The sequence below is a fragment of the Sphingopyxis sp. genome, from assembly GCF_036675685.1.
In the GTDB taxonomy this organism is placed as follows: Bacteria; Pseudomonadota; Alphaproteobacteria; order Sphingomonadales; family Sphingomonadaceae; genus Sphingopyxis.
On record NZ_JAKFEM010000036.1, the window covers coordinates 1 to 57,671 of the forward strand.

46 protein-coding genes (1 of these 46 running past the window's edge) are annotated in these 57,671 nt (G+C 66.1%); 28 read left to right on the forward strand and 18 right to left on the reverse strand.

Annotated features, from left to right (window positions below):
* Positions 1–441: 441 nt before the first annotated feature.
* Positions 442–1,476, reverse strand: coding sequence for a LacI family DNA-binding transcriptional regulator (locus V6M50_RS15100; RefSeq protein WP_332819398.1), 1,035 nt, complete (start codon positions 1,474–1,476; stop codon positions 442–444).
* A 320-nt stretch (positions 1,477–1,796) separates the two neighbouring features.
* On the opposite strand from V6M50_RS15100, the gene V6M50_RS15105 reads away from it, so the two are divergent.
* The 5 genes from V6M50_RS15105 (at position 1,797) to V6M50_RS15125 (ending at position 11,660) form a co-directional block, all read left to right on the forward strand.
* Positions 1,797–4,550, forward strand: coding sequence for a TonB-dependent receptor (locus V6M50_RS15105; protein WP_332819399.1), 2,754 nt, complete (start codon positions 1,797–1,799; stop codon positions 4,548–4,550).
* Positions 4,551–4,645: 95 nt separating this feature from the next.
* Positions 4,646–6,154, forward strand: a complete 1,509-nt coding sequence (locus tag V6M50_RS15110) for a tryptophan halogenase family protein (protein ID WP_332819400.1) — start codon at positions 4,646–4,648, stop codon at positions 6,152–6,154.
* Positions 6,151–7,956: an alpha-amylase family glycosyl hydrolase gene (locus V6M50_RS15115; RefSeq protein WP_443030525.1), complete on the forward strand. Its 1,806-nt coding sequence runs from the start codon at positions 6,151–6,153 to the stop codon at positions 7,954–7,956. The genes V6M50_RS15110 and V6M50_RS15115 overlap by 4 nt, the downstream gene beginning before the upstream one ends.
* A gap of 12 nt (positions 7,957–7,968) precedes the next feature.
* Positions 7,969–9,615 carry an alpha-amylase family glycosyl hydrolase gene (locus V6M50_RS15120; RefSeq protein WP_332819401.1) on the forward strand — a complete coding sequence of 549 codons (1,647 nt, stop codon included), beginning with the start codon at positions 7,969–7,971 and terminating at the stop codon, positions 9,613–9,615.
* Entirely contained in the window at positions 9,615–11,660 is a 2,046-nt protein-coding gene (locus V6M50_RS15125) for a glycoside hydrolase family 97 protein (protein ID WP_332819402.1), read from the forward strand. The genes V6M50_RS15120 and V6M50_RS15125 overlap by 1 nt, the downstream gene beginning before the upstream one ends.
* A gap of 51 nt (positions 11,661–11,711) precedes the next feature.
* Here V6M50_RS15125 and V6M50_RS15130 read toward each other — a convergent pair whose 3' ends face one another.
* On the reverse strand, positions 11,712–13,082 hold the full coding sequence (locus V6M50_RS15130) for an aminotransferase-like domain-containing protein (protein ID WP_332819403.1): 1,371 nt from the start codon (positions 13,080–13,082) through the stop codon (positions 11,712–11,714).
* Entirely contained in the window at positions 13,072–13,509 is a 438-nt protein-coding gene (locus V6M50_RS15135) for a DUF983 domain-containing protein (RefSeq protein WP_332819404.1), read from the reverse strand. The genes V6M50_RS15130 and V6M50_RS15135 overlap by 11 nt, the downstream gene beginning before the upstream one ends.
* Before the next feature lie 311 nt (positions 13,510–13,820).
* On the opposite strand from V6M50_RS15135, the gene V6M50_RS15140 reads away from it, so the two are divergent.
* The 4 genes from V6M50_RS15140 to V6M50_RS15155 all read left to right on the forward strand — a co-directional run bounded on the left by V6M50_RS15140 (position 13,821) and on the right by V6M50_RS15155 (position 21,458).
* The gene (locus V6M50_RS15140) at positions 13,821–15,167 is read left to right on the forward strand and encodes a PAS domain-containing protein (RefSeq protein WP_443030529.1); all 1,347 of its coding nucleotides are present in this window, start codon (positions 13,821–13,823) and stop codon (positions 15,165–15,167) included.
* 184 nt (positions 15,168–15,351) lie between these two features.
* A complete protein-coding gene (locus tag V6M50_RS15145; RefSeq protein WP_443030526.1) occupies positions 15,352–20,037 on the forward strand; it encodes an NAD-glutamate dehydrogenase in 4,686 nt (1,561 codons plus the stop codon).
* Positions 20,038–20,189: 152 nt separating this feature from the next.
* Complete coding sequence (locus tag V6M50_RS15150; RefSeq protein WP_332819407.1) at positions 20,190–21,053, forward strand: ATP-grasp domain-containing protein; 864 nt, start codon at positions 20,190–20,192, stop codon at positions 21,051–21,053.
* A gap of 6 nt (positions 21,054–21,059) precedes the next feature.
* Complete coding sequence (locus V6M50_RS15155; RefSeq protein WP_332819408.1) at positions 21,060–21,458, forward strand: hypothetical protein; 399 nt, start codon at positions 21,060–21,062, stop codon at positions 21,456–21,458.
* Here V6M50_RS15155 and V6M50_RS15160 read toward each other — a convergent pair.
* The 10 genes from V6M50_RS15160 to V6M50_RS15205 form a co-directional block, all read right to left on the reverse strand.
* Positions 21,455–21,706 carry a ribbon-helix-helix domain-containing protein gene (locus tag V6M50_RS15160; protein WP_332819409.1) on the reverse strand — a complete coding sequence of 84 codons (252 nt, stop codon included), beginning with the start codon at positions 21,704–21,706 and terminating at the stop codon, positions 21,455–21,457. The genes V6M50_RS15155 and V6M50_RS15160 overlap by 4 nt on opposite strands.
* The gene (locus V6M50_RS15165) at positions 21,688–22,236 is read right to left on the reverse strand and encodes a DUF7010 family protein (protein WP_332819410.1); all 549 of its coding nucleotides are present in this window, start codon (positions 22,234–22,236) and stop codon (positions 21,688–21,690) included. The genes V6M50_RS15160 and V6M50_RS15165 overlap by 19 nt, the downstream gene beginning before the upstream one ends.
* A gap of 174 nt (positions 22,237–22,410) precedes the next feature.
* The gene (gene phbB / locus V6M50_RS15170) at positions 22,411–23,133 is read right to left on the reverse strand and encodes an acetoacetyl-CoA reductase (protein WP_332819411.1); all 723 of its coding nucleotides are present in this window, start codon (positions 23,131–23,133) and stop codon (positions 22,411–22,413) included.
* 109 nt (positions 23,134–23,242) lie between these two features.
* On the reverse strand, positions 23,243–24,826 hold the full coding sequence (locus V6M50_RS15175; RefSeq protein ID WP_332819412.1) for a DUF1963 domain-containing protein: 1,584 nt from the start codon (positions 24,824–24,826) through the stop codon (positions 23,243–23,245).
* A 92-nt stretch (positions 24,827–24,918) separates the two neighbouring features.
* Positions 24,919–25,914 carry a ferrochelatase gene (gene hemH / locus V6M50_RS15180; protein WP_332819413.1) on the reverse strand — a complete coding sequence of 332 codons (996 nt, stop codon included), beginning with the start codon at positions 25,912–25,914 and terminating at the stop codon, positions 24,919–24,921.
* The gene (locus V6M50_RS15185; RefSeq protein ID WP_332819414.1) at positions 25,911–28,199 is read right to left on the reverse strand and encodes a xanthine dehydrogenase family protein molybdopterin-binding subunit; all 2,289 of its coding nucleotides are present in this window, start codon (positions 28,197–28,199) and stop codon (positions 25,911–25,913) included. The genes hemH and V6M50_RS15185 overlap by 4 nt, the downstream gene beginning before the upstream one ends.
* 73 nt (positions 28,200–28,272) lie before the next feature.
* A complete protein-coding gene (locus tag V6M50_RS15190) occupies positions 28,273–28,983 on the reverse strand; it encodes an SIMPL domain-containing protein (protein ID WP_332819415.1) in 711 nt (236 codons plus the stop codon).
* Positions 28,984–29,032: 49 nt separating this feature from the next.
* Positions 29,033–29,629, reverse strand: coding sequence for a hypothetical protein (locus V6M50_RS15195; RefSeq protein WP_332819416.1), 597 nt, complete (start codon positions 29,627–29,629; stop codon positions 29,033–29,035).
* Complete coding sequence (locus tag V6M50_RS15200; RefSeq protein WP_332819445.1) at positions 29,626–30,048, reverse strand: CoA-binding protein; 423 nt, start codon at positions 30,046–30,048, stop codon at positions 29,626–29,628. The genes V6M50_RS15195 and V6M50_RS15200 overlap by 4 nt, the downstream gene beginning before the upstream one ends.
* Positions 30,048–31,037, reverse strand: coding sequence for an Mrp/NBP35 family ATP-binding protein (locus V6M50_RS15205; protein ID WP_332819417.1), 990 nt, complete (start codon positions 31,035–31,037; stop codon positions 30,048–30,050). The genes V6M50_RS15200 and V6M50_RS15205 overlap by 1 nt, the downstream gene beginning before the upstream one ends.
* Positions 31,038–31,128: 91 nt before the next feature.
* Here V6M50_RS15205 and hflK point away from each other — a divergent pair, with 91 nt between their 5' ends.
* The 6 genes from hflK (at position 31,129) to V6M50_RS15235 (ending at position 37,367) form a co-directional block, all read left to right on the forward strand.
* The gene (gene hflK / locus V6M50_RS15210; RefSeq protein ID WP_332819418.1) at positions 31,129–32,286 is read left to right on the forward strand and encodes an FtsH protease activity modulator HflK; all 1,158 of its coding nucleotides are present in this window, start codon (positions 31,129–31,131) and stop codon (positions 32,284–32,286) included.
* Positions 32,283–33,143, forward strand: coding sequence for a protease modulator HflC (hflC, locus tag V6M50_RS15215; protein WP_332819419.1), 861 nt, complete (start codon positions 32,283–32,285; stop codon positions 33,141–33,143). The genes hflK and hflC overlap by 4 nt, the downstream gene beginning before the upstream one ends.
* Positions 33,144–33,269: 126 nt before the next feature.
* Complete coding sequence (locus V6M50_RS15220; RefSeq protein ID WP_332819420.1) at positions 33,270–34,766, forward strand: Do family serine endopeptidase; 1,497 nt, start codon at positions 33,270–33,272, stop codon at positions 34,764–34,766.
* Between the two features lie 122 nt (positions 34,767–34,888).
* A complete protein-coding gene (locus V6M50_RS15225; protein ID WP_332819421.1) occupies positions 34,889–35,257 on the forward strand; it encodes a VOC family protein in 369 nt (122 codons plus the stop codon).
* A gap of 65 nt (positions 35,258–35,322) precedes the next feature.
* Positions 35,323–36,918, forward strand: a complete 1,596-nt coding sequence (locus V6M50_RS15230) for a helicase HerA-like domain-containing protein (RefSeq protein WP_443030527.1) — start codon at positions 35,323–35,325, stop codon at positions 36,916–36,918.
* Positions 36,915–37,367: a hypothetical protein gene (locus V6M50_RS15235; RefSeq protein ID WP_332819422.1), complete on the forward strand. Its 453-nt coding sequence runs from the start codon at positions 36,915–36,917 to the stop codon at positions 37,365–37,367. The genes V6M50_RS15230 and V6M50_RS15235 overlap by 4 nt, the downstream gene beginning before the upstream one ends.
* A 54-nt stretch (positions 37,368–37,421) precedes the next feature.
* On the opposite strand, the gene V6M50_RS15240 is transcribed toward V6M50_RS15235, so the two are convergent.
* Positions 37,422–40,118 (reverse strand): M1 family metallopeptidase, encoded by a 2,697-nt coding sequence (locus tag V6M50_RS15240; RefSeq protein ID WP_332819423.1) that lies wholly within the window; start codon positions 40,116–40,118, stop codon positions 37,422–37,424.
* A 125-nt stretch (positions 40,119–40,243) separates the two neighbouring features.
* Here V6M50_RS15240 and V6M50_RS15245 point away from each other — a divergent pair, with 125 nt between their 5' ends.
* A complete protein-coding gene (locus V6M50_RS15245; RefSeq protein ID WP_332819424.1) occupies positions 40,244–41,530 on the forward strand; it encodes a cytochrome P450 in 1,287 nt (428 codons plus the stop codon).
* 91 nt (positions 41,531–41,621) lie between these two features.
* The gene (locus V6M50_RS15250; protein WP_332819425.1) at positions 41,622–41,858 is read left to right on the forward strand and encodes a hypothetical protein; all 237 of its coding nucleotides are present in this window, start codon (positions 41,622–41,624) and stop codon (positions 41,856–41,858) included.
* 13 nt (positions 41,859–41,871) lie between these two features.
* Here the strand turns inward: V6M50_RS15250 and V6M50_RS15255 are convergent, their stop codons facing one another.
* Both V6M50_RS15255 and queF read right to left on the reverse strand, forming a co-directional pair.
* Positions 41,872–42,282 (reverse strand): acyl-CoA thioesterase, encoded by a 411-nt coding sequence (locus tag V6M50_RS15255; protein WP_332819426.1) that lies wholly within the window; start codon positions 42,280–42,282, stop codon positions 41,872–41,874.
* A gap of 78 nt (positions 42,283–42,360) precedes the next feature.
* The gene (queF, locus tag V6M50_RS15260) at positions 42,361–42,831 is read right to left on the reverse strand and encodes a preQ(1) synthase (protein WP_332819427.1); all 471 of its coding nucleotides are present in this window, start codon (positions 42,829–42,831) and stop codon (positions 42,361–42,363) included.
* Between the two features lie 120 nt (positions 42,832–42,951).
* Between queF and V6M50_RS15265 the strand changes: the two genes are divergently transcribed.
* The 4 genes from V6M50_RS15265 to V6M50_RS15280 all read left to right on the forward strand — a co-directional run bounded on the left by V6M50_RS15265 (position 42,952) and on the right by V6M50_RS15280 (position 47,421).
* Positions 42,952–44,265, forward strand: coding sequence for a hypothetical protein (locus V6M50_RS15265; RefSeq protein WP_332819428.1), 1,314 nt, complete (start codon positions 42,952–42,954; stop codon positions 44,263–44,265).
* A 174-nt stretch (positions 44,266–44,439) separates the two neighbouring features.
* The gene (sseA, locus tag V6M50_RS15270) at positions 44,440–45,282 is read left to right on the forward strand and encodes a 3-mercaptopyruvate sulfurtransferase (RefSeq protein ID WP_332819429.1); all 843 of its coding nucleotides are present in this window, start codon (positions 44,440–44,442) and stop codon (positions 45,280–45,282) included.
* 7 nt (positions 45,283–45,289) lie between these two features.
* Positions 45,290–46,498 (forward strand): cystathionine beta-lyase, encoded by a 1,209-nt coding sequence (metC, locus tag V6M50_RS15275; RefSeq protein WP_443030528.1) that lies wholly within the window; start codon positions 45,290–45,292, stop codon positions 46,496–46,498.
* A complete protein-coding gene (locus V6M50_RS15280) occupies positions 46,495–47,421 on the forward strand; it encodes a mechanosensitive ion channel family protein (RefSeq protein WP_332819431.1) in 927 nt (308 codons plus the stop codon). The genes metC and V6M50_RS15280 overlap by 4 nt, the downstream gene beginning before the upstream one ends.
* Before the next feature lie 58 nt (positions 47,422–47,479).
* On the opposite strand, the gene ppa is transcribed toward V6M50_RS15280, so the two are convergent.
* Both ppa and V6M50_RS15290 read right to left on the reverse strand, forming a co-directional pair.
* Positions 47,480–48,016, reverse strand: coding sequence for an inorganic diphosphatase (gene ppa, locus V6M50_RS15285; protein ID WP_332819432.1), 537 nt, complete (start codon positions 48,014–48,016; stop codon positions 47,480–47,482).
* Between the two features lie 40 nt (positions 48,017–48,056).
* Positions 48,057–49,994, reverse strand: coding sequence for a M61 family metallopeptidase (locus V6M50_RS15290; protein WP_332819433.1), 1,938 nt, complete (start codon positions 49,992–49,994; stop codon positions 48,057–48,059).
* Positions 49,995–50,088: 94 nt separating this feature from the next.
* On the opposite strand from V6M50_RS15290, the gene hisS reads away from it, so the two are divergent.
* The 7 genes from hisS to V6M50_RS15325 all read left to right on the forward strand — a co-directional run.
* On the forward strand, positions 50,089–51,345 hold the full coding sequence (gene hisS / locus V6M50_RS15295; RefSeq protein WP_332819434.1) for a histidine--tRNA ligase: 1,257 nt from the start codon (positions 50,089–50,091) through the stop codon (positions 51,343–51,345).
* A 118-nt stretch (positions 51,346–51,463) separates the two neighbouring features.
* Positions 51,464–52,531: a peptide chain release factor 1 gene (gene prfA / locus V6M50_RS15300; protein WP_332819435.1), complete on the forward strand. Its 1,068-nt coding sequence runs from the start codon at positions 51,464–51,466 to the stop codon at positions 52,529–52,531.
* Positions 52,524–53,348, forward strand: a complete 825-nt coding sequence (gene prmC, locus V6M50_RS15305) for a peptide chain release factor N(5)-glutamine methyltransferase (protein ID WP_332819436.1) — start codon at positions 52,524–52,526, stop codon at positions 53,346–53,348. Before prfA ends, prmC begins: the two co-directional genes overlap by 8 nt.
* Positions 53,349–53,622: 274 nt before the next feature.
* Entirely contained in the window at positions 53,623–54,468 is an 846-nt protein-coding gene (locus tag V6M50_RS15310) for a DUF4167 domain-containing protein (RefSeq protein ID WP_332819447.1), read from the forward strand.
* Positions 54,469–54,577: 109 nt separating this feature from the next.
* A complete protein-coding gene (locus V6M50_RS15315) occupies positions 54,578–55,936 on the forward strand; it encodes a DUF4139 domain-containing protein (protein WP_443030530.1) in 1,359 nt (452 codons plus the stop codon).
* A 10-nt stretch (positions 55,937–55,946) separates the two neighbouring features.
* A complete protein-coding gene (locus V6M50_RS15320) occupies positions 55,947–57,527 on the forward strand; it encodes a DUF4139 domain-containing protein (protein WP_332819438.1) in 1,581 nt (526 codons plus the stop codon).
* A 17-nt stretch (positions 57,528–57,544) separates the two neighbouring features.
* Positions 57,545–57,671, forward strand: the start of a protein-coding gene (locus tag V6M50_RS15325) for a DUF4139 domain-containing protein (protein WP_332819439.1). Its footprint extends 1,460 nt past the window's final position; the window shows 127 of its 1,587 coding nt (coding positions 1–127); the start codon lies at positions 57,545–57,547; the stop codon falls past the right edge of the window.

A 57,671-nucleotide genomic window follows, 5' to 3' on the forward strand; every position in this document is an offset into this window, starting at 1 on the left:
AACGACCGGTTGCAGTCATCCAACTTCTCGTCACCCCGGGCTTGACCCGGGGCCTGCCTTGTCTTTTCTCGGTTGGGAAGAAGGAAGGCGGGTCCCGGGTCAAGCCCGGGATGACGAATAAGGGCCGTCCGCTTCCCACCCCAAAGCAGGCACGCCTTCAAATAAGCCTTTCCTACATTATCCGGCTGTGCCAGCCTTCGCCCGGCTCTTTCATTTGCTGGATAAAAGCGGTCGCTGCCTGGCTTGCGGGTACGGCTACGGCGGGGCGTGCCGGACGCGTCCAGCACGCCGCGAGGTCCAAATCGGGCGATGCATAGGGCTGAACTTTCCTGAACTTTGGAATGATGACGCGGCATGCCGACCTCTTCATCCATCGTCACCCCGGACGAAAGAAGACGAGGTACGAGGCAACCACCCCAAAGCCGCCGTTGCAACGCATGTCTAAACCGCGGTGCTCTGCCGCCGGATCAGCCGCGCGGGCAGCATCCTCGGCTCGACCGGTCGGTCATCGATGCTGTCCAGCAGTGCATCGACGAGCAATGTCCCCGCGCCCTTCATATCCTGCATCACAGTGGTCAGCGTCGGCGAGGTCAGGCTGGCCGAGGGGATGTCGTCGAAACCGATGACCGCGACGTCGGCGGGCAGGCGTAGCCCGGCTTCGGCCAGCGCGCGCATCGCCCCGATCGCGATCAGGTCGCTAGCGGCGAAGATCGCGTCGAACGGCTTGCCGCCCGCGAGGAGCGACTTTGCCGCGGCGTAACCCGATTCCTCCGACGATACCGCATCGCGCTGCAACGCCGCGTCGGGCTCGGCGCCCGCGGCGCGCATCGCGCGGCAAAGCCCGGTATAGCGGTCCTGGAATTCGGGGGCATGGTCCGACGCGTCGCCGAGGAAGGCGATGTGGCGCCGCCCGATCTCGACCAGATGTTCGCCCGCCTGCTCGCCCGCGCCGACATTGTCAGATCCGACGGTCAACCCGATGCTGTCGTCGGACACCGATCCCCAGCGCACGAACTTCGTCCCCATCTCGACCAGATGCTCGAGCTTGCTGCGGTAGAGCTGATAGTCGCCATAGCCCAGGAGGATGATTCCGTCGGAGCGGTGGCTGTCCTGATAGGCGACGTGCCAGTCGTTGTGCATCTGCTGGAAACTGATGAGGAGGTCATAGCCGCGCAGCGCGCATTCGCGCGTGATCGACCCGAGCATCGACAGGAAGAAGGGGTTGATCATCGATTCGTCGGGAGTCGGATCCTCGAAAAAGAGCAGCGCGAGCGTGTGGGTCCGCTGCGAGCGCAGGCTCGAGGCGTTCTTGTCGACTGTGTAATTGAGTTCCTGCGCGATGCGCTGAATGTTGGCGCGGGTCGCGGCGCTGACCGATTTGCTGCCGCGCAGCGCGCGCGACACGGTGGGCTGCGACACGCCCGCGAGGTACGCGATGTCGAAACTCGTCGGCTTGGTCGAGGGCTGGCGCCCCATGCTGATCTCCCGGTCGCGGCGGCCTTATCGCTGGCCGCTGCTCGGCAAGAGCCTAGCGATTGGTCCGGTCGATGCCAAGAATTTGCATGGGGCCGAATCCCCAGGTTTGCGCCGCAAAAAGCGTGACATTCCGGTGACAGCGCACCCGCCTGCATAATATGCGTATACGTATACCCACTGGTCGCATCCACCGATTGGCTCCAATTGACCCTCAAGATGGGAAAACCCACGCTTCGTCGAGAGGATGCCGCGCGGCGCGATTGCCGCCCCCTTTTGCCGTCGCCTGGGTCCGACCGCCCGTCGCAGCAGGGGAGTTTTACATGACCAGATCGATCAGCCTTCGCCGTGGTGCCAGCGCCATCGCGCTCGGCTTTGCCTTGACCGCTTTCGTGCCCGGCGCCGCGATGGCGCAGGACAGCACGGCCGCTCCGGTCGCCGACGAAGCGCCGACCGATGGCGAAATCGTCGTCAGCGGCATTCGCGGCGCGATCAACAATTCGGTCCAGGCAAAGAAGGCGAACACATCGATCGTCGAGGTGGTCTCGGCCGAAGACATCGGCAAGCTGCCCGACCTGTCGATCGCCGAATCGCTGTCGCGCCTCCCGGGCCTTGCGACGCAGCGTCTCGACGGCCGCGCCAATGTCGTGTCGATCCGCGGCCTTGCCCCCGACTTCACCACGACGCTGCTCAACGGCCGCGAACAGGTGTCGGCGAGCAACAATCGCGGCGTCGAGCTCGACCAATATCCGTCCGAACTGCTCAACGGCGCCATCGTCTACAAGACCCCCGACGCGTCGCTGATCGGACAGGCGCTGGGCGGTACGATCGATATGCGGACGGTGCGTCCGCTCGCCTATGGCAAGCGCACGATCGCGGCCGGCGCACGCTTCGAAGTCAACGATCTCGGCAAGCTCAACCCCGACATTTCGAACAAGGGGTATCGCGCGAACATCTCCTATATCGACCAGAACGCCGACGGCACGCTCGGTTGGGCGATCGGCTATGCGCGCATGCAGTCGCCGACGGCCGAAGAACGGTTCAACGCCTGGGGCTATCCCGAGGCGACCGACGGAACGAACACCGCTTTCATCATCGGTGGCGCCAAGCCCTATGTGAAATCGAACGAACTGAAGCGTGACGGCGTGATGGCGGTCGTCGAATGGGAGCCGAGCGACAAGTTCCACACGACGATCGACGGCTATTGGTCGAAGTTCAAGGACGAACAGCGCCTGCGCGGCATCGAATTCCCGCTCTTCTGGGGCAATTCGACGCTCCAGCCCGGCTTCACCATCGAAGACGGTCTGGTGACGAAGGGTGTCTGGACGGGCACCGAGGCGGTGATGCGCAACGACGTCGTCCATCGCAACTCGACGATCATCGCCGGCGGCTGGAACACCCAGTTCAAGCCCAACGAGAAACTGACGTTCGAACTCGACCTTGGCTATTCGCGGATCAAGAAGACCGAGGAAAATCTCGAAATCTATCTCGGCACCGGCCGCGGTCAGGGCGTCGGCGCGCGCGAAACCGCGCTCGGGTTCGAAATGCGCCCGAACGGCGGCATCATGTTCGACCCTTCGCTCGACTATGCCGACCCCAATCTGTTCGTGATCACCGATCCGCAGGGCTGGAACAGCTGCGGCGGCGCGGTTCCCAACTGCCAGGACGGCTTCGTCAACACGCCGCGAATCAAGGATGAGCTGAAATCGCTGCGCCTGCAGGCGACCCAGGAACTCGACGGCGTGATCAGCAGCCTGCGCGTCGGCGCCAATTATTCGGACCGCGAGAAGAGCCTCGACGACCGCGGCTTCGTGCTGACCAGCAAAAATTATCCGGCCAACACCGCGGTGCCCGCCGATTATCTCTACGACCCGGTGTCGCTCGATTTCATCGGCATCCCCGGCATGGTCGCGTTCGACAGCTGGCGTTTCTACAATGACGGAAACTACACGCTCACCGACGGCGCCGGCTTTGATCCGGCCCGCGTCTTCAACGATTATACCATCCGCGAAAAGGTCCTGACCGGTTTCGTCCAGGCGAATTTCGACACCGATGCGGGGAGCACCCCCATCCGCGGCAATGTCGGCGTCCAGATCGTTCACTCGGACCAGACGGGTTCGAGCTTTTATGCGCAGGTCGTCGGCGGCGTAACCCAGTCGACGCCGGTTACCGATGGCGACACCTATACCGACATCCTGCCGAGCATGAACCTGTCGGTCGAATTTGCCGACAACACCTTCCTGCGCTTCGGCGCGGCGCGCATGCTGGCGCGCGCGCGCATGGATCAGCTCAAGCCCGGCGGCGGCGTCAATTTCGATACGTCGAAGCGCAACAACACCGACGTCAACGCTTCGCCCTGGTCGCTCGATCTGGGCAATGCGAAGCTGCGTCCGTTGATGGCCGACACGGTCGATGTCGGGGTGGAGAAATATTTCGGCCAGGGCGGTTATGTCTCGCTCGGCGGCTTCTACAAATATCTCGAAAATTACATCTATCGCCAGGTCAATCCGTTCGACTTCACCGACTTCGAGGTTCCCGACGGCGGAACGGTCGGCACGCGGGCTGGGCTCAGCAAGCAGTGGCTGAACGGCAATGCCGGGCGCGTCTACGGCGCCGAAGCCTCCTTCTCGCTGCCCTTCGCAAACTTCACCCAATCGCTCGACGGCTTCGGGGTGCTGGCCAGCGCCTCCTATACCAAGAGCCGCGTGCGCGAAGGCGGGCCCGACTCGATTTCGATGCCCGGCCTGTCGAAATGGGTCGTGAACGGAACCGCCTATTTCGAAAAGGCCGGTTTCCAGGTGCGTGCGTCGGGCCGCTATCGTTCCAAATTCCTCGCCGAGGTTTCGACCATCAGCCTTGCCCGCGACATGTTCATGGCCAAGAGCGAGTTCGTGGTCGATGCGCAGGTCGGCTATACCTTCCAGAGCGGTGCGCTCGAAGGGCTGGGCGTGCTGTTCCAGGCATCGAACCTCACGAACGAGCCTTTCGTGACCTATTACAACAATGATCCTCGCCAGATCCGCGACTATCAGAACTATGGTCGCAACTTCATGGCCGGTATCACCTACAAGTTCTGACATGACAGGTGGGCCGGCCGGAAACCCCGGCCCACTTGTTTGCGGGACTGAAGGCCCTTCGGCGGCGGGCGAGCGGCATGAGAGGAACGGACAGGGTGGGCGATAGTCGCATCACGAAGGTGGTGATCGTCGGGGGCGGAACGGCGGGCTGGATGGCTGCCGCGGCGCTGTCCCGCACGATGGAGAATCTCTCGATCCGGCTGATCGAAAGCGACGAGATCGGCACGGTCGGCGTTGGCGAGGCGACCATTCCGGCGATCCGCTTGTTCAATGCCCTGATCGGCATCGACGAGGATGAATTCATCCGCGAAACGCGCGGGACGTTCAAGCTGGGCATCCAGTTCCACGACTGGGGCCGGATCGGCGACGTCTATATGCACGCCTTCGGTCAGATCGGGCGCAGCCTCGGCATGCTGTCCTTTCCGCAATATTGGCTTCGCGGGCGAGCCGAAGGCGTCGCGGGCCGGCTCGGCGATTATTCGCTGAACGAAACCGCGGCGCACGCAAACCGCTTCGCGCGGTTACCACAGATTCCGAGCACAAGTCTTGATGGCATCGCCTATGCCTTTCATTTCGACGCCGCGCTTTATGCCGCCTATCTGCGCAAGATCGCCGAACGGGCGGGGGTCGAACGGACCGAGGGCAAGATCGCCAGCGTCCGGCGCAATGCCGAAACCGGCCATATCGAGGCCGTCGTGCTGGAAAAGGGCACGGCGATCGACGGCGAGCTCTTCATCGACTGCTCGGGCTTTCGCGCGCTGCTGATCGAGGAGGCGCTCGGAACCGGCTTCGAGGACTGGACGCACTGGCTTCCCTGCGACCGCGCGATCGCGGTGCCGAGCGAAAATGCCGGCCCGGCGCGGCCCTATACGCAGGCGATCGCGCATAAGGCCGGCTGGCAATGGCGCATTCCGCTCCAGCACCGGACCGGCAACGGCCATGTCTATTGCAGCGACTTCATCAGCGAGGATGAAGCGACCGCGGTCCTGCTCGCCAATGTCGAGGGCCGCCCGCTCGCCGAACCGCGAACGCTGCGCTTCCGGACCGGCATGCGCAGCCAAGCGTGGAACTTCAATGTCGTCGCACTGGGCCTTGCCTCGGGTTTCCTTGAGCCGCTCGAATCGACCAGCATCCACCTGATCCAGAACGGCATCGCCAAGCTGCTGTCGCATTTTCCCGATCGCGATTTCGATGCGGCCAACATCGATGCCTATAATCGCCGTATCCGCTTCGATTACGAACGCATCCGCGACTTCGTCATCCTCCACTACCACGCGAACGAGCGCACCGACTCGCCCTTCTGGATCCGCTGCCGCGAGATGGAAATTCCGGAGACGCTGGCCCAAAAAATCGACCTGTTCCGAAGCCAGGGCCAGATCGTTCGCGAAGGCGACGAGTTGTTCGTCGAAATCGGCTGGTTCCAGGTGCTGGCGGGCCAGAATATCGAACCCAAGGGCTATCATCCGATGGCCGACGCGCTGACCCGCGAGGAATTGTCGGGCTTTTTCGCCGACATCGGGACGATTGTCGCGGGCGCCGCGTCGCGCCTGCCCACCCATGAGGATTTTATCGCGCAGCATTGCGCGGCAGGAGTGCCCGCGTGAGCCTTTTCACCTCCCTCATCGCGCTGACCCTCGCGGGCGCCGCGCCTGCTGCGGTGCCGGCCGAGGATTATCGCCGGCGGCCGCCCGAGGATGAGGTCATCTATTTCGTCCTTCCCGACCGTTTCGAAAATGGCGATGCGAAGAACGACCAAGGCGGGCTGAAGGGCGGCCGGCTCCAGACCGGCTACGATCCCGCCGCCAAGGGCTTTTTCCATGGCGGCGACCTCGCGGGCCTCACCAAGCGGCTCGACTATATCGAGGGGCTGGGGACGACCGCGATCTGGTTCGCGCCGATATTCAAGAACAAGCCGGTGCAGGGGCCGAAGGGCGACGAGAGCGCGGGCTATCATGGCTACTGGGTCACCGACTTCACCCAGGTCGATCCGCATTTCGGCACCAATGCCGAGTTCAAGGCCTTCGTCGATGTGGCGCACAAGCGCGGGATGAAGGTCTATATGGACATCATCGCCAACCACACCGCCGACGTGATCCGGTACAAGGAAGGCGAGGCGGAGGGTTTCCCCTATCGCGCGATCGCCGACTATCCCTTTTCGCGGCGCGGCGGGATCGGCGGCGCGCCGATCAATCCGGGGTTCGCGGGCGACCATGTCGCCGGCGCGGAGAATTGGAAAAAGCTGACCGATCCGGGTTTCGCTTACACCCCCGTCGTCCCCAAGGGCGAGGAGACGGTAAAGGTCCCGGCCTGGCTCAACGATCCGGCCTATTACCATAATCGCGGGAACAGCAATTGGGTCGGCGAGTCGGCGCTCTATGGCGATTTTTCGGGGCTCGACGATCTCGCGACCGAGAACCCGCGCGTCGTCGACGGTTTCATCGACATCTTCGGCCGCTGGATCGACGACTTCGGTATCGACGGCTTTCGCATCGATACCGCGAAGCATGTGAATCCCGAATTCTGGCAGGCGTTCGTGCCCGCGATGCGGGCGCGCGCGAAGGCGCGCGGCATCCCCAATTTCCACATCTTCGGCGAGGTCTATATCGATGCGGTCGATCCGGGCGCGCTCGCGTGGCACACGCATGCGGCGGGGCTGCCCGCGGTGCTCGACTTCGGCTTTGCGCGCGCCGCGATCGATGCGGTCAGCGGGACGAAGGGCACCGACCAGTTTGCGAAGCTGTTCGACGGCGACCTGCTTTATAAGGGCGGCGCGGCGGCGGCGCTTCAGCTGCCGACCTTCCTCGGCAACCACGACATGGGCCGCTTCGCGATGTTCGTGAAGGCGGCGAACCCGGGGGCGAGCGAGGCCGAACTGCTTCAGCGCGTGACGCTTGGGCACAGCCTTTTGCTGACGCTGCGCGGCGTGCCGACGATCTATTATGGCGACGAGCAGGGGTTTGTGTCCGACGACAAGGACCAGCTTGCGCGCGAGGACATGTTTGCCTCGAAGGTCGCCGCCTATAACGACAACGACCTGATCGGCAGCGACGCGACGACCGCGGCCGCGAATTTCGACCCCGCGCACCCGCTCTATCGCCATATCGCGGCGCTCGCCGAAATCCGCCGCAAGACCCCCGCATTGACGCGCGGCGCGACCAAGGTCCGCGCTTTCTCCGAAAAGCCGGGCCTGCTCGCCATCTCGCGCTTCGACCCCGACACCGGGCGCGAGGTCGTGCTCGCGTACAATACGTCTGCAGCGCCGTTGTCGGCGAACATTGCCATCGATACGAAAAGCGCGGGCTTTACCGCGCTCCACGGCGATTGCCCGGCAAGTCCTGCCGCGCCGGGCAGCCTCCACCTCTCCCTCCCCGCCTTTGGCACCATCATCTGCCAGGCCAGCGAATAAGCGGAACCCAGCGTGACGACGAACCAGCCCCTCGTTCAGGACCAGACTTTGCCCGCTGCCGCCGCCAACCCATGGTGGAAGGGCGCGGTGATCTATCAGGTCTATCCGCGCAGCTTCGCCGATTCGAACGGCGACGGCATCGGCGACCTTGCCGGCATCACCGCGCGGCTCGACTATATCGCCGCGCTCGGCGTCGACGCGATCTGGCTGTCGCCCTTCTATCCCTCGCCGATGGACGATTTCGGATATGACATCGCCGATTATTGCGGGGTCGATCCGATCTTCGGATCGCTCGCCGATTTCGATGCGCTCGTCGCCCGCGCGCACGCGCTGGGGCTGAAGGTCACCACCGACCTCGTCTTCGCGCACACGTCGGACCAGCACGCGTGGTTTGCGGAGAGCCGGGCGAGCCGCGAAAATGCCAAGGCCGACTGGTATGTCTGGGCCGACGCGAAACCCGACGGGTCGCCGCCGACCAACTGGCAGTCGGTGTTCGGCGGCCCGGCGTGGACGTGGGATGCGCGGCGCGGCCAATATTTTATGCACAATTTCCTTGGCACCCAGCCGCAGCTCAATGTGCATAGCCGCGAGGTGCAGGACGCGCTGCTCGGCGTCGTGCGCTTCTGGCTCGACCGCGGCGTCGACGGGTTCCGCATCGATGCGATCAACTTCTCGATGCACGACCCCGAACTGCGCGACAATCCGCCCGCGCCGCCGTCGAACAAGGTCCGCACCCGGCCGTTCGATTTCCAGCAGAAAATCTACAACCAGTCGCACCCCGACATCGCGCTCTTCCTCGAACGCATCCGCGCGCTGACCGATGAATATCCGGGCCGCTTCACGGTGGCCGAAGTCGGCGGCGACGACGCGGTGCGCGAGATGAAGCTGTTCACCGCGGGCGAGCGCCGGCTCAACAGCGCCTATGGCTTCGATTTCCTCTATGCCGACCGCCTGACGCCGCAGCTGGTGCGCGAGGCGGCCGAACAATGGCCCGACGTGCCGGGGCTCGGCTGGCCGAGCTGGGCGTTCGAGAATCACGATGCGCCGCGCGCGGTGTCGCGCTGGACCCCCAAGGGTGTCGACAGCGCCGCCTATGCGCGGATGAAGATGGCGCTGCTCTGCGCGCTACGCGGCAATATCATCCTCTATAATGGCGAGGAGCTGGGGCTCGACCAGGTCGAGATTCCGTTCGAGCTGGTGAAGGATCCCGAAGCGCTCAAGAACTGGCCGCTGACGCTGTCGCGCGACGGCGCGCGGACGCCGCTGCCCTGGGCCGCCACCGAGGCGAACGCGGGCTTTTCCGCCGCCGATCCCTGGCTCCCGCTCGGCCCCGCGCATCGCGATCTGGCGGTCGACCGGCAGCAGGGCGACCCGCAATCGCTGCTCAACCTGACGCGCCAGCTCGTTGCATTGCGCGCCGCGCACCCTGCGCTGCGCCTCGGCCGTGACGACCGCTGGGTCGCTGAGGGTGACCTGCTCGCCTTCGACCGGATTGCCGATGGGCAGCATGTCCGCTGCCTGTTCAACCTCGGCGGCGAGCCGATCGCTATCGCGACGCACACTGCCGGCGGAACCCCATTTGTCGCGCTGAATGGCGCGGATGCGACGGCGCTGCCGCCATGCGGCGTCCTCTGGCTCAATCTTAAAGGAACAAATTGATGCGTAGCCTGATTGCCACCGTCGCCCTGCTCGCCGCCGCGGCAGCGCCCGCCATGGCGCAGGAGGCCCGCCCGTCGCAGACCGCGGCGTCGCCCGATGCCAGCATCACGCTCACCGTCTCGACCGACACCGACCAGCGGCCGACCTGGTCGCTGTCGCGCAAGGGCAAGCTGCTTATCGCGCCGTCGAAGCTGGGTTTTCTTTTGACCGACGGCATCGGCTTGCAGCGTGGTTTCGCGATCGAGGGCGCGGAAAAGGCGAGCGCCGACGGGAAATGGGAATTGCCGTGGGGCGAGCGCCGCTTCGTGCGCAATCACTACAATGAATTGCTCGTCCGCTTCCGCCAGCACGAAAGCTGGGGCGGGCATGCGATCAGCGTCCGATTCCGGCTCTTCAACGACGGCATCGGCTTTCGCTATGAATTGCCCGAGCAGGCGGGGCTGAAGACCGCGAAGATCGCCGACGAGGTCACCGAATATGACATCGTGCCCGAGGGCACCGCGTGGTGGATCACCGGTGGCGAGTGGAATCGCTACGAGCAAATCTATCAAAAAACGCCGATCGATGCGGTCGCGACCGCGCACACGCCTATCACGATGCGCCTCGACGACGGCACGCACCTCGCGTTCCACGAGGCGGCGCTGGTCGACTATTCGGGCATGTGGTTGAAGCGCGTCGAGGGGCGCAAGTTCCGCTCGACGCTGTCGCCCTCGTCGCGCGGCGCGCGGGTGATCCGCGACCTGCCGTTCAACACGCCGTGGCGAACGATCCGCATCGCCGATGATGCAGCGGGGCTGGTCGAAAGCGACCTTGAGCTCAACCTAAACGAACCGAACAAGCTCGGCGACGTGAGCTGGGTCAAGCCGATGAAATATATCGGCATCTGGTGGGGCATGATCCGCGGTCCGTGGAGCTGGGCCGAGGGGCCGCAGCATGGCGCGACCACCGAACGCACCAAGCAATATATCGACTTCGCGGCGAAGCACGGTTTCGGCGGCGTGCTCGTCGAGGGCTGGAATAAGGGCTGGAATGGCAACTGGTTCGGGCATGGCGACGAATTCAGCTTCACTGAGGCTTATCCCGATTTCGACCTGAAGGCGGTCACCGATTACGCGCGAAAGAAGGGCGTGACGCTGATCGGCCATCATGAAACCGGCGGCAATATTGCGGTTTACGAGGCGCAGCTGGACGATGCGATGAAGCTGTATGGCCAGCTTGGCGTCAAGGCCGTCAAGACGGGCTATGTCGCCGACGCCGGCGGGATCATCGCGCCCGGCGACACGCCCGGGACGACGCGCATGGAGTGGCACGACGGCCAGCGGCAGGTGCAGCACCATCTGAAGGTCGTGCAGACCGCCGCGAAGTACAAGGTCGCGGTCAACCCCCACGAGCCGGTGAAGGATACGGGCCTCCGCCGCACCTATCCCAACTGGGTCGCGCGCGAGGGCGCGCGCGGCATGGAATATAATGCCTGGAGCAACTTCGGCAGCGGCCCCGACCATGAACCGACGCTCGTCTACACCCGCATGCTGTCGGGCCCGATGGATTATACGCCGGGGGTGCTGAGCCTCGAAGGATCGAACAAGGCGCCGTTCGCCTCGACGCTCGCGAAGCAGCTCGGCCTTTATCTGGCGATCTACTCGCCGATCCAGATGGCCGCCGATTTCATCGAGAGCCTCGAGGCGCATCCGCGCGAGCTTGAGTTCATCAAACAGGTTCCCGCCGACTGGGCCGACAGTCGGCTGATCGCGGGCGAGGTCGGCGACTATGCGATCTTCGCGCGCAAGGACCGGAACAGCGCCGACTGGTATGTCGGCGGGGTCAACGACGCAACCGAACGCACGCTGACGCTGAACTTCGACTTCCTCGATGCGGGCAAGATCTACACCGCGACCGTCTATAAGGATGGCGAAGGTGCGACCTACCTCACCGACGCGCGGCACAAGATCGCGTACGAAACGGTCAAGGTGAAGAAGGGCGATACGTATAAGCTCTGGCTCGCCCCCGGCGGCGGCGCGGCGATCCGGCTGCACCCGGGGAAGTAAGGCCGAACCCCAATCCCGTCATCCCGGCCTTCGCCGGGATGACGATTGTTTCTAGACGATGGGGTTCGCCGCCCCGCCCGGCGACCAGAGCTGCGCGGCGAGCCGGTGCAGCGCGCGCGACAGGCCGCGCCGGTCGATCGTGCCGCCCAGCGAGACGCGCATCGCCTTGGGTGCATCGGCGGTCACCGCGAAGCGGTCCGACGCGACCGCCGACAGTCCGTCGAGCGCGACCGCGGCGGCGAGCCGGTCGGGCTGGCTGTCTTCGGGAAGCGGCAGCCAGAGGTGATAGCCTTGCGGATGCGCGGCATAGCGCGCCTCGCCCAGCACCGTGCGCGCCAGCTTCTGCCGCCACGCCGCCTCCTTGCGCACCGCGTCGACCAGCCGGTCGAAGCTGCCGTCGGCCAGCCACAGCGACACCATTGCGACATTGAGCGGCGGCGCCATCACCGCGCTTTCATGCTGGCACGATGCGAGCTGCATGGCCTCGGCGACGCCCGGCGCCCGGACGAAGCCGACGCGCAGCGCGGGCGAGATGATCTTGGCCACGCTCGCGATATACCAGCTGACCCCGGGCGCGAAGCTGGCGATGGCGGGAAGCGGTGCATCGGGCAGCAGGCCATAGGCGTCGTCCTCGATGATCTGGACGCCGGCGGCCTGCGCCCACGCCGCGATCTCCTGCCGCTCCTTCGCGGGTATCGTCGCGGCGGTCGGATTGTCGTTGGTCGGGACGACATAAAGCGCGCGCAGCGGCGCGGCATCATGCGCCTTTTCCAGCGCGGCGGCGGACATTTCCGCCAGCGGGACGAGCGCGATGCCGGTCCGCCGCGCAATCGCATGGAACCCCGTATAGATGAAGCGCCCGCACGCGACGCGGTCGCCGGGCTTCAGGATCGCCGCGGCGATGGCGTGCAGCGCATTTTGCCCGCCCGCGGTGACGACGACCTGTTCGGCCGCCGACGACAGGCCGGTGCGTGCGAGCAGGCCGGCGCCGGTTTCGCGGTCCGCCGCCGCACCGCCGGGGCGCTGGTAATACAGTCGCGCGAGGCCCTCGGGCTGCGCCAGCGTGCCGAGCGCCGCCGCCATCGCGTCGGGCAGCCCGGCCTCGGCGGGGATCGGCGGGTTGTTCATCGCGATGTCGCTTTGCGCCGCGGTCGCGACCTCGCCGGTCCGCGCGTCGTCGCTGACGAAGCTGCCCGCGCGCCCGCGCGCGACGATCAGCCCGCGTTGCCGCGCAAGGTCATAGGCCTTGGTGACGGTGGTGAGGTCGATCCCGAGCCGCGCGGCGAGGTCGCGCTGCGGCGGCAGACGGTCGCCGTGGCCAAGCTCGCCGCGCGCGACCGCGGCGGCGATTGCCGCGGTCACCGCCTTATATTTGGGCCCCGCGGTGGCGGCGATGTCGGGCAGCCACGCGTCAGCCGCCACGTCGTTCGTCCGCTTCGTACTTTTCGCGCGCATTCAGCTTTGCCCACAGATGTTCGGTCCCCGATTCCTGCGCCTTGTTCACATATTGCGACGCGACGAGCCAGCCCTTGATCGGCCGCAAGGGCAGCACGCATCCGATGACCATCACCGGGATCGAGAAGACCAGATGCACCCACAGCGGGGGGCTGTACATGATCTGCAGCCACACGATCACAAAGGTCAGCGGAAAGGCGACGATACATTGCGAGAAAAAGGCGGGGCCGTCGTCGGGGGCGGCGAAGCTGAAATCGAGGCCGCAATTCTCGCAGCGATCGGCCAGCTTCAGCCACGACCGGAACATAGGCCCCTCGCCGCATTCGGGGCATTTGCCATGCCAGCCGGCCCACAAAATCCACCGCAGCTTTTCGCTGCCAAGCTCAGCGCTCATCGCCTTCGACTCCAACGGACAATATACATGATACCATGCACAATCCATATTGTACTTCGGGCTGCGAATGAGAAGGATGATCTTATTCATATGATATAATTTGATAATTGAGAATTTTTGGCAATTTAGTATGGCTAAAATTGATATATGATCCATGCATAATTGCATCGTTCGGTGAAGATGTGCTGACAAAGGGGGCACGCGCCGGTAATCGGTGACCCAAGCGCCGTGGGCCGTCTCCTTCATCGTTTACGCCGCTTTTACCAGTTCCGGTGCATGACATGCCCAATGTTACCGGCTGGGGATAAATGATGGACAGCATGCGCGGACTGCTTTCGGGCAGCCACGGTCAGGATGACGCGGCGATCGATGCGCCGGTGGCCGTGGGCGTCGACGAGCGGCGGATGCAGGTGCGGGCCTATAATTACTGGGCCTCGCTGCTCGCCGACCGCGCTTATCCCTCGGTCGAGGATCTCGATCTCGACGGCGCCGATTTTGGCGCGCACTCGGTGCTGCTCGACTTCACCGCGGGAGTCGAAAATCCGGGCATCGCCTTTCTCGGCGACCGGTTGCGCGAAGAGTCGCAGATCGCCGATGACGTCCATTATATCAGCCAGATCCCCGGCCGGTCGCTGCTGTCGCGGCTGACCGATCATTATCTCCAGATCATCGCGAACCGCGCGCCGATCGGTTTCGAGGCCGAATTCGTCAACGATCGCGGCGTCACCATCATGTACCGCGGCATCCTGCTGCCCTTCTCGTCCGACGACGACACGATCGATTTCATCATGGGCGTGATCAACTGGAAGGAAGCGGTCGCCGCCGATCAGGCCGAGGAACTGCAACTGTCGGTCGAACAGGCGCTGCGCAGCGCCGCGCCGCTGACCGCGCCGGTGCCGGTATGGGCCGACGGCCCCGATTCGGAACATCTCGACGATCAGGTCGGGGGCGATGCCGCTCCCGGCTTTGCTGCGCTGGTCGATAGCGCAGGCGTACCGGTCGCGGCCGGCGCTCCGGCCGCCGCCGAACCGGAAACCGCCGAACCCGGTGACGATGCCGAGTTGGCCGACTGGTTGGCGCTTGCGCGCGAAACCGCCGAACGCGCGCTCGCCGCCGACAGCCGCAGCCGGAACGCGCTCTATCAGGCGGTCGGCAAGGCGTGGGATTTTGCGCTGGTTGCCGAGCAGCAGCCGGATGCCTTCGCCGCCTTGCTCGACGACGCCGGGCTGACGATGCAGGACCGCGCGCCGATGACGCCGGTGGTGAAGCTGGTTTTTGGCGCAACCTATGACAAGACGCGGCTTGCCGAATATGCTCTCGTGCTCAGCCATGCCAGGGACGAAGGCGTCGGCCGCGGCGAACTCGTCGCCTATCTCGATCGCTATCCGGGCGGGCTCAAGGGCTTGGTCAAGGACGCGCGTGCGCGCCGCAAGCCGGCCGACGATGCGGGTGAACGGCCCGACGAAAAGCTCGATGCGCTGCGCCGCGCGCATCCGGCGGTGATTCTCGAACATGACGCTGGCGATGCCGAGTTTGTCGTGCTGATCGCGCGCGCAATGCCCGGTGGACATATCGGCATCGTCGCCAAGGCGGCCGACGATCCAGCGCTGGTCGCGAAACTTGCGCGCAAGGCGGTTCCGATCACGCCCGGTGGTTGAGAGCGTTCACGCAACAGACAATCCCAAAATTGAAATTTTTTAACATGAGGCAGCGAACGAGGCCTTGAGCCGCGCGCGCCACAGGCGCATAGGGTGACCCAGCGAACGGGCCCCCGCCGATCGTCGGCAGGGATCCCCTCTTTGGTTCGGGATGCTGCACCTTATGCCTCAAAATACGTCCGACATGCCGGAAACGGACACGCCAACCACCTCCATCGCCAAAATTCCTCCGAAAATCGCCGCCGCCTATCTGGCCGCGCTGCGTGGCAGTGCGCTGCCGGGCGAGGGTGACGATATGGACAAGACGGCGCTCGCCGACGCGGGCCAGTTCGCCGCGCGCGCAGCGCTCGACCGCGTCCCGGAAACGCCCTCGCTGCTGCTCGAACCGATCGCCGCCGACGGGACCGACCGCCGGATGCGGCTGGCGATCGTCAACGACGACATGCCGTTCCTCGTCGATTCGACGTCGCAGGTCGTGGCGGCGCAGGGGCTCGCGGTCCACCGCATCCTCCACCCCGTCGTGCCGGTAAAACGCGATGCCAGCGGGCATCTGCAGGAAGCAGGCGAGGGGCCGGGCCGCGAGTCGGTCATCTATATGGAACTCGAACGCGGCGACGCGCGTGCGCGCCGCCGGCTGCTCGACGCGGTCGAGGCGGCGCTGCGCGACGTGCGCGCCGCGGTGCGCGACTGGCGCGCGATGCGCGCGGCGATGCTCGCCGATGCCGCGATGCGCGTCGAGGGCGAAGCCGCCGAGCTGCTGCGATGGTTCGAGGGCGGGGCGATGACCCAGCTCGGCCATGAATGGCGCACGCGCGACGGCAAGGTACAGGATTCGCTGGGGGTCAGCGAGAGTGGCGAGACCCAGCTTCTGTCGCCTGCGGCGCTCGACGCGGCCTTCGCCTGGTTCGACAAGGGCGGACAGGCGCCGCTCTTGATCAAATCGAACCGGCTTTCGGCGGTGCACCGCCGCGTGCTGCTCGACCTCGTCATCGTTCCCGAGCTGAAGGGCAAGAAGGTCGAGCGCCTGTCGATCCACGCCGGCCTGTGGACCAGCGCGGCGCTGTCGGCGCGGCCCGACAAGGTCCCGATGCTGCGCGCGCAGCTCGAGGCGCTGATGGCGAAATTCGGTTTCGACCCGACGGGCCATGCGGGCAAGGCACTCGCGCACGCGCTCACCGCGCTGCCGCACGACCTGCTCATTGCGTTCGACGCTGCTTCGCTCGAGGAACTCGTGCTCACCTCGATGTCGATCACCGACCGGCCGCGGCCGAAGCTGGTGACGGTGCGCAGCGCGCTCGGCCGCCACCTGTTCGTGTTCGTCTGGCTGCCGCGCGACGAAGTGTCGACCGGCCGCCGCATCGCGGTCGAGGCGATGCTGGTGCGCGAAGCGAAAGCCGGGGTCATCGGCTGGACGATGGTGCTCGAGGATGGCGGCGCGGCGTTGCTGCGCTACACGCTTGACCTCCGCAGCGGCGGTGTCGTCCCCGATACCGACGCGCTCAACGCGCAGCTCGAACAGATGGTCCGCGGCTGGCAGCCCGAGGTGGAGGCGGCGCTGGCCAAGCGCGGCGACCCGGGGCGCGCCGCGGCGCTCGCGGCGCGTTTCGCGCCGACCTTCCCGCCCAATTACCGCAACCTCTATAATCCCGAGGAAGCCGCGCGCGACATCCTGCGCCTGCGCGACCTCGACGCCGATAATCCGCGCAGCGTCCGGCTCGCGCGCAAGAGCCTCGACGGCGACGACCGGCTGCGGCTCAAGGTCTATAGCGCGGTCGGCCCGCTCGCGCTGTCCGACGTCGTCCCCGCGCTCGAGCATTTCGGGTTCGAGGTGCTCGAGGAAATCCCGACCGCGCTTGGCCAAAGCCGCGCACCGGGCGCCGAGGGCGACGACGAGCAGCCGATCGTGATCCACGACTTCACGCTGCGCCTTCCCGCCAACGTCGACGAGCTGGCGCTGCTTCCCTATGCCGAGGTGCTCGAAGGCGCGATCGCCGCGGTGCTCGATGGCCGCGCCGAAAATGACGCATTCAACGAGCTCGTGCTCACCAACCAGACCGATCCGCGCGCGATCGTCTGGCTGCGCGCCTGGTTCCGCTACTTGCGCCAGGGCGGATCGGCCTATGGCATGGATACGGTCGTCAGCGCGCTGCGTCACGCCCCCGCGCTCACCGCCGCGCTGATCGAGCGCTTCGCGGCTCTCCACGATCCCAAGGCGCGCGACGAGGCCCGCGCCGCGGCGCTCGAAGCCGATATTCTCGCGGGCTTTGCCGACATCAAATCGATCGACGAGGATCGCATCCTGCGCCTCTTCCACGCGGTGATCGGCGCGACGCTGCGCACCAACGCCTTCGCCCCCGCCGCCGAAGAAGCGCTGGCGTTCAAGATCGATTCGAGCCTCGTCCCCGGCCTGCCCAAGCCGCTGCCGTGGCGCGAGGTGTGGGTCTATTCGCCGCGGGTCGAAGGCATTCACCTGCGCGCCGGCCCGGTCGCGCGCGGCGGGCTCCGCTGGTCCGACCGTCGCGACGACTTCCGTACCGAAATCCTCGGGCTGATGAAGGCGCAGCGCGTGAAGAACGCCGTGATCGTGCCGACCGGCGCGAAGGGCGGCTTCTATCCCAAGGCGTTGCCCGACGTGTCGCTCGACCGCGACGCCTGGTTCGCCGAGGGCACCGAATGCTATCGCATTTTCATCCGCTCGCTTCTGTCGATCACCGACAATCTGGTGGCGGGCAAGGTCGTGCATCCCAAGGGCGTCGTGATTCACGACGGCGACGATCCCTATTTCGTCGTCGCCGCCGACAAGGGCACCGCGACCTTCTCCGACGTCGCCAACGCGCTCGCGATGGAGCGCAAATTCTGGCTCGGCGATGCGTTCGCGAGCGGCGGGTCGAACGGTTATGACCATAAGGCGATGGGCATCACCGCCAAGGGCGCGTGGCTCTCGGTCCAGCGCCACTTCGCCGAAATGGGCGTCGATGTGCAGAGCGACACGATCCGCGTCGCCGGCTGCGGCGACATGTCGGGCGACGTGTTCGGTAACGGCATGCTGCTGTCGAAGGCGATCCAGCTCGTCGCGGCGTTCGACCATCGCCACATCTTCCTCGATCCCAATCCCGATCCGGCGAAAAGCTGGAAGGAACGCGAGCGGATGTTCGCGCTGCCGCGCTCGAGCTGGGCCGATTATAGCGCCAAGCTGATCTCGAAGGGCGGCGGCATCTTCCCGCGCAGTCAGAAGAGCATTCCTTTGAGCCCCGAGGTACAAGCGCTGCTCGGCCTGTCGGTGCCGGAAATCGACCCCGGCTCGCTGATCTCGGCGATCCTCAAGGCGCCGGTCGACCTCCTCTGGTTCGGCGGCATCGGCACCTATGTGAAGGCGGCGAGCCAGAATAATGCCGAGGTCGGCGATCCTGCGAACGACGCGCTGCGCGTCGATGCCGAGGATCTGCGCGTCCGCGCGGTGGGCGAGGGCGCGAACCTTGGTGTCACGCAGGCCGCGCGCATCGCCTTTTCGGCGAAGGGCGGGCGCATCAACACCGACTTCATCGACAATAGCGCCGGCGTCGACTGCTCGGATAATGAGGTCAATATCAAGATCGCGCTCAACCGCGAGATGGCCGAAGGACGGCTGGCGCAGGCGGACCGCGACGCGCTGCTCGTCCGCATGACCGACGATGTCTCGGCGCTGGTGCTCGAGGACAACAGGCTCCAGGCGCTCGCGCTGTCGATCGCCGAAAAGGGCGGGTCGGCGGGGGTTGCCTCGCTCGTCCGGCTGATGGAGACCTTCGAAGCCTCGGGCCGTCTCGACCGCAAGGTCGAAGGGCTGGCGGCGAACGACGAACTGCTCCGCCGCGCCGCCGAAGGGCGCGGGCTGACGCGCCCCGAACTCGCGGTGCTGCTGTCGACCGCGAAGCTCGCGCTGCAGGACGCGATCGAGCATAGCGACCTGCCGGGCGATCCGGCGCTTGGCAGCGATCTTGCCGCGGCCTTCCCGGCCGAGATGCAGCGTGATTTCGCGTCGGCGATCGCCGATCACCAGCTGCGCCGCGAAATCATCGCGACCAAGATCGCCAACCGCATCATCAACCGCATGGGCATCGTCCATCCTTTCGAACTGGTCGAAGAGGAAGGCTGCGCACTCGGCGACGTCGCCGCGGCGTTCGTCGCGGTCGAACGATTGCTCGACATGCCGGCGATCTGGGAGGCGCTCGACGCGGCGAGGATCGACGAAAGCGTGCGCCTCTCGCTGTTCAGCCAGGCGTCGTCGGCAATGACCTCGCAGATGGCCGACCTGCTTCGCGTCACCCAGACGCTGTCGCAGGCGGGGCCGGTCGTCGCGCGGCTCGAACCCGGGGTCGACCGCCTGATGACGGGTGTCGACGCGCTACTCAGTCCGTCGGTCAAACATCAGTGGGACATGCTCACCCAGCAACTGCTCGATGCGGGTGCGCCCGAGGCGCTCACCGCGGCTGTCGTCCGCCTGTTCAAGACCGACGGCGCGATCGGCATCGTCGACCTGGCCGAACGGCGCGGCGACGACGAGGTCGCGGTGACCCACGCCTTCACCCATTTGGGTGAAGCGCTGGGGCTCGACTGGGCGCAGACGCTGGCGGCGCATATGAGCCCCGCCGATCCATGGGAGCGCCTGTTGGTCAACAGCCTCGCGCGCGATTTCCAGCAGATGCGCCTGACTTTCCTCGCCGGCTTGCCGAAGGGCGATCTCGATACCGCGGTGACCAAATGGCTCGCCGATCACGCGGCGCGCATCGCGCAATTCCGCGCCACGGTCGATCGCGCACGGACGATCCCGAACCCGAATGGTGCTATGCTGTCGCATATCGCGGGGCAGGCACGCGGATTGTTGGGGCGGTAAGCAACACGCCCTCCCCTTCAGGGGAGGACAGCGAGACTTGCCAGCTTGCTGGCTTAGTCGCAGCGGGTGGGGGCCCATCGTCCTTGTGCAAGGTCGAGGCCCCCCACCCCAACCCTCCCCTGAAGGGGAGGGGCTTTAGGAAAGCTCCCTCCATGCCCTTCCAGCCCCGTGTCGCGATCCTCGTCCCGGCGCCTGACTATTACGAGAAATGGCAGCCCGCCTTTGCGCGCAAGGCGGTGGCGCTGGCTGCGGCCGGGCTGATCGTCGAGCAGCGGGTGTGGAGCGATCCCGGCGATCTGTCGGGCTATGATCTGGTCCTGCCGCTCTTTGCCTGGGGTTATCAGCGCGATGTCGCTGCCTGGTACGCGCTGCTCGACCGGCTGGAGGCCGAAGCCCTGCCGGTGGCCAATCCGGTGCCGGTGCTGCGCTGGAACAGCGACAAGGCGTATCTTGCCGAACTCGGGGCGGCGGGCGTCGCGGTGGTGCCGACGGTCGAGGTCGCGATGCTCGATAACGCCGCGCTTATGGATGCCCGCGCGGCGCTCGGTGTCGAAGAAGTCGTCATCAAGCCCGCCATCTCGGGCGGCGCCGATGGCACCCACCGTATCGCGTTGGGCGCGACGATCCCTGCCGATGCGCTTGGCCAGCGCCGGTTGGTCCAGCCCCTGATGGCCGGTATTCTGACCGAAGGCGAAGTTTCGCTATTCTTCTTCGCCGGCAAACTCAGCCACGCCATCGTCAAACGCCCTGCGTCGGGCGACTTCCGCGTCCAGGAACAGTTCGGCGGGCGCGAGAGCGCGTGGGATGCGAGCGATGCGGCGCAGGCTCTCGCCGCGGCGGCGCTGGCGGTCGCTCCGGCCCTGCCGGTCTACGCACGCGTCGATATGGTCGGCGACGCGGCGGGCAGGCTGCACATCATGGAGCTCGAACTGATCGAACCATCGCTGTTCCTGCATCACGCCCCCGACAAGGGCGCGGCGTTCGGGCATGCGGTGGCTGGGGCTTTGGTTGGATAAGCGGCGATGGGCGAGCAGGTTTCAGAACGACTGGTCGAGCAGCGCATACGCAACCGCATCATGGAAGCGCTCGACATGCTTTCGGACGGTGAAGAACATGTACAGATGGTCGGTTTCAGCGACTATTTTGAGCTGTTTTACGATTGGATTCCACACGGAGAAGATGGAGGATTTCCCGATCTGTCGACGTTGACCAAAGCGGAACAAGAGGCTCTGACTGAAGTCAGACAAGTATTAGATCAGGCTTGCGACAATACGCCAAAGGACATGTCGGAGCGGGCATTCATCGCGACGGGCTGGCCGCAACGCATCCAACCGATTGCGCGCCGGGCACTCGATCTCATGTTGGAACGCGGGCGATTCGACGAGAAAGTCGAAGAAACAGAGCCTTCCAAGGCGCTCTAATTTGCGTGGCGATTCCGCCAGAGCCACTGCCTGATCGCCGAGGTCAAATTCGGCGGATCGTCCGCCTCCATTCGCTCCACATCGATGCGCGCGACGAGCGCGTTGACCGGCAAAGACTGCCGCGCTGCCTCGGCCTCCAGCGCATCCCAGAACATCGGCTCGAGACTGATCGAGGTCGGGTGGCCGGCTATGGTGACCGAGCGTTTGACCGGGGGGTGGAGCGGAGCGCTCATGTTCGTGCGCGCCATCGCCGCAGGATCCATGCCGCCGCGACCAGTTCGATCGCGCCGACAAGGAAGCCGAGGTTGAGCGGAAGGCCGAAGCCGAACAGCGCCAGCCCAGCAACCAGCAGGATCGCCCCGCCGAGCGCCCAATAGGCGATCTCACCATACATGGTGCGAAAGAGGAAATAGCGCGCGCCCACGATGGCCGCGAAGGTGGGGATCGCAAGGTCGGGCGCGCGCACCAGCAAAACCCACGCGATCAGCACGCCGACGAACAGCGGGATCGTCGCTTCGATCGCCAGCGTTCCGAGCGCCTTGCCGGTGGTCGGTTTCGGGGCTTTGAATGTGATGCGTTCGATGAGCACCGCCAGCGGGTGGATCGTCATGCCGCCGACGAACAGCGCGGCGAAGGCCGCGATGGTGCCGTGAAGCTGCCACACCGCGCCGGCGATCAGCCAGACGAGGCCCGAAACGAGGACGCCGGACGCGCCGCCGGCGTAAGCGCGGGAGAGGTCTTGCTGCGCGGCGGAGAGCGAGGGTGCGGGTTCGGTCATGCTTGGTGTGTAGCGGCTTGGTTGGCGACGGCAAAGCCGCCGCCTGCCGTCAGACGGGGCGGCGATCTTTCGGATCGCCGCCCCGCTGGCCGTGCCGATGGCTGCCGCTTCGCGGCACCGGCGCCTAACCGCGTCGTTCGCTACGCGAACGCCTTGGTTACGCGCCTGCCATCGTCAATACATATGCTGCCCGCCGTTGATGCTCATCGTCGACCCGGTCACGAACCCCGCATCCTCGCTGCACAGGAACGCCACGCCGCGTGCGATCTCGTCGGCCTGGCCCAAACGCCCGACGGGGATCTTCGCGACGATCTTTTCGAGCACCTGCGGCGGGACCGCGGCGACCATGTCGGTGTCGATATAGCCCGGCGCGATCGCGTTGACCGTCACGCCCTTCTTGGCGCCTTCCTGCGCAAGCGCCTTGGTAAAACCGTGGATGCCCGATTTGGCGGCGGCATAATTGACCTGGCCATATTGGCCGGCCTGTCCGTTGATCGACCCGATGTTGACGATGCGGCCCCAGCCGCGCTCGACCATGCCGGGGAAACAGGCCTTGGCCATGTTGAAACAGCCGCCGAGGTTGACGCGCATCACATCGTCCCAATCGTCATAGCTCATGCGGGCGAGCGTGCCGTCGCGGGTGATGCCGGCGTTGTTGACGACGATGTCGACCGGGCCGAACTCCTCGGCGATGCGCGCGCAGCTGTCGAGGCACGCCTGATGGTCGCCGACGTCCCACTTCATCGCCGTGATCCCGGTGCGCTCGGTAAATTCGCGCGCCTTTTCGTCATTGCCGCCATAGTTGGCGACGACGGTGACGCCCTGTTCCTTCAGTTTCAGGGAAATCGCCTCCCCGATGCCGCGGCTGCCGCCGGTGACGATTGCTACGCGTGCCATAAATTCACCTCTCCCACAGAGTTTATGGGATCATGATTAGGCTGCGTGGCGGGACGCCGCAAGTTGACTGTTACGTCAATCGCAAAGCTATTCAGGGGACTAGGTGGGGCTAGTTGCTCACCTGTACCCGAAGCTTCGAAAAGTCGCCGACGGCGAGGTCGGCCTTGGCGATCGTCACCACCAGATTGTCGCAGTCGCCGAAGACGCGGCTCATCAGTCCGCTGGTCGGCAGTTCGAGCAGCACGGCGTCGCGTTCCTCGTCATAGTCATGGACATAGCGGAAGGGGACGTGGCCCATCGCCGCCATTTCGCGCGCTGCGAGGCCCTGCCACCAGGGTTCGTAAAAGGCGCGCGCGGGGGCCGACAGGCTGTCCGGATTGGCGCACCAGGCGTGCTTCGCGCGGTCGAACAGGATGGTCTGGTAATCATGAACCCACAGATTGGCGTCGGCGCGGTGCGTCGTCAGCGGCAGGGTGATCGTCTCGACCAGCTCGGCGCCCGTTTCGGGGTCGACCGCGCGGATCGCCTTCGCCCAATGGATTGCATGGAGCGCCGACATCACCGCGGTCGCGTCGCTGGCCGAGAAGGCATCGCGTGCCGCGCTGTCGTGGACGATCGCGATGATTTCCTCGGCGCGCGTCCGCGCCTCGCGGTTGATCGCGGCGCGCTGCTCCATTTCGGTGACATCCTCGGCGTTCGCGCCGGCGGGCGGTGCCGCCTCGGTCTTCAGCCGGTCGAGCCGCATTTCGAGCAGCGCGATCATCGCGGTCATGCTGCCCCAGTCGAACGGATGGAAGGCGGGGTCGGCGATGTCGTAGCCGCGGTTGTAGAGCGCGCTACCGGGCTCGTTCGGATCGCCTTCGTCGCGGGGATCGGCGTCGCCGGGGCGGACGGCGACCAGGTCGATCGGCCATTCGGGAAAGGCGCGCACGGCGAACGGCGCCAGATCGCCAAAGCCGAGGCCGCCGTGCGGGCCGAACCAGCCGTCGGGATCGTTGAGCGTGAAGGGCGGCGCGACGGGGATGCCGGTATCGCGGAGGTGGAACACGCGCATTTCATAGTTCCGCCGGTGGATAAAAAAGGCGAGCGCGCCATCGCGCGGCCCCAGCCCGCCCCACAGGTCGCGCGGCAGCTCGGCACAGCTGATCTGGGCCAGGAAATCGGCGGGCTGGTCGTCGATCTTCGGCCATTCCATGCCAGCGGACAGCCGCGGACGGCCGCCGAGCCAGCTGTTCGTCGAAATCGCGTCGCGCGGCGGGATTTGGGGGACGAGGCGGAGCGTCACCGCTTTGGCGACCGATTCTTCGGGGGGATCTTCGGGGTGCTCGTCGGGGCGGTGCGCTTCCTCCTCGACCTCTGCTGCCATCGCTTCGAGCACCGCTTCGACCGCCACGGGTTCGACATCGGCGATCGGCGCGGGCTCGAATTCGGTTTCGCCCGGCTCGTCGAGCGGGGTCTTGCGGCTGATCCGCGCGAGCCGTGACGGCGCGATTTCGACATCTTCGACTTCGGATCTGGCCTTGCGCGACAGCTTCGGCATCCGGCTTTCGGCCGGCGTGCGCGATTCGCGCGGGGCTCGCGGCGCGGCGGGGGCGGGGCGCGGGCGCCGCTTCCACCACACCGCGAAGACGATCGCCAGCAAGACCAGCGTGAGCCCGGCCAGCACCAATGCTGCCGATTCGACCTGGTTCATGGCGTACCTCCAAATTCGCGCGACCACGCCTTTTCGGCGCCGTGTCGGACGAGTCTAGCGCATGGACCTAAACAGTTGGTAAGCAGGCCGGATCAGAGCCATCCCGCGAGTTCGCGCCGCACCAGTTCTTCCAGCATCGCCATGCCGGGCGCGTCGGCGTTGAGGCAGGGGAGATAGGCGAAATGCCGTCCGCCGGCGCCTTCGAACTGCTGCTTGCCGCGGATCGCCAGTTCTTCGAGCGTTTCGAGGCAGTCGGCCGAAAAGCCGGGCGCGAAAATGACGACGCTACGGCCTTCGCGGCCGAGCTGCTCGAGCCGCGCGTCGGTTGCAGGTTCCAGCCATTTGGCGCGGCCGAAACGCGACTGGAACGCGACCTCGATGGGTCGGCCCAGCGCTTTTGAGAGCAGGTGCGCGGTCGCCCGGCACTGGTCGTGATAGGGGTCGCCCAGCGCGCGCGTTCGTTCGGGCATGCCGTGGAAGCTTGCGAGCAGCACATCGGGCTTGAAATCGAGCATCGCGAGCCCCGTTTCCACCGATGCTTTCAAAGCCTCAAGATAGCTGACGTCGCCATGATAGGGCGGCAGGAAGCGTAGCGCCGGTTGCCAGCGGAGCGTCTTTAGATGCGCACCGACGGCATCAACCACCGTGGCGGTCGTCGCGGCGCAATATTGAGGATAGAGCGGCGCGACCAATATGCGCTGGCATCCAGCCGCCATGAGCGCGTCGATCGCGGGGCCGATAGCCGGCTCGCCGTACCGCATCGCATAAGCGACCTGCACCGTTTCGCCGAACGCCGCCTGCAACGCCGCGCTTTGCGCGCGCGTGATCGCGGCGAGTGGTGAGCCTTCATCAGTCCACACCTGCGCATAGGCATGCGCCGATTTTTTCGGGCGCGTGGTCAGGATGATCCCGCGCAGGATCGGCTGCCACAATATTTGCCGGATTTCGACGACGCGGCGGTCCGAGAGGAACTCGGCCAGATATTTTCGTACTGCCCCAGCATCGGGTGCATCGGGGGTGCCGAGGTTGACCAGCAGCACGCCGATCTGCGACGGCTTGTTCACAGCGAATGCGCCGGCGCTTGTCATACCGGCTGCGCCGACAGGGGGATGCGGCGGATGCGGCGGCCGGTCGCGGCGAACATCGCGTTGGCGATCGCGGGCGCGACGACGGGCACGCCGATCTCGCCCAGCCCGCCGGGTTCGCGGTCGCTATCGATAAATTCGACCAGGATTTGCGGGCATTGCGACAGATCGGGCAGGCCGAGCTGGCCGAGCTTGCGCGCGGTCGCGACGCCGCCTTCATAATCGGTCGTGGCACCGACCGCCGCGGCGAGCCCGAAGATCAGCCCGCCCTCGATCTGCTGCCGCGCGATCGTCGGATTGACCAGCCGCCCGGCGTCGACCACCGCGACCAATTGCTCGACCTGCAACCCGCGGTCGCTTTGCCGCGCGGTCGCCATCAGCGCGATATGGCTGCCGCGCATCGAATGGCACGCGAGCCCCTGCGCGGTCCCCGACAGCCCGCCCTCCCAGCCGCCAAGGCTGGTCGCGGTGAGCAGGCAGCGCGCGAGCAGCGGCGCATTGCCGAGCATCGCCATGCGATAGGACAGCGCATCGGTCCCCGCGCGCGCCGCCATCTCGTCGACGAAACATTCGCTGAAAAAGGCGGTGTAGCTGTCGGCATTGCCGCGCCAGCGCCCCGTCGGCAGGCCGATGTCGGCGGGGCAATGGTCGACGGCATGATGCGGGATCGCATAGCTGCTCGCGGCGCCATCGACCGCGGCGGCATCGGCGCGGCCCGCCGCGGCGCGCTGCGCGACGTCGGGTGGGGTGTTGTCGAAGAGGCGGTCGCGGACCTCATGGTTGGTCGGCGGCACCGCGATGCGTGTCACCAGCGCGTCGATCCCGCCCGCGGCATTGAGCGTTGCGGTCAGCTTCGCCCGCGCCGGTGCGCGCGGCGGCAGGCGCATGATTTCCTCGGCGCGCGACCAGGCGAGCTGGACCGGACGTTTGACCTGCAGCGCAATAATCGCCGCCTGCACCGCGACGCTATGGTCGAGGCAGGCGTCGAACGAGCCGCCCGCCATCATCGGAAACAGCACGACATTGCCGGGCGCCAGCCCCGTCGCGCGCGCGATGGCGTCGCGGCACTGCGCGGGCGCCTGTGTCGCGACCCAGATACGCAGCCGCGCGCCGTCGGGGGCGGCGGTGGCACAGCGTGTCTCGATCGGCGCATGCAGCGCGGGCGCAACGGCATATTCGGCGGCGATCTTTGTCCGGCCGGTCATCGCCTCGCCGACGTCGCCTTCGCTCGACATGCGATAGCCGTCGTCTTTCAGCGCCGCTTTCAGCGCCTTGTCGATCCGACCCGTCGAAATCGGTGTTCCCGACGTCTCGAAAACCGGGGCAAACCGGTCGAGCGCGCGGTTCGCCGCCCACCAGTTGCGCGCCACCGTCGCGACCCAGCGCTCGTGCGTCACGACGTGGAGCAGGCCGGGCGACGCGTGCCCCTTCTTGCGGTCGATCCCCTTGAGCCGCGTCGCGCCGAGCGGACCCTGGCGGATCGCCGCGAACACCATGTCGGGCAGGCGGATGTCGCCGGCATAATTGGCCGACCCGTCGATCTTGGCGGGCAGGTCGAGCCGCGTCAGTTCTTTGCCGTAAAGCGGGTCCGGACTGCTCGCGCGATAGACGGGTTCGGCGGGCGGTTCGAGCAGCGCCGCGGCGGCCGCGACCTCGCCAAAGCGCAGCTTCTTCTTGCCGAAGGTAACGAAACCGTCCTGCGTGTCGCATTGTTCCCAGTCGGCATCCCAGCGCTTCGCCGCCGCCATCATGAGCAGCGCGCGCGCCTGCGCCGCCGCGGCACGGCACGGCCCTTCGAACATGCGCACCGACGAGCTGTTCGCGGTGAGCATCACCGCGTGGCGCACCGCCCATTCGCGGCGCGCCCAGCTGCGCACATCGGACACGAAATCGGGAACGCCCGACCGCGGCGTGAAGACCCTGCTATCCTCGTCGACGAGCAGCGTGTTCGTATAAAGCGGGTTGATCGGCGCGGTTTCGACCGCGATCGTTCGCCAGTCGGCGCCCAGCTCGTCGGCCATGATCTGCGGCAGTAGCGTCGTGACGCCCTGCCCCATCTCGCACTGCGGGACGATCGCGCTGATATGCCCGTCGTCGCCGATCTTCAGGAAGGCGTTGAAGACATGCTCGTCGGGTGCGGCGGTCAGATTGGGCTGGTAATCGCGCGGCCAAAGGCTCCACGCGATGGCAAGCCCCCCCGCCGCGGTCGCGCCGACCAGCAGCGAACGGCGGCTGACGTGCGGCAGGCGCGATTTGTTTTCCCCCACTATGTCGCGAATGCCCGCCATGCCCGCTGCTGATAGTCAGGGCGGCGAATCGGCGCAAAGAAAATCGCGCCTTCATGGCGACCGTCGGTGGCGCCTATTTCTCCGACAACGCGAAATCGACGCGCACAGAAACCTGCGATTCGCTGACCCCCGGATTGAAGGGCGGTGCGGCCGACTGCGCCGCGACCTCGTAATTGGCGGCATCCGCAGCATAGGGCATCGGCGGCGCATTATCGCCGCCATCGCGGATCGTCAGGACGCGGTCGATCTTCAATCCCGCCGCGCCCGCATAGGCGTCGGCGCGCGCACGCGCGGCGCGATAGGCGGCGGCATAGGCCGATTTGGTCGCGGCCTCCTGGTCGGATACGCGCAAGGTCGGGCCCGACAGGACATTGGCGCCGGCCCGCGTCGTCGCGGCGACCGCCTCGCCCGCCTTGTCGACCGCGCGCATCCGAACCTCGACCTGGTTGACCGCCTCATATTTGCCCTTGTTGGCGCCCCAGTCGATGCGGTTCACCGTCAACTGGCGGGTCTGGAGGTCCTTGCCCGCGACGCCGAAGGCTTTGAGCGCCTCGGTCACCTTGGTCATCGTTTCGTTGTTGCGCTGCGTCGCCGCCTCGGCCGTCGCCGCGATCGTGCTGACCCCGGCGGTGAAGCGCGCCTCGTCGGGTTTCGTTTCGGACCGGCCGGTCGCCGATACCGACAGCAAGGTTTCGTCATGTTCGACCCCGCGTGGGTCGGGGGCCTTGTCGCTGCACGCGCCGAGCGCGAGCAGGGGAAGCAGCATAAGGGTTTGGTAGCGCATGGACTTCTCCCATCTAGGCTGTCCAGCGTATGACGGGTGGAACGGTTCCCTACCAGCCCCAGGGCGCGGGCGGCGGCGTCACCGGCTTGGCATAATCGAACGCGACGCGGAAATGCCGCCCTGCGCGGTCCAGCCCATAGGTGAAGCCGTCGGTGGTGGTTTCGACCGACCAGATATTGGTGACCGAAACGGCGCGGCCGGTCGCCTTGAACATCGCGATCGATTCGGCGTCGACAGGGAAAATCTGGCGCGTCGGCGTTCCGGCATTGGCGGTGTCGCCGCCATAAAGGGTGACCGCATCGGGCTTGCCGTCGGCGTGGCGATGATCGTGCTTGAGGCGCAGGCCCGTCGTGGTCCGGCTGATGATCCACGTCCGCGACCGGTCCCAGCCGCCATCGGGACCAAGCCCGTCGATGTGGAAGGGGATTTCGATGCGGTCGGGGGTACAATGGCGGATGTGCATCACCATCGCCTTGCCGCGCATGTCGGCATCGGCGTCCTGATCGCTCGCGAGCTTGCCGGCATAGGCCTGGCCGCAGCGCGCCGCGAGCGCGGCGAAGAAAGCCTCCTGCGGATTCGTGGCGGCGGGCGTGATTGCGCACCCCGCGAGCATCGTCGCAGCGAGCAGCGTCAGTGCAGCCTTCACCGTAGCAGGCCGAGCCGCGGGATTTCGATCTTCGGACAGCGATCCATGACCACGACCAGCCCCGCGTCCTCAGCGCGTTTCGCCGCGGCCTCGTTGATGACCCCCATCTGCATCCACACCGCCTTGGCGCCATGGACGATCGCCTCGTCGACCGCGGTGCCGGCGTCTTCGCTGTTGCGGAAGATGTCGACGAGTTCGGCGGGCGGCTCGACGTCGGCGAGCGTCGCGACGACGGGGGCGCTGTGGATGGTCTTGCCCGCGTGGCCCGGATTGACCGCGATCACGTCATGGCCTTGGGCGACGAGGAAGGCGAGGACGCCGTTCGAGGCGCGCGCGGGGTTGGGCGAGGCGCCCACCACCGCGATGCGGCGCTTTTGCCCGAGCAACTCGCGGATTTCGCTTTCGTCGTTGATCGCCATCATCGCCCCTTTCGTGTGTTCAGCCATTCGGCGACCTTCGCCGCTATCGCATGGAACGGCTCGCCCGTCGGGTCGGTTCCGGCCGCCGGCGGCACGCCGCCATCGCTGGCAAGCCGGATGCCCATCGACAGCGGCACGCGGCCGAGGAAGTCGAGACCCATCGTCTTCGCGGCGGCTTCGGCGCCGCCGCTGCCGAACGGGTCGCTGACTTCGCCGCAATGCGGACAGGCATAACCCGCCATATTTTCGACGAGGCCGATGATCGGCACCTCGGCCTGTTCGAACAGGCTGATCGCGCGCGTCGCGTCCATCAGTGCGAGGTCCTGCGGGGTCGAGACGATTATCGCGCCGGCGGGCTTGTGCCGCTGGATCATCGTCAGCTGGACGTCGCCGGTGCCGGGGGGCAGGTCGACAACGAGCGTGTCGATGTCGCCCCAGCTCGCGTCGACGAGCTGTTCGAGCGCCTTGCCCGCCATCGGGCCGCGCCATGCGATTGCTTGCCCGGGGGCGGCGATCTGTCCGGTCGACAGCATCGGCACGCCATAGGCGTTGGGCACGGGCACCAGCTTCGATCCGCGCGATTCGGGTTTCACATGTTCGCTGTCCATCAGCCGGGGCTGCGAAGGGCCATAGATGTCGGCATCGACCAGCCCGACCTTCACGCCCAGTCGCCGCAGCGCGACCGCGAGGTTGGCGGCGAGGGTCGATTTACCGACGCCGCCCTTGCCGCTGCCCACCGCGATGATCGTCATCGTCTTTTTCTCGGCGGTCATTGCGATGCGCACCTCGCGCACGCCCGCTTCGGCGAGCAGGCCGGCGCGTAGCTTGTCCTCGAGCGGCTGGCGGTCTTCGACCGCGAGCCCCGACACATCGAGCACGACGGCAAGCAGCCCCTTATCGTCGAGCAGGCGCAGGCCCGACGCTCGCCCTTCGCTCAGTTCGGCGGCGGCGGCGGTCAGGCGGGCGATGTCGGCGCTTTGTTCGGTCATGTCCGCGGCAGATAGGCATGATCCGGGCATTTGCCAGCCATTTTCGCGCGCACCCCCTGTTAATCGCGCCCGCCGCCCCTATAAAAGCAGTATGAACGACAAAATTGACGGCAGCATGGGACGCCGCAGCCCGAGGGGATTGCGGCAATTTTTCCATCAGATCAGCCAGATGGCGAACAGCCCGTGGGGCAGCGGTCCCAAGGGCGGTGACGGCGATGGCTCGGGCGACGGCAAGAAGCCCGGTCCGCGCAACCCGTGGGTAACCCCCGATCCGGCCGACCAGCGGCGCGCGCAGAAGCCGCGCGGGCCTTCGGCGCTCGACGAATTGCTGCGCAAGGGGCGCGGCGGTTTCGGTGGCGGCGGCTCGGGCGGCGGGGGCGGGTTCAACCTGCCCGAATCGGCGCGGCTCTGGAAATGGGCACCGCTCGCGATCGTCGCCCTGTGGTTGGGGCTTTCAAGCTGGGACATCATCCGCGAAGGCGAAGCCGGGGTCGTGACGACGCTCGGCAGCTATTCGCGCACCATGGCCCCCGGGTTCAATTTCAAGCTGCCCGCCCCCTTCGAACGCGTGCAGGTCGAGAATGTGCAGTCGATCCGCGAGCTCAAGATCGGCGCGACCAGCAATGAATCGCAGAATTTTGTGCTGACGCAGGACCAGAATATCATCAACCTCGGCTATGAGGTGCGCTGGCGCGTGCGCGACCCGCACCAATATCTGTTCCAGATCGCCGACCAGGAAAACACGATCCGCGAGGTCGCCGAAAGCGCGATGCGCGCGACGGTTGCCAATTATACGCTGACCGACGCAATCGGTCCGCGCCGCGCCAGCATCGAGAGCGAAGTGCGCACGCGCATGCAGCAGCTGCTCGACAAATATCGCGCCGGCGTCACCATCGAGGCGATCCAGCTCCAGCGCGCGGTGCAGCCCGAACAGGTGACCGACGCCTTCAACAAGGTGACCGCAGCGCAGCAGGAACGCGAATCGAACATCAACGAGGCCGAAGCCTATGCCAGCACCGTGCTCGAACGCGCGCGCGGCGCAGCGTCGGAGTTCGACAAGATCTACGAGCAGTACAAGCTGGCGCCCGAAGTCACAAAGCGGCGGCTTTATTATGAAACGATGGAGCAGGTATTGGCGCCGGTGGACAAGGTGATCGTCGAATCGGGCGGGGTCACACCCTATCTGCCGCTGCCCGAACTGCGCCGCCGCGCCGCCGAGGCGCCGGTGACGGTGGAGAGCGGCCGATGAGCTTCTTCGACAATCTGTTCGGCCGCCCGCTGCGGCTGATCTTCATCCTGCTCGCCGCGCTGGTCGTGCTCGCGACGACGCTGGTCATCATCCCGGAGGACAAGCAGGCGATCGTCATCCGCTATGGCCAGATCAACAGCGTGGTGAACAAATATCACGCGAACGAACGCTTCGGCAGCGCCGGCGCGGGCCTGCTCGCGCGCATTCCGTTCATTGATTCGGTGGTGTTCTTCGACAAGCGCATCCTCGGCGCGAACATGCAGAATGAAAGGGTTCTGACGACCGACCAATATCTGCTGGAGGTCGACGCCTTTGCCCGGTTCCGCATCACCGATCCGGCGCGCACCTATACGTCGATCCGCAGCGAGGAGAATCTGAAAGGCCAGCTGACCTCGATCCTCGGTTCGTCGCTGCGCAACGAACTCGGCAAGCGCAGCTTCGCCTCGCTCCTTTCGGCCGAGCGCGGCAATGTGATGACCAACATCCAGAATGCGCTCAACCGCGAGGCGCGGCGTTATGGCGCCGAAGTGATCGACGTCCGGATCAAGCGCGCCGACCTTCCGGCCGGCACCCCGCTTGACGCCGCTTTTGCGCGGATGCGCTCGGCGCGCGAGCAGGAATCGGTGTCGATCCGCGCGCTCGGGCAGAAGGAAGCGCAGATCATCCGCGGTAACGCGGACGCCGAGGCAGCGCGCATCTATGCCGAAAGCTATGGCAAGGACGCCCAATTTTATGACTTCTACCGGGCGATGCAAAGCTATCGGCAGACGTTCCTGGGCGATGCGTCGAAGGGCGCCGACAATTCGATCATCCTGTCGCCGAACAGCGATTATCTGCGCCGTTTTCGGGGCGACTGATCGACAGGACGAACATGAACGGCGCGTGCAAGCGCCGTTCATGTTCAAATACCGTTCAGCCGCTTCGCCGCAGACAGCCGCCGCCGGGGCCCAAGAGTTTTACGTAAGAGAAGAGGAATTTCGATCGTGCGTTATGTATATGGCATCACTTCGGCCTTGCTGGCGGGTGGCACCGCGCTGGCGCTGGTCACCCAATCCCCCGTCGGCGCGCAGGTCGCGCAGAATGAAAAGAGCGAAATCGCCAAGGTCGTGCCCAGATCGGGCGCGCCCGAAAGCTTCGCCGACCTCGTCGAACAGCTCCAGCCCGCGGTCGTCAACATCTCGACCAAGCAGGAAGTGACGCTCGGAGTCCGGCTCAACCCCTTTGCCGGGACGCGCGAGCCGATTACGCAGGAACAGCAGGGCGGCGGTTCGGGATTCCTGATTTCGGCCGACGGTTATATCGTCACCAACAACCATGTTATTTCGGGCGGTCCGCGCGGCGAGGCGGTGAATCAGGTCACGGTGACGCTGACCAACCAGAAGGAATATAAGGCGACGATCGTCGGCCGCGATGCGGCGTCCGACCTCGCGCTGCTCAAGATCGATGCGACCGGCCTGCCGTTCGTGAAATTCGCCGACAGCAGCACCGCGCGCGTTGGTGACTGGGTGATTGCGATCGGCAATCCGCTCGGCCTCGGCTCGACGGTGACCGCGGGCATCATCTCGGCGGTCCAGCGCAATATCGGCACGGGAACGGCCTATGACCGCTATATCCAGACCGATACCGCGATCAACCGCGGCAACTCGGGCGGCCCGCTGTTTGACCTGCACGGCAATGTCGTCGGCATCAACAATATGCTGATCTCGCCCGTCGGCGCGAACATCGGCGTCAACTTCGCCATCCCCGCCGACGCGGCGATTCCCGTAATCAACGCGCTGCGCGCCGGCGAAAAGGTCCAGCGCGGCTATCTTGGCATCGGCATCGCGCCGGTCGACGAGGATCTGGCGGCGGCGCTCGGCCTGCCCAAGGATCGCGGCGAGTTCATCCAGCGCATCGAGCCGGCGCAGGCAGGCGAAAAGGCCGGGCTGAAGCGCGGCGACGTGGTGACCAAGGTCAACGGCAAGGACGTCACGCCGCAGCAGACCTTGTCCTACATCGTCTCGAACACCAAGCCCGGCACGCGCATCCCGCTCGAGATCATTCGCGACGGCAAACCGATGACGCTCAACGTCCTGGTCGGCACGCGCCCGCCCGAGGAAGAGCTGGCCGGCAGCAATTTCGATCCCGAGGCGGAGCAGGCAGAGCCCGAGGATCCGAGCGGCGCGGCGGACAAGGCAATCCAGGAAGAGCTGGGGCTTTCGGTGCAGGTGGTGACCCCCGACATCGCGCGCGCGGTGGGCGTCGATGCCGGAACCAAGGGCCTGGTGATCGGCGCCGCGTCGGCGAACAGCGACGCGGGGCGCAAGGGCCTGCGCCGCGGCGACGTGATCCTCAGCGCTAACCGCACACCGGTCACGTCCAGCGATGCGCTCGCCAAGGCGGTCGCCGACGCCAAAAAGGCCGGACGCGATGCGGTGCTGCTCGAAATCCTGCGCCGCGGCCAGCCGTCGGCCTTTATCGCGATCCGCGTCAAAAGCTGACGCGATCTGAAAGACATGACAAGGCGGGCGCCGCGACCTTTGGGTCCGGCGCCCGTTTTTCTTTGCCAGCAAGGCAGAGCGTTCCTATTATGTTCCAAACACCACGAGTCGGGAGAGAGACGATGATCGGTTATGTGACACTGGGGACCAAGGACCTGGAAAAGGCGGCGGTCTTTTACGACGCCATCGCGGCTGAACTGGACACGCCGCGCATGATGGAATTCGACGGCTTTATTGCCTGGGGCAAGCCCGGCGGCGGGGCGGGCATCGGCCTGACCCGACCGTTCGACGGCAATGTGGCGACCGTCGGCAATGGGGTGATGGTCGCGCTGGAGGCGAAGGACAAGGAACAGGTCCAGCGGCTTTACGACATCGCGCTGGCGAACGGTGGCACCTGCGAAGGCCCTCCGGGACCGCGCGGCGAGGGATTCTACGCCGGCTATTTCCGCGACCCCGACGGCAACAAGCTCAACGCCTTCATCATGGGATGACGCTTGGCAGCGCTGCCCCTCCGCTCTAGACCCTTGAGAACAGGTTCAAGAGCGGAGGATAGCGGGTGAGCGACGGCAGCACGGCAAGCGAGATCTATATCGGCCTGGGCGGCGGCGGAGCAGCCGATGGCCCGCGCCAGTCGCTGGTATTGAAACGCGCCAACCGCCACGGGCTGATCGCCGGCGCGACCGGCACCGGCAAGACGGTGACGCTGCAGGGGCTGGCCGAGGGCTTTTCGGCGGTCGGTGTCCCGGTGTTCGTGGCGGACGTAAAGGGCGACCTTGCCGGCATGGCGATGGCGGGCAGCCCGATGTCGAAAACGCACGAGATTTTCGCCGCGCGCGCGACCGAGATTGGCGACAGCGAATGGGCGTACCGCGACAATCCGGTGATTTTCTGGGACTTGTTCGGCGAACAGGGGCACCCCGTTCGTACGACGATTTCCGAAATGGGGCCGCTGCTGCTCGCGCGGCTGATGGGTTTGAACGAGGTGCAGGAAGGCGTGCTCGCGATCGCCTTCCGGATCGCCGACGAACAGAATCTGCTCCTCCTCGACCTCGGCGACCTGCAGGCGATGCTCGCCTGGTGCGCCGAAAATGCCGACGAACTCACGACCAAATATGGCAATGTGTCAAAGGCCACGGTCGGTACGATCCAGCGGCAATTGCTGACGCTCGAAAGCCAGGGCGGCGCGAATTTCTTCGGCGAGCCCGCGCTCGACATCATGGACATGATCCGCTGCGACGAGAACGGCCGCGGCTATGTGAACATTCTCGCCGCCGACAGACTGATGGCGAGCCCGAAGCTCTATGCGACCTTCCTGCTCTGGATGCTCAGCGAGATGTTCGAGACGCTTCCCGAGGTCGGCGATCCCGACAAGCCGAAGCTCGTCTTCTTCTTCGACGAGGCGCATCTGCTGTTCGACGACGCGCCGCCCGCGCTGACCGAAAAGATCGAGCAGGTCGTGCGCCTGATCCGCTCGAAGGGTGTCGGCGTCTATTTCGTCACGCAAAATCCGATCGACGTTCCCGAAACGATCGCCGGCCAGCTCGGCAACCGCGTCCAGCACGCACTCCGCGCCTTCACCCCGCGCGACCAGAAAGCGGTGAAGGCGGCTGCCGACACCTTCCGCCCCAACCCCAAGGTCGATGTGGCTCGCGAGATCACCGAACTCAAGGTGGGTGAGGCGCTGGTGTCGCTACTGATGGCCGATGGTGCGCCGTCGCCGGTCGAACGCACGCTGATCAAGCCGCCCTGCTCGCGCGCCGGTCCTTTGGACGCCAAGGAACGCGCGATCATCAAGTCGATCTCGCCGGTCGAAGGCAAATATGACACCGCGGTTGACCGCGAAAGCGCCGAGGAGCTGCTCGCCGTCAAGGCTGAGCAGGCGCAAGCCGCCGCGATCGAGGCAAAGGCGCAGGTCGAGGCCGACAAGCTGGCCGCGATCGCTGCCAAGGAAGAGGCAAAGCAAAAGGCGGCCGAGGAACGCGAACGGCTGCGGCTCGAAAAGGCCGCGGCGCGCGAGGCGGCCAAGCCGTCGATGACCGAGAAAATGGTCCAGTCGGCTGCGCGCTCGGCGGCGACGAGCATCGGCCGCCAGGTTGCGGGCAAGCTTGGCGGCCAGCTGATGCGCGGGATATTGGGCAGCCTGTTCAAGTGAGCGAGGCCGATGCCGCGCTGATGGAGGCGAGCCTCATCGCCGTCGCCAACGCCGGCATCGACATTCGTATCCCGCTTTTCGACCGCTTCTTCGCCGCTTTTCCCGAACGCCGCGCGAGCTTCATGGTCGTCGACGCCTCGTCGCGGCGGATGACCGACGAAACACTGCAGATGATGTTCGGCCTCGCGAAGGGCGAAAGCTGGGTGTGGCCACTCGTCGCCGAACTCGTCTTCACCCACCGCGCCTATGGGCCGCTGCCGATTGCCGAATATGACGCCTTCATCGACATGACGGTCGCCGAAGTGGGCGCCGCGGCGGGCACGGCATGGAATGCCCGGGCTGCGGCTGCGTGGCAGCGCCATGCCGATGCGCTCAAGGCGATGATCCGCCGCGCGCGCGCCGAATGGGAAAGCGCGATGCCGGTCGGGACGCCGCAGCCGGCCGAGTAATAGTCCGCCCTCGTCATTCCCGCCTTCGCGGGAATGACGAAATCGGCTGTCTCCTTATTTTGCCTTCAGCCAGCTGACGATTTCGCCCTTGATGCGCGGGCGGCTGACGCTGCGCTCCCTCAGGCTGGCCAGCGTCTTGTCATAAGGTTTGCGCACATCGGCGGGCAGCGGCGCCGCGATCCGCTCAAGCTTCGCGATCATCGCGGGGTCGTTCGACGAAGCGGCGAGCCCCGCGAGGAAGCGCGCGCGCGCCGAGGCGTCGATCAGCCGGTCGACCGCGGCCTGGTTCGCCTGCGCAAAATCGACCGCCAGCTCGGCATGGCCCCGCGCGGCGGCGTCGATGATCCCGGCGCTGACCGTCTTGCCGGGCTCGTCGGTGAGCGCGAGGTCGAGCGCACGCTTGGCAAGGCCTTCGTCCTTCGTCGATCCGAGCAGGGTGTAAAAGGTGATGCGTTCGACCGCCGACTTCGACGCCTTGGCGAGCCCGCGCAACTTGGCCCATTCGGCCTCGCTCGCATTCGCTGCGACAATGCCGAGCCAGCGCGACTTCAGCGGGCCGTCGAGCGCGGCGGGGTCGCGGTCGAGCAGCGCGAAGCGCCGCCGCGCCTCGGCGAGCAGCTTGGCGTCGCCGAGTGTCCCGAGCGCTTTGAGCAGGTCCGAGCGCAAGATGCTGTCGAGCGCGGGTTCGCCGGCGCGCGCGTCGAAGCCGAGCCGCTGCATCGCCGGGCCGAGCGCCGCGGTGCCACGCGCCGCGATCTGTTTCTGCACCGCCGGCTGATCGTCGAACATGTCGTAAAGAATCGCATACCGCCCCGCGACGTCGCCGAGCAGCTTCTGATTCGCATCCTGCGGCGTCGCCGCGAGCAGGTCGAGCGCGGCGCCCATCGGCTGATAGCCGGCATAAGCGAGCGCGAAATTGTCGCCGAGCAGCCCGAGCTGGTCGATCGGGGCGAGCCCCGAGAAATTGCTGCGGAGCGTTGTCAGCGCTGCAGGCGAATAGAGGGTGCGATAATAGCCCGCCTGCCCCGCATTGATCAGCACCGCGCCGCAACCGGGCAAGGTCAGCGTGCCGGTCCCGCCCTCAATCACCTGCCGCGCGATCGCGCCATTGCCAGCGCGCGCGAGGACGGGCACTTGCCAGCGGCGGCCTGCGGCGTCGACGCCGTCCTTGCGATCGCGCGAAAATTCGCCCTGCGTCAGCGGGACGGTCGTGTTGCCGCCCGCGCAGGTCACGGCGCCGACGTGGAGCAGCGGGATGCCCGGCTGGTTGGTGAAATCATGCGCGATGGCGGTCAGCCCCTTCGCGCCCGCCGCCTCGACCGCGTTCCACAGATCGTCGGTGCGCGTGTTCGCATATTTATGCTTTTCCATATAGGCGCGCAGGCCCGCTCGCCACACATTCTCGCCGGCATAGGCTTCGAGCATCGTGATAACCGCCTCGCCCTTTTGGTAGGTGATCGCGTCGAACGCCTGGTTGGTGTCCTCGACGGTGCGGATCGTCTGGACGATCGGGTGCGTCGTCGCAAAGGCGTCGAGCCCCATCGCGCGCTCGCGGCCGTCGACGCGGTCGAGCAAAGGTTGCCAGTCGGGGTGGAAATGGTCGCTCGCCTTGGTTTCCATCCAGCTCGCGAAGCCTTCGTTAAGCCAGAGGTCGTCCCACCACGCCATGGTGACGAGATCGCCGAACCATTGGTGCGCGACCTCATGCGCCTGCGTCGTGTAAATCTGCTGGCGTGCCGCATCGCTGGTGATCTTTGGATCGTCGAGCAGGATGCGCTCGAAGGTGAAGATCGCGCCCCAATTTTCCATCGCGCCGAAGAATTGCGACTGGCCGGGCCCCGCGACATTGTCGAGCTTGGGCAGCGGATAGGGCTGGCCGAAATAGTCGCTGTAATAGCCGAGCAAGGGGCCGAGGCTGTCGAGCGCGAAGCGCGCCTGCTCGCCCGATCCCTTGGGCGACACGATGCCGACTTCGGCGCCGCTCGCGCCCTTCGCCGCGAGCCGCTCGAAATGGCCGGTCGCGAAGAAGAGGAGGTAGGAGGACATTTTGGGCGAGATCTGGAAGGTCACCGTCTTCTTGCCGCCCGCGACGGGGGTTTCGCTCGTCACGGGCATGTTGCTTACCGCCAGATCGCCCGCGGGGACGGTCGCCAAGAGGGTGAAGGTCGCCTTGTAGCTCGGCTCGTCGAAGCTCGGAACGAAGCGCCGGGCATCGGGCGCCTCGAACTGGGTGAACAGTCCGCGCACCTCGCTCCCCGTGACCTTGTCGGGATAGTCGAGCGCGAAAAGCCCGTTCGCCTGCGTGTTGATCGTACCGGTGTAGCGGGTGGTCAGGCGGTATTTGCCGGGTGCGAGCGGCGCGGGGGCGGTGAAGGTCGCGGTTTGCGCCGCGGCGTCGACCGCGACGGTCAGCGGAATCGCCTGGCCGTCGGCGCCGGTCAGGCTTGCGCTCGCGAAAACGAGGTCGAGCGCGTTCAGCGTCAGCGTCGCCGAGGGCTCGTAAAGCTCGAGGTCAATGCCCGCCTCGCCGGCAAAGCTCAGCGCCTTGGCGTCGGGCGTCACGCTGATGTCGTAATGCACCGGCCGCGCGATTCGCGGCAGCTGGCTCGGCACGCTCGAATCGAGCGGCGCGCCCGTGAGCGCCGACGCGCCGGCGGGGGCGGGGGATTCGATCCCCGGCTGCGCGGCGCAGGCAGCGAGGCCGAGCGACGAGACGGCGGCAACGAGCAAATGACGAGTCGAGCGTTTCATGATGGCGATCCCCGGTATGATTTGCGGCCCCGGCTAGGCGCATGCATCGACCCGTGCAACGCCCCCTTTCGGCAGGCCGTCGTCGAGGCTCGACAGACGGCACGCGATGGGGCAGCTTTGGTTTCATGACAAAACCTATATTGCCTGGAGAGGTAGCCGCCGCCGTCGTCGACCCCGTCGCATACGGCAATTGGGACCCGCTGCACGAGCAGCTCGCATGGGCGCGGGCGAACGCGCCGCTCGCTGTGGCGGAGAATCACGATCACGATCCCTTCTGGCTCGTGACGCGCCACGCCGACATCATGGCGATCAGCCGCGATCCGCAGCGCTTCGCGAACGGCATCCGCCCGACGGTGCTGACGAACCGCGACGGCGAGGCGTTGGCGCGTGCGGCGACCCCGAACAATGACGGGCACCTCATCCGCTCGCTGGTCCAGATGGATGCGCCCGACCATATGAAATACCGACTGCTGACGCAGAGCTGGTTCATGCCCAAGAACCTCAAGATCGTCGAAGAGCGCATTCGGCAAATTGCGCGCGAGACGGTCGACCATATGCTGGAAGCGGGCGAGACATGCGATTTCGCGCGCGACGTCGCGGCGCATTACCCGCTGCGCGTCATCATGGATATTTTGGGCGTCCCGCCCGAAGACGAGCCGCGCATGTTGATGCTGACCCAGCAATTGTTCGGCCCAACCGACCCCGAACTCAACCGCAGCCGCGAGGCGATCACCAGCGCCGAACAGGCGATCGCGATGCTGGGCCATGTCATCGCCGATTTCGAACATTATTTCGGCGCGCTGACTGCCGAGCGCCGCGCCAACCCGCGCGAGGACATCGCGACGGTGATCGCCAATGCGACGATCAATGGCGAGCAGATCCCCGACCGCGAACTGGCCGGCTATTATATGATTGTCGCGACCGCGGGGCACGACACGACGAGCGCGTCGACCGCGGGTGCGATGATGGAGCTGGCGAAGAATCCCGCACTGTTCGAGCGTTTCCGCGCCGCTGACAGCGACAAGGCGGGGCTGATCGAGGAAGCGATCCGCTGGACGACGCCGGTCCAGCATTTCATGCGCAGCGCGAAAGAAGACGTCGAAATCGGCGGCCAGACCATCCGTGGGGGCGACTGGCTGATGCTCCATTATGTATCGGGCAACCGCGACGAGGCGGTGTTCGGCGATCCCTTCACCTTCGATCCCGACCGCGAAAAGAACCAGCAGATCGCCTTCGGCTTCGGCGCGCATGTCTGCCTCGGCCAGCATCTCGCGCGCATGGAGATGCGTATCCTGATGGAGGAACTGTTGCCACGGCTCAAAAACCTCGAACTCGCGGGCGAACCGGCGCGAGTCGAATCGGTGTTCGTCGGCGGACTGAAGCGCCTGCCGATTCGGTTCGAGGCGGCCTAGCCCGGCCCGACGCGGGCGCGTCACAGCCCCTTGGACAATGGAACAAAACCCTGTCCGTCGCGTTCTACACCGGCTGCAATAGGAGTTTGCCATGATTCTCTGGAAAAAGGCTGCGATCTCGATCGCCGCAACGTCGATGATCCTTTCGCCGGTGGCCGCTTCGGCTGCGCCTGCACTGGACAGCGCCCGTGCGGTATCCGTCACCGATGGTCAGAATGAACTCGAAGGGGCGAACTGGATTCCGATGGTGCTGGCGCTCGCGATCATCGCCGGCGGCGTCTGGCTGGCGCTCGACGACGACAATGACGACGAGCCGGTAAGCCCGTAAAACCCGCCTACGCTTAAACCTTCTCGGCCGGGAAGAAGCGCGCGATCACATCGCTCGCGAGCCGCGCGGGGCGTAGCGTTTCGGCGTCGATGCAGCACCAGCTTGACTTCACCTCGGCCAGCACATCCTCGCCCCGCTTGATGATCGTTTCGTAAAAAGCGCGCGCGCCCTGTACCTTTTCGAGGATCACGGTCGCGATGACCTGGTCATCGAGGAACGCCGGGCGGCGATAGGTGATCTCGTGCTTCAGCGCGACCCACAGATGCTGCGCCACCGCCTCGGGCGGCGCGATGTGGCGCCAGTGCGACAGCACCGCGTCCTGCACCCAGCTCAGATAATGGGCGTTGTTCACATGGCCCATGAAATCGATCTGGTCGGAACCGACTTTGATGTCGTGATCGTGCGGGAGCGAGGCGGCGGTCATATCGCTGACACTAATGTCAATATTTTGTGACGGAAAGATGAATCTTCATTGTCGCGCAGAAAGGGCACCGGCCTGCCGTCACCCCCGACCGCGATACGGCGCGACGCCCTGGTCGGGGAGCCACAGATCCGCCGGCGGGGCACCCGACTGCCAGAAAACGTCGATCGGGATGCCGCCGCGCGGATACCAGTAACCGCCGATGCGGAGCCAGCGCGGCTGCATTTCGTCGAACAGGCGGCGGCCGATACCGACGGTACAATCCTCGTGGAACCCCGCATGGTTGCGGAAACTGCCGAGGAAGAGCTTCAGGCTCTTTGATTCGACGATTGTCTCGCCGGGCGCATAGTCGATCACCAGATGCGCGAAATCGGGCTGGCCGGTCACCGGGCAGAGCGAGGTGAACTCGGGCGCGGCGAAGCGCACGAGATAAAGCTCGCCGGCGCGCGGATTGGGGACATAATCGAGCCCTGCCTGCGCGGGCGAGGCAGGCAGTTCGCTGGATTGGCCGAGATGTTTCGGCATCAGTGGGGTAGGGGTAGAATCGGTCATGGAAAGGCTCTAGTGCGCAGCGCGGCCGATGTCACCGACCTCGTTGGATGGAACGGCCGGGTTCAGCGCCAATTCAGCGGCGCGGGGCCAAATCGAACAATTCGGGATCGCGAAAGAAGAATGACGGACGGGAAGAAGGGGCAGGGAAGCAAAGCGGCATCGCTGCCGTTGATGGCGCTTGCCCTGTCGATGGCGGGCGCTGTGCCGGGACAAGCGCAGGACACGGGCACGCCGACGCCCGCGCCATCCTCTACCCGTCCGCTCGATTTCCGCCTTCCCCCTGCTGACGAAGGCCGCACCCCGGGCGTTCAGGGGCCGTCGGACAACGGCTTGCCGCCCATCGCACCGGGCGAGCGGCGCGGTCCGCAGCAGCCGACACCGACGCCGGCGCCATCCCCCGCTCCGCCCCGGGTCATCCCGACGCAGCCGACCACGGCGACGCCCGCGCCGACGCCGGCGCGCCGCGACACACCGGCATCCGCCGCGTCGCGCGCCGCGCCTGCACGTGATAATACGACCTCTGCACAACCGGCTGGGCAGGACAGCGCGGCGTTGCCGCCGCTGCAGCCCGGCACCGTCGTACCGACCGATGTCGCGCCGCCCGCCGTCGATGACGTTCCAGCCGCCGCGGCGCCGGCGAGCGTGGACGCAGGCACGCCGCTCTGGGCCTGGATAGCTGCGGCGCTCGCCGCGCTCGGCGCGGGCCTCTGGTATTGGCGCCGCCGTATGGCGTTCGCGGGACCGGCCGTCGACGAGGTCGAGGAGGCGCCCCGCCCCGCGGCGCCGCCCGCCGCGCCGCGTGCCACCATCCCGCCTTCAGGGCCCGCCGCCCCGCGTCCCGCTCTGGCGCCGGTTCAGCCCGTCGTTCGCGACGAGCAGCGCCCGGCGTCGCCGCTCGTCACGCGTGCCGCTGGCGAGCAGCGCGCGCTGGTCGGCATGGCGCTCGAGGTCCGCACCATCCGCTTCGCGCCCGATCATGTCGCGGTGGGCTTTGCGCTCAACCTCGTAAACCAGGGCGCGTTGCCCGCCACCGGTCTGATGGTCCGCATCGCGCTGAACCAGGGATCGGCGATGCCAGAGGCGGTGCTTGGCCGCTTTTTCGACGGCGCGGGCGGCAGCATATTGCGCGACGACATGGCTCTCGCCGTCGGCGCCGGCGAGGAATTGTCGACCGAGGTCATGCTGCCGCGCGCCGCGATCGAGCCGCTGATGATCGGCGGAAAACCCATGCTGGTCCCCGTGATGGCGTTCGACGTGACCTATCACTGGGACGGCGAAGGCGAAGCCTTTGGCCAGAATGCAGGCAGCTTTGTCCTCGGCCGTGAGCAGGGCACGAGCGGTAGCGACAAGCTCGCGCCGCTGCCGCTCGACCGCGCGTCCTACATGGTCGACCGGCCCGGCGCGCGCGCGACCGCGATCAAGCGCAGCCAATAGCATATCTGCCGCTTTTTTGTTGCGGCGCACCATCGGCTGAGGCACAGCGCCACCGCGCTTGAAAAAGGGCAGGTGGGGGCATAGGCTGATGATCCCCAGGAAACAGAGCCACAGCAGGAGGCCGGGCGAGGGACAGGCAAAAAAGTTCCCGATCGGTCGCAACAGGAGCATGACATGGACGCCTTGGTCTCAACCGACTGGCTGGAACGCGAACTGGGGGCGTCGGACCTGCGGGTCGTCGACGCGACGAAATTCATGGCCGACGCCGGACGCGATGCGCGCGCCGAATATGAGGCGGGGCACATAACCGGCGCGGTCTTCATGGACCTCGCCGAGCTGACCGACGCGTCGAACGAGGTCGAGAATATGGCGCCGCAGGCCGAAAAATTCGCCAGCCGCATGCAGTCGCTCGGCCTCGGCGATGGCAGCCGCATCGTGCTCTATGACGACAGCCCGCTGAAAAGCGCGGCGCGCGCCTGGTGGCTGCTGAAGCTGTTCGGCGCCCACGACGTCGCGCTGCTCGACGGCGGCCTCGCGAAGTGGAAGGCCGAAGGCCGCGCGCTCGAAATGGGCAAGCAGGCGCTGCGCCACCGCCACTTCACCGTCTGGCGCGACGCCAAGGCGGTGCGCACCAAGGAACAGATGCTGGCGAACGTCGACAGCGCCGTCGAACAGGTCGTCGACGCGCGTCCGGCCGCGCGTTTCACCGGCGAAGAGCGCGATCCGCGCCCCGGCCTCGCACCCGGCCATATCCCGAGTTCGCGCAGCCTGCCGCACGGCGAGCTGTTCAATGCCGACGGCACGTGGAAGCAGGGCGATGCACTGAAGGCCGCTTTCGATGCGGCGGGGATCGACCTCGACAAGCCACTCGTCGCGACCTGCGGGACCGGCATGACCGCGACGGTCGTTGCCTTCGGCGCGCACCTGCTCGGCAAGGACGATGTCGCCGTCTATGACGGCAGCTGGGTCGAATGGGGCGCCGATCCCGCGACGCCCAAGGCGACCGGCGCGGCCTGACACCCCGGTGGCCGGCCCGACGGACAAGGATAAGGACAAACGTCGCCCTGCCACTCGCTTGGTGCAGGGTGGTCGCCGGCCCGAATGGACCGGCGACCCGCGGCTGGGCGGCGGTGTCGTCAATCCGCCGGTGTGGCGCGCCTCGACGATCCTTTACGACAATATCGCCGACCTCAAGGCGCGCGGGCATGCGACGCACGACAAGCTTTATTATGGCCGCCGCGGCACGCCGACGGTGTGGGCGCTCGCCGACGCGTTGACCGAAATGGAGCCGGGGGCGGAGGGCACCTTGCTCTATCCATCGGGGGTTGCCGCGATTTCGGCGGGGCTGCTCGCGCTGCTGTCGCCGGGCGATCATCTGCTGATGGTCGACAGCGCCTATGAACCGACGCGGTCGTTCTGCGACGGCATGCTCGCGCGCCTTGGCGTCTCGACGACCTATTATGATCCGCTGGTCGGCGCGGGGATTGCCGACCTTCTCACCCCGCAAACAAGGCTGATCTTCCTCGAATCGCCGGGCAGCCTGACCTTTGAGGTGCAGGATGTCCCCGCGATCGTCGGGGTCGCGCGGACACGCGGGGTGCTGACGATGCTCGATAATACCTGGGCGACGCCGTTGCTCTTCCCCGCGCTGGCGCAGGGCATCGATGTGACGATGATGAGCCTCACCAAATATGTCGGTGGGCATAGCGACGCGATGATGGGGTCGCTGACCGCGACCAAAGCGATCTGGCCGCGGCTTCGGCAGGCGACCTACCAGCTCGGCCTGTCGGTTTCGCCCGACGATTGCGCGCTGATGCTACGCGGTCTCCGCACGCTCGATGTCCGGATGCAACGGCACGGTGAGAATGGCCTCGCGGTCGCGCGCTGGCTGGCGGCGCGGGCCGATGTCGGCCGGGTGCTGCATCCCGCACTGCCGACCGACCCGGGCCATGCGATCTGGTCGCGCGATTTCGCGGGGACGAGCGGCTTGTTCGGTTTCACGCTGATGGGTGCCGACGATGCCGGCCGCGCGCGTTTCATCGAAGCGCTGTCGCTGTTCGGTATCGGTTTCAGCTGGGGCGGCTATGAAAGCCTTGTCGTCCCCAGCAACCCCGCGGCCATCCGCACCGCGAGAGCATGGACCGATCCCGACCCGCTGGTGCGGCTGTCGATCGGGCTCGAGGATACGGCCGACCTGATCGCCGATCTCGAGCGCGGTTTCGCGGCGATATGAATGTCCGCGGCGGTCTTCGCGAGGGGATCGACGGCACCGTCGCGGTGATGAAGGCGATCGGCCTCGACGTCGGCGCCTACCGCCTCTCGCTCTACAGCCTCTTTTCGACGATCGTCGTCGCGGTCCTGCTCTACATCGCGGTCAAGCTGGTGCTGCGCGCGATCAAATGGCTGCTCCGCCGCAACACGCATATCGACCAGACGCAGCGGCTGCTCACCGAAAAGCTGATCGCGATCGCGCTGTTCACGCTCGCGCTGCTATTCGGCATCGACCTGCTCGGCATCGACCTGACCGCGCTTGCGGTCTTCTCGGGTGCCGCGGGGCTTGCGATCGGTTTCGGCCTGCAAAAAACCGTTGGCAATCTGATTGCCGGGATCATCCTGCTCATGGACCGCTCGATCAAGCCCGGCGACATCATCGTCGTCGGCGACGGCAGCAGCATGGGCGGATCGGCGGCGGCGAACGGGGTTCCCAACGTCGGACGCGTCGCCAAGATCGGCGTGCGCGCGGTCAATGTCGTCACCCGCGACGGCAAGAAGCATCTGATCCCGAACGAGCTCTTGATGACGCAGCCGGTCGAGAATTGGAGCTACGCCAGCCCCGAGGTGCGCGTGCGGATGCGCGTGCCCGTCGGTTACGACTGCGATTTGCGACTCGCGCAGCGGCTGATGATCGAGGCGGCGACGACCAATCCGCGCATCCTGAACGAGCCCGAACCCGCGGTGTGGATCACGGCGTTCGGCGAACGCGCGGTCGAGCATGAGCTCCGCTACTGGATTTCGGACCCTGAGGCGGGGCTCGGCAACATCCAGGGCGAGGTGTTCCTCGGCATCTGGGATCGCTTCAAGGAAGCGGGAATCCGTATCCCCTATCCGCGGCAGGACGTGCATTTTGTCGGGGCGCCGGACGAGGGCAAAGAATGATCTTAATTGGTACCGTCATCCCGGCCTTCGCCGGAATGACGATCCAATGAGGAATCTGTTAAAAACCGGTTTTCTTCGCGCGCTCGATGCACTCGACGATGATGCGCTTTGCCTCGTCGACGTCACCCCAGCCGTTGAGCTTGGCCCATTTGCCGGGTTCGAGATCCTTATAATGGGTGAAGAAATGTTCGATCTGCTGGAGCACGATCGGCGGCATGTCGGTGTAGCTCGCGACATCGGCATAATAGGGAAAGGTCTTGTTGACGGGGACGCACAGCAGCTTTTCGTCGCCGCCGGCATCGTCTTCCATCATCAGCACGCCGATCGGGCGGCACTTGACCACCGCGCCCGCGACGATCGGCGAGCGCGCGACGACGAGGGCGTCGAGCGGATCGCCATCCTCGCCCAGCGTGTGCGGGACGAAACCGTAATTGGCGGGATAGCGCATCGGCGTGTGCAGGAAGCGGTCGACGAACAATGCGCCGCTCGCCTTGTCGAATTCATATTTCACCGGTTCGCCGCCGATCGGAACTTCGATCAGGACGTTGAGGCTGTCGGGCGGGCTATCACCGGCGGGGATCAGGTCGATGCGCATGGGAGAGTGGAGTCCTTCATTCTGTTCTCCGCCGAATCTTTCACAGCTGGCGGCGCGGCGCCAATAGCCGATCGAACCAGTCGGGGCCACTGGCACTTTTTTCGAGGTGCGGCCAGCGCAGCCCGCCGTGATAGTCGATCTCGATCTGGCGATAGCGCCCGCCGCGCTCGACGAGCAGCCGCACCGGCGTCTTGCCGTCGGTCGCGGCGCGAATCGCGCTTTCGAGGCGGTCCTTGCTATAGCTGGTGCCGTCGACCGCGACGATTTTCGTGCCGTTGACGATGTCGGCGCGGAACGCGGGGCCGTCCCACAGGATCGCGCCGGCGATGCCGTCCTTGTCGACGGTCAGTCCCAGCGAATGGGTGAGGTCGAGATTCTTTGCCTGCGCCATGCGGTCGCGGTCATAGACATTGGGGGCATCGCGCCACACCAGCCGGTATCCGGCGCGCTCGATCCCCGCGACGGGGGCGGCCTGTCCCGGATTCTGGAGCCTTTCGCGCAGGAAGCTCGCCCAGTCGTAAGGATGGGCGGCGTTCAGCGCGGCGACGACATCGTCGAAATCATAAGTGTTCTGGCCCCAATCGCCCTCGCGGCCGCCGAAAAAGGCGCGCGCGAAATCGTCGAGGCTTTTGGCGTTGTTCGTCGCGCCGCGGATCAGCATGTCAGCTTCGAGCCAGACGAGCGATCCTTCGTTGTAATAATCCTCGCCGCGCGACCAGCTGGCGAAGGGCTTGGGCTTGCGCGCCGCGATGACCGGGTCGAGTGTCGTATCTTCGACCGAGCGCCAGCTGCGCCCCGGCTGGGCGCTGTAATTCGCCGCGTTGGTCGCCCATTCGGCGAGCACCATATCCTTCGACTGCATCCCCGACCGGCCGGCGAGGACGAGGTCCCAGAAACTCGTCTGGCCTTCATAGACCCACAGCAGATTGTCCTGCATCGGCGTGCGATAATCGGGGGTCCATAATTTGTCGGGGCGGCGATACTTGCCGTTCCAGCTGTGCGTCAGCTCGTGCGGCAACAGCCCGCGTTCGCTGTCATTTTCGTCCCATTCGGTGAAATAGTCGGGATTGCGGCTGTTCTCGCTGCTGCGATGATGCTCGAGCCCGATGCCGCCGAGATCGTCGCTGAGCGCGAGCAGGAACTCATAGCGGTCGAAATGCCGCACGCCGAACAGCGCGACGGCTTCGGACACCAGCGCGGCGTGGCGCGCGATATGGTCGGGGGTGGCCGCCAGATATTTGGCCTCGTCGGCGACGACGTTCAGCGTGACATTCTGGCCGAGGTCCCATTTGCGATAATATTTCCCCGCGAACATCGGGCTGTCGACCAGCACCTCATAATTTGTCGGCGCAAAACTGTAGCGGTTTCCCGATACCTTCAGCCCGTCGAGCGCCGCGGCGCCGGTCCAGCCGTCGGGCAGCGTGACCTCGAGCTGCACCGGGATCGCGCGGGTGAAATAGCCCGCGGGATACAGGCTGACCTGTTCCCATTGCAGGTTCATCATCGCCGGGGTGACGACGACGCGGCCCTCGCTGGTGCGCGTCGGCGACAGGAAGTCGAAAGCGACGTCGATGCTCTTCGCGCCCGCGGGCACGTCGACATCGAAGGCATAGACGTCGGTCGGCTGGCGCGTCCAGGTCAGCGGCTTGCCGCCGGCGCTAGCCTTGAAGCCCGCCACCTCGGCGATCGCGCCGCGCGGGGCGTGCTTGCCGGGCAGCCATTCGGGGTAGAGCAACGTCAGCTTGCCCGACTTGGCGACGGGAATTGTCTGGCGAACATGAAAGATGCCGCGCGCAAAGTCGGTCGCGTCGACCTTGAGCTGCATCGTGCCCGGATAGGGCTTGTCCGCGGGCAGCGGGATGGTCAGCGGCTGGACGACCGGTTGCGGGCGGCTGTTGCCGTCTTGTGCCAACGCGGTCGGGGCATAAGCGACGGGGGCGGCGATCAGGGCCGTTGCGGCGAGCAGTGCAATTTTCATGGCGGTTTCTCTGCCGCCAAATGTCCGCAACGTCCAGCCGCCGCTCTGCAAGCGCACTTTGCCTTTCGACCAAAAAGCATTAGACGCCGCCGCCATGAGCAAGGACAAATCCGCCAAAATCCCGACGCCGCAGGCTGTGCGCGGCACCCAGGACATGCTCGGTGATTTCGCCGACCGCTTCGCGCATGTCGTCGACACGTTCGAGCGGGTGCGCCGCCTCTATGGCTACAAGCGGATCGAAGTGCCGGTGATCGAGCCGACCGCGGTGTTCGCGCGCTCGCTGGGCGAGACGACCGATGTCGTGTCGAAGGAAATGTATTCGTTCGAGGACCGCGGCGGCGAATCGATCACGCTGCGCCCCGAATTCACCGCGGGCATCGCGCGCGCCTATATCACCAACGGCTGGCAACAGTTCGCGCCGCTGAAGGTCGCGACCCACGGTCCGCTGTTCCGCTACGAGCGCCCGCAAAAGGGGCGTTATCGCCAGTTCCACCAGCTCGACGCCGAGGTGATCGGCAGCGACAGTCCGCTTGCCGACGCCGAACTGCTGGTGTTTGCCGATCAGTTGCTCAAGGAGCTGGGCATATCGGAAGGCGTGACGCTGACGCTCAACACGCTCGGCGATGCCGAGAGCCGCGACGCGTGGCGCGCGGCGCTCGTCGAGCATTTCGAAGCGCATCGCGGCGATCTGTCCGAAGACAGCCTCGCGCGGCTCGACAAGAACCCGCTCCGCATCCTCGACAGCAAGGACCCGAAAGACCGCCCGATCGCCGACAGCGCGCCCGACATCGACGCGTTCCTCACGAGCGAGGCGCAGGATTTCTTCGGCGCCGTCACCGCCGGCCTCGACGCCGCGGGCGTCGCTTGGGAGCGCAATGCGCGGCTCGTGCGCGGACTCGACTATTATCGCCACACCGCGTTTGAGTTCGTCACCGACCGCTTGGGTGCGCAAGGCACGGTGCTCGGCGGCGGACGCTATGACGGGCTGATCGAGGCGCTCGGCGGGCCGCCGACGGCGGCGGTTGGCTGGGCGGCGGGGATCGAGCGGCTGGCGATGTTGGTCGCCGACGATGTGATCGACAATCGGCTTGCCTTCGTGATCGCGGTTGAGGACGATGGCCAACTGGCACTCGCGATGAAGACGCTCGCGGCGTTACGCAATCGCGGCTTTGCGACCGAAATCGTCGCAAGCGGTTCGCCGCGCAAGCGTTTCGACAAGGCGGCGAAGATTCCTGCGCGAGCGCTGATTGCGATCGGTACGCGCGATGGCGTCTCCTACGCCAATATGCGTGGCGACGACGAGTTGACGATTGTGGCCAGCCAGACCATTCGCACGCTGGAAAATAGCTGATGTTCTATTCGTCGTCATCCCCGCGAAGGCGGGGATCCCGCTTTCGACCCTCGCGTTGCCAAGCCGCCCCCAAGCGGGATTCCCGCCTTCGCGGGAATGACGAGGTTAGGGCAATCGCATGACCAACGTTTCCGAAAGACAGATCGACGCCATCATCGAACGCCACGCCGCGTTGCAAGCGCGCATGGCGACGGGCGATATGGCGCCCGCCGATTTCGTTGCGGCGTCGAAGGAGTTCGCCGAGCTCGAACCCGTCGCGACCGCGGCGCGCGAGGTCGTGCGGCTGCGCGGTGAAATCGTCTCGCTGAACGAAATGCTCGCCGATCCCGAAATGAAGGCGATGGCGGCCGAGGAAATTGCCGCGGTCGAGGAGGCGCTGCCCGCCGCCGAGCACGATCTCGCACTCCAGCTGCTCCCCAAGGATGTCGCCGACGAACGCGCCGCGATGCTCGAAATCCGTGCCGGCACCGGCGGCGACGAGGCGGCGCTGTTCGCGGGCGACCTGCTGCGCATGTACAGCCGCTACGCCGACGGGCAGGGCTGGAAGGTCGAGGTCATCTCGGCGAACGAGGCCGAAATGGGTGGTTACAAGGAAGTCGTCGCGTCGGTGACGGGGCAGGGCGTCTTCGCCAAGCTCAAGTTCGAAAGCGGTGTGCACCGCGTCCAGCGCGTCCCCGCGACCGAAAGCCAGGGCCGCATCCACACCAGCGCCGCGACCGTCGCGGTGCTGCCCGAGGCCGAAGAGGTCGATGTCGCGATCAACGACGGCGACCTCAAGATCGATATTTACCGCGCGAGCGGCGCCGGCGGCCAGCACGTCAACACGACCGACAGCGCGATCCGCATCACCCATATCCCGACCGGCCTCGTTGTGATCCAGCAGGATCAGCGCAGCCAGCACAAGAATCGCGCGAAGGCGATGCAGGTGCTGCGCGCGCGGCTTTACGACCTCGAGCGCGAGAAGATCCACAGCGCCGAGGCGTCGGCGCGCAAGTCGATGGTCGGGTCGGGCGACCGCTCCGAACGCATCCGCACCTATAATTTCCCGCAGGGCCGCGTGACCGACCACCGTATCAACCTGACCCTCCACCGCCTGCCCGAAATATTGGAAGGCGCGATGGACGAGCTGATCGACGCGCTGATCGCCGAGGACCAGGCGCAGCGGCTGGCGGGGCTGGGTGACTGACGTCGCCTTCGCGCTGCGCGATGCGGCGCAGCGGCTCGCGGCGGTGTCCGACACCGCGCGCCTCGATGCCGAACTCTTGATGGCGCACGCACTGGGCGTCGAACGACAGGCACTGCTGCTCGACCCGGCGCGATTCGATGTGCCGGCCGCCTTTGCCGGGTTGATCGAACGGCGAATGAAGCACGAGCCCGTCGCCTATATTGTCGGCTATCGCGATTTCTGGACGATCAGGTTGATCGTGGGCCCCGGCATGCTGATTCCGCGGCCCGACAGCGAGACGCTGATTGAGGCGGCGATCGATCATTTCGACACCGACAGTCCGGATCGCATACTTGATCTCGGAACAGGGCCCGGCACTTTGCTCCTCGCCGCGCTGGCCCAATGGCCCGCGGCGCACGGATTGGGGATCGATGAATTGGAGAAGGCGGTCGCTTGCGCCGAGGACAATGCGAGCGACCTCGAAATGGACGAGCGTGCCCGATTTCGCGTCGGCGATTGGGCGACAGGGCTCGACGGCCAGTTCGACCTAATCCTCTGCAATCCGCCCTACATCGCGGACGATGAGGCGCTGATGCCCGACGTCGCCGACCACGAGCCGCCGGGCGCGCTGTTCGCCGGTCCCGACGGTCTCGACGACTATCGCCGCATCATCCCCGAACTGCCGCGCCTTTTGGCGCCGGGCGGCATAGCCATCCTTGAAATCGGGGCAACGCAGCATATATCGGTAAGCGGGCTCGCCGAAACAGCGGGCTTTTCGGTCGCATGCCGCCAGGATCTGGCAGGACGCGACAGGGCGCTGTTGCTAACCCGCGCCTGACGCGTCTCGCAAGAATTCGCTTGGTTTCGACCGCAAAGCGCGGTAGGGGCGGCTCACAGGCCTGATCAGGGTCCCTTTGGCGATGCAAAGCATCGATACTGGTCCGGCGGGTCTGCTTCCCACTTACGATGCTGGTGTTGGGCCGTGGGGTCCGGCGCAGGCGGTAAAGGGCAAGGACCGCGCAAGAAGCGCGGGCACGACGCGCAAATGGCGCGGTCGGCCAAAAGGGGTTGGCATAGCTTATTAGCTTATCGACAGGATGTCTCAGTTGAACATGAACAACCGGCAAAGCGGTCGCCGTCGCGGCCGCAACAACAACAGCAACAACAATAATAGCAATCGGTCGCAGTCCGGCGGACGCGGTGGCGTCGACCAGGCGAACCGCATCGACAGCCGCGCGCGCGGTAACGGTGCCCAGATGATCGAGAAATATCGCAACCTCGCGCGCGACGCGCAGCTTGCGGGCGATCGGGTCCAGACCGAATATTATCTGCAGTTTGCCGATCATTATTTCCGCGTCGTGAGCGATTTTCGCGCCCGGCAGGAAGAAAAGAACGCCCAGAACGGGCAGGAACGCAGCCACGACCGTAGCCGTGAAATTCGCGGCGTCGAAGATTTCGACGGCCATGACGACAGCGATCTCGACATGGATACCGACCGCGGCGACAGCGACAATGACGGTGAGCGCGGTGATCGGAACGACCGCAGCGACCGGAGTCAGCGCGAGTCGCGCGGCAATCGCGATACGCGCAGCGACCGCGACGACGACAATCGCGGCAATCGCCAGCCGCAGGACCGGGTGAGCCGCGATCGCGACGAGGACCGGAGCGACGCACGCGACCGTGACGACAGTGGCAATGGTGAAACCACCGGGGAAGAAGCCCCCGCGCCGCGCGCCAATCGCCGCGGCCCGCGCCGTGCCCGTCCGGTCGAAGCCGATGTTGGCGACGATGGCGGCAACGCCGGGATCGACAGCGCCGCGCTGCCGCCGGCGATCGGTCGCCCCGAACGGAGCGTCGACGTCGATACGGACGCGGCCGACGAGGCGCCGGCCGCCAAGCCGCGCCGCGCGCGCCGCACGCTCGCGACGCGCACCACCGGGGTCGAAGCCGCCGAATAGGCGCCGCGATTTCGCGCTAGCCTTTGATCGGGACATGACATAGCCTCCCCGCGGGAATATCGGCGGGGAGGTGATTATGCGCGCTTTGGCAATGGTTTGCGTGCCGGCAATGTTGGCGGGCGCATCGGCGGGCTTTCCCGCGGCCGCACAGGATGGCGCGGCCGGCAACGCCCAGGGCGATGTCGCGGTCACCATCTATAACAATGGCCAGTCGCTCGTGCAGGACGACCGCCAGCTCAGCGTCACGGGCGGGCGCAATCGCATCGAATTTCCCGACGTGTCGGCGCGTATCCGCCCCGAAACGGTGACGCTGTCGGGTCCCGGCATCGCCATCGTCGAACAGAATTTCGATTTCGACCTGCTCACTCCCGACAAGCTGATGGACAAGGCGGTCGGCCAGTCGATCACCCTCGTCCGCACCAACCCCGCGACCGGCGCCGAACGCACCGAGCGTGCCAAGGTGCTCGCCGCCAACGGCGGCATCGTGCTGCAGATCGGCGAGCGGATCGAGGTGCTGCGCGACGACGGCCTGCCCGTCCGCGCGGTGTTCGACCGCCTGCCGCCCAATTTGCGCGCCCGCCCGACGCTGTCGGTGACGGTCGATGCCGCCAATGCCGGCACGGTCCCCGCACGCCTCTCCTACCTTACCCCCAACCTCGGCTGGACCGCCGACTATGTCGCGCTGTTCGACGCGGCGAAGGGGGCGATGGATATTCAGGGCTGGGTGACGCTGACCAACAGCACCGGCACGACCTTCGCCAACGCGCGCACCTTGCTCGTCGCGGGCAATCCGGGCGGGGGCGGCGGTTTCCGCCAGATGACGGGGGCGATGGACAGCGCCGGGACCGAAAGCAACAACCGCGAACGGCTCGGCGACTATTATCTCTATCCGCTCGCGCAGCGCACGACGATCGCCAACGCGCAGCAGAAACAGGTGAGCTTCCTCGACGTGAAGGGCGCGCCCGCACAGTCGACCTATGAATATGTCAATCGTTGGCTGGGCAGCAGCAACGACCCGGTGAGCACCGCCAGCGTGCTGCGCTTTTCGACCTCGCGGCAGGGCGGGCTGGGGGACCAGCTGCCCGCCGGCACGATCCGCGTCTATATGCGCGACGCGCGCGGCGACCCGCAGTTCATCGGTGAAAACCGCATCGACCACACACCGATGGGGTCGGCGATGTCGCTGCGCACCGGCGATGCGTTCGACGTGAAGGTCCAGACGACGGTCGTCTCGCGCACGCGCAAGGGCGATTCGCGCTGGGTGACCAAGATGAAATATAGCGTCACCAACGCGCGGCCGGGGCCGGTGACGGTGCTGGTGGGGCAGGACGGGCTTTATGGCGATGTCCGCATCAGCGACGAAAGCCTGAAGGGCGAGCGCGTTTCCGCCGACCGCGTCGAATGGCAGGTGCCGGTGCCGGCGAACGGCAAGGTCGAATTGACCGCCACGTTCGACACGCGTTACTGAGCGCCGCGCGATGCGGGCCGGGCCCCTGCTGGCGTGGGTAGCGGCGCTGCTGGCGCCGCTGCCGGTGCTTGCGCAGACACCGCCGATCGTGATTTCCGCGAAGATCGACGATGCCGCGGTCACCGTCTATCGTGCGCCGTCGCGCGGCGGCGGGCCGATCGATCCGAACTGGCCGCAAGGCTTTGCCTTCATCACCGAAACCCGCACCGTGACGCTGCCCGCCGGGACGGCGGTGCTGCGATTCGAGGGCGTGGCCGAAGGGCTGCTTCCCGAAACCGCGGTGGTGAGCGGGCTGCCGGGCGGGGTGATCGAAAAGAATCGCGACGCGCGGCTGTTGTCGCCGGCGGGGCTGGTCGACGCCTATCTCAAGCGCAGCGTCAGCTTGCGGCGCACCAACCTCGCGACCGGCAAGGTCGTCGAGCAGGAGGCGGTGATCCAGGCGGGGCCGAACGGCGGCGTCATCGTCCAGACCGCGGCCGGGGTCGAGGCGCTTGCCTGCTCGGGGCTTCCCGAACGGATGCTCTACCCCCGCGTGCCCAAGGATTTGTCCGCCAAGCCGACGCTATCGGTGCTGGTCGAAAGCAAAGCGGCGCGGACGGTGAAGGTGCAATTGCTCTATCTGGCCGAGGGGTTCGACTGGGCGGCCAATTATGTCGCAGATCGCGGCGCCGACAGGAAGACGCTGGGCATGACCGGCTGGATCACCGTCGCGAACGGCGGGGTCACCAGTTTCCCGGGGGCGCAGCTCAACGTCATCGCGGGCCGGCTGAACAAGATGTACAGCCCGCCGCTGCCGCGCAGCACGCCCGGGCCGCTGATTCTCAAATGCTGGCCGATGGATATCACCAGCACGCACCCCTTGTGGGAACTGCCGCCGATCATCGAGTTCGAGCAGCGTTACGACGAAGATGCCGCGGCCGAGGTGGTTGTGACGGCGCGGCGTCGGGGCGGTTTTTCCCGTGCGATGGCGGCGCCGGTGGCCGCTCCGGCACCGCCGCCCCCGCCGCCTCCGCCGCCGGCCGAGGATCTAGGCGACCTCAAATTCTATCGCATCCCGTTTCGCGTCGACGTGTCGGCAAAGGGGCAGAAGCAGGTCGCGTTGCTGGCGAAGGACAAGGTCGCGGTCGAACAGCTTTATGCGGGCACCTTATACATCAACGGGTCGCCGCAGCCGCTGACGATGCGGCTCCGCGTCCAGAATCGCGAATCGGACGGGCTGGGGTTGGCGCTTCCCGCCGGCACTGCGGCGGTGTTCGAGAGCATCGGCGGGCAGCGCCTGCTCGTTGGCGAAGCACCGATCGGCGACAAGGCCAAGGACGAACGCGTCGATTACGACATCGGCCGGAGCCCGGCGGTGCAGTTTCGCGCGGAGATCAAGGATCGCGACGCCAAGGGCGAATTTCAGACGTGGGAGGTCCGGCTGACCAACGCGCGGCCCTTCGACGCCGAGATCGAGATGCTGATCCCCTTTGCGATCGATCCCGAGCCGGTGGATTGGGAGCGGCGCGGGACCAGCTGGGTGTGGCGCGTGCGGGTGCCCGCCAACGACAGCCTGATCCAGACTTTCCGGCAAAAGCTGAAGAACGGGTGAGCCAAGGCGCGAGTCGCGTGCGGACGGCTTGGGCGTTCGCGGTGCTGGCGCTGTGGTCTGCTTCGAATCCAGCGTGGGCGAACGACTCGCCACCGATCGTGCGGTCGGTGGCGATCGAAGATGTCGCGGTCACCGTCTATCGCG

Excerpts from the sequence above, each read along its gene's own strand:
- hflK (WP_332819418.1), top strand. The coding sequence starts at position 31,129 with ATGAACGACAAAATTGACGGCAGCATGGGACGCCGCAGCCCGAGGGGA.
- V6M50_RS15265 (WP_332819428.1), top strand. The coding sequence starts at position 42,952 with ATGACGGACGGGAAGAAGGGGCAGGGAAGCAAAGCGGCATCGCTGCCG.
- V6M50_RS15190 (WP_332819415.1), bottom strand. The coding sequence starts at position 28,983 with ATGCGCTACCAAACCCTTATGCTGCTTCCCCTGCTCGCGCTCGGCGCG.
- V6M50_RS15205 (WP_332819417.1), bottom strand. The coding sequence starts at position 31,037 with ATGACCGAACAAAGCGCCGACATCGCCCGCCTGACCGCCGCCGCCGCC.
- V6M50_RS15290 (WP_332819433.1), bottom strand. The coding sequence starts at position 49,994 with ATGAAAATTGCACTGCTCGCCGCAACGGCCCTGATCGCCGCCCCCGTC.
- V6M50_RS15240 (WP_332819423.1), bottom strand. The coding sequence starts at position 40,118 with ATGAAACGCTCGACTCGTCATTTGCTCGTTGCCGCCGTCTCGTCGCTC.
- V6M50_RS15310 (WP_332819447.1), top strand. The coding sequence starts at position 53,623 with ATGAACAACCGGCAAAGCGGTCGCCGTCGCGGCCGCAACAACAACAGC.
- V6M50_RS15100 (WP_332819398.1), bottom strand. The coding sequence starts at position 1,476 with ATGGGGCGCCAGCCCTCGACCAAGCCGACGAGTTTCGACATCGCGTAC.
- V6M50_RS15255 (WP_332819426.1), bottom strand. The coding sequence starts at position 42,282 with ATGACCGCCGCCTCGCTCCCGCACGATCACGACATCAAAGTCGGTTCC.
- sseA (WP_332819429.1), top strand. The coding sequence starts at position 44,440 with ATGGACGCCTTGGTCTCAACCGACTGGCTGGAACGCGAACTGGGGGCG.
- hflC (WP_332819419.1), top strand. The coding sequence starts at position 32,283 with ATGAGCTTCTTCGACAATCTGTTCGGCCGCCCGCTGCGGCTGATCTTC.
- V6M50_RS15135 (WP_332819404.1), bottom strand. The coding sequence starts at position 13,509 with ATGAGCGCTGAGCTTGGCAGCGAAAAGCTGCGGTGGATTTTGTGGGCC.
- V6M50_RS15185 (WP_332819414.1), bottom strand. The coding sequence starts at position 28,199 with ATGGCGGGCATTCGCGACATAGTGGGGGAAAACAAATCGCGCCTGCCG.
- V6M50_RS15245 (WP_332819424.1), top strand. The coding sequence starts at position 40,244 with ATGACAAAACCTATATTGCCTGGAGAGGTAGCCGCCGCCGTCGTCGAC.
- V6M50_RS15150 (WP_332819407.1), top strand. The coding sequence starts at position 20,190 with ATGCCCTTCCAGCCCCGTGTCGCGATCCTCGTCCCGGCGCCTGACTAT.
- V6M50_RS15250 (WP_332819425.1), top strand. The coding sequence starts at position 41,622 with ATGATTCTCTGGAAAAAGGCTGCGATCTCGATCGCCGCAACGTCGATG.
- V6M50_RS15145 (WP_443030526.1), top strand. The coding sequence starts at position 15,352 with ATGCCGGAAACGGACACGCCAACCACCTCCATCGCCAAAATTCCTCCG.
- hemH (WP_332819413.1), bottom strand. The coding sequence starts at position 25,914 with ATGACAAGCGCCGGCGCATTCGCTGTGAACAAGCCGTCGCAGATCGGC.
- V6M50_RS15280 (WP_332819431.1), top strand. The coding sequence starts at position 46,495 with ATGAATGTCCGCGGCGGTCTTCGCGAGGGGATCGACGGCACCGTCGCG.
- V6M50_RS15175 (WP_332819412.1), bottom strand. The coding sequence starts at position 24,826 with ATGAACCAGGTCGAATCGGCAGCATTGGTGCTGGCCGGGCTCACGCTG.
- phbB (WP_332819411.1), bottom strand. The coding sequence starts at position 23,133 with ATGGCACGCGTAGCAATCGTCACCGGCGGCAGCCGCGGCATCGGGGAG.
- V6M50_RS15140 (WP_443030529.1), top strand. The coding sequence starts at position 13,821 with ATGGACAGCATGCGCGGACTGCTTTCGGGCAGCCACGGTCAGGATGAC.
- V6M50_RS15225 (WP_332819421.1), top strand. The coding sequence starts at position 34,889 with ATGATCGGTTATGTGACACTGGGGACCAAGGACCTGGAAAAGGCGGCG.
- V6M50_RS15105 (WP_332819399.1), top strand. The coding sequence starts at position 1,797 with ATGACCAGATCGATCAGCCTTCGCCGTGGTGCCAGCGCCATCGCGCTC.
- hisS (WP_332819434.1), top strand. The coding sequence starts at position 50,089 with ATGAGCAAGGACAAATCCGCCAAAATCCCGACGCCGCAGGCTGTGCGC.
- queF (WP_332819427.1), bottom strand. The coding sequence starts at position 42,831 with ATGACCGATTCTACCCCTACCCCACTGATGCCGAAACATCTCGGCCAA.
- ppa (WP_332819432.1), bottom strand. The coding sequence starts at position 48,016 with ATGCGCATCGACCTGATCCCCGCCGGTGATAGCCCGCCCGACAGCCTC.
- prfA (WP_332819435.1), top strand. The coding sequence starts at position 51,464 with ATGACCAACGTTTCCGAAAGACAGATCGACGCCATCATCGAACGCCAC.
- V6M50_RS15200 (WP_332819445.1), bottom strand. The coding sequence starts at position 30,048 with ATGGCGATCAACGACGAAAGCGAAATCCGCGAGTTGCTCGGGCAAAAG.
- V6M50_RS15320 (WP_332819438.1), top strand. The coding sequence starts at position 55,947 with ATGCGGGCCGGGCCCCTGCTGGCGTGGGTAGCGGCGCTGCTGGCGCCG.
- V6M50_RS15165 (WP_332819410.1), bottom strand. The coding sequence starts at position 22,236 with ATGACCGAACCCGCACCCTCGCTCTCCGCCGCGCAGCAAGACCTCTCC.
- V6M50_RS15160 (WP_332819409.1), bottom strand. The coding sequence starts at position 21,706 with ATGGCGCGCACGAACATGAGCGCTCCGCTCCACCCCCCGGTCAAACGC.
- V6M50_RS15155 (WP_332819408.1), top strand. The coding sequence starts at position 21,060 with ATGGGCGAGCAGGTTTCAGAACGACTGGTCGAGCAGCGCATACGCAAC.
- V6M50_RS15315 (WP_443030530.1), top strand. The coding sequence starts at position 54,578 with ATGTTGGCGGGCGCATCGGCGGGCTTTCCCGCGGCCGCACAGGATGGC.
- V6M50_RS15125 (WP_332819402.1), top strand. The coding sequence starts at position 9,615 with ATGCGTAGCCTGATTGCCACCGTCGCCCTGCTCGCCGCCGCGGCAGCG.